This window comes from Spirosoma sp. KCTC 42546 (genome assembly GCF_006965485.1).
GTDB lineage: Bacteria > Bacteroidota > Bacteroidia > Cytophagales > Spirosomataceae > Spirosoma.
Genome location: NZ_CP041360.1, coordinates 2,709,848 through 2,767,518 on the forward strand (window position 1 = coordinate 2,709,848; position 57,671 = coordinate 2,767,518).

Annotated in this window: 53 protein-coding genes (2 of these 53 running past the window's edge); 15 read left to right on the forward strand and 38 right to left on the reverse strand. The window is 46.8% G+C overall.

All coding sequences use genetic code 11. The annotated features are described in order from the left end of the window. Positions 1-1,039: the 5' portion of an ABC transporter permease gene (locus tag EXU85_RS10815; RefSeq protein WP_142772095.1), read on the reverse strand. The gene continues 1,574 nt to the left of window position 1, outside the view; 1,039 of the gene's 2,613 nt are visible here — the first part of the coding sequence; its start codon is at positions 1,037-1,039; the stop codon falls past the left edge of the window. Between the two features lie 110 nt (positions 1,040-1,149). Continuing rightward, a complete protein-coding gene (locus EXU85_RS10820; RefSeq protein ID WP_111350129.1) occupies positions 1,150-1,488 on the reverse strand; it encodes a PadR family transcriptional regulator in 339 nt (112 codons plus the stop codon). A gap of 419 nt (positions 1,489-1,907) precedes the next feature. Here EXU85_RS10820 and EXU85_RS10825 point away from each other — a divergent pair, with 419 nt between their 5' ends. After that, complete coding sequence (locus tag EXU85_RS10825; RefSeq protein ID WP_142772096.1) at positions 1,908-2,762, forward strand: sugar phosphate isomerase/epimerase; 855 nt, start codon at positions 1,908-1,910, stop codon at positions 2,760-2,762. Between the two features lie 73 nt (positions 2,763-2,835). On the opposite strand, the gene EXU85_RS10830 is transcribed toward EXU85_RS10825, so the two are convergent. The 5 genes from EXU85_RS10830 to EXU85_RS10850 all read right to left on the reverse strand — a co-directional run bounded on the left by EXU85_RS10830 (position 2,836) and on the right by EXU85_RS10850 (position 11,846). Further along, positions 2,836-3,291, reverse strand: coding sequence for a DUF4440 domain-containing protein (locus EXU85_RS10830; protein ID WP_142772097.1), 456 nt, complete (start codon positions 3,289-3,291; stop codon positions 2,836-2,838). 15 nt (positions 3,292-3,306) lie between these two features. After that, on the reverse strand, positions 3,307-5,967 hold the full coding sequence (locus tag EXU85_RS10835) for an ABC transporter permease (protein WP_142772098.1): 2,661 nt from the start codon (positions 5,965-5,967) through the stop codon (positions 3,307-3,309). 116 nt (positions 5,968-6,083) lie between these two features. Next, complete coding sequence (locus EXU85_RS10840; protein ID WP_246859512.1) at positions 6,084-8,747, reverse strand: ABC transporter permease; 2,664 nt, start codon at positions 8,745-8,747, stop codon at positions 6,084-6,086. Positions 8,748-8,832: 85 nt separating this feature from the next. Next, positions 8,833-11,511, reverse strand: a complete 2,679-nt coding sequence (locus tag EXU85_RS10845) for an ABC transporter permease (protein WP_246859513.1) — start codon at positions 11,509-11,511, stop codon at positions 8,833-8,835. Then, positions 11,508-11,846, reverse strand: coding sequence for a PadR family transcriptional regulator (locus EXU85_RS10850; RefSeq protein ID WP_142772099.1), 339 nt, complete (start codon positions 11,844-11,846; stop codon positions 11,508-11,510). The genes EXU85_RS10845 and EXU85_RS10850 overlap by 4 nt, the downstream gene beginning before the upstream one ends. Before the next feature lie 367 nt (positions 11,847-12,213). On the opposite strand from EXU85_RS10850, the gene EXU85_RS10855 reads away from it, so the two are divergent. From EXU85_RS10855 to EXU85_RS10870, 4 genes are all read left to right on the forward strand, one after another. Continuing rightward, positions 12,214-13,203 (forward strand): c-type cytochrome, encoded by a 990-nt coding sequence (locus EXU85_RS10855; RefSeq protein WP_142772100.1) that lies wholly within the window; start codon positions 12,214-12,216, stop codon positions 13,201-13,203. A 162-nt stretch (positions 13,204-13,365) separates the two neighbouring features. Beyond that, positions 13,366-13,986, forward strand: a complete 621-nt coding sequence (locus tag EXU85_RS10860; protein ID WP_142772101.1) for an N-(5'-phosphoribosyl)anthranilate isomerase — start codon at positions 13,366-13,368, stop codon at positions 13,984-13,986. A gap of 249 nt (positions 13,987-14,235) precedes the next feature. After that, a complete protein-coding gene (locus tag EXU85_RS10865) occupies positions 14,236-14,703 on the forward strand; it encodes a PspC domain-containing protein (protein ID WP_142772102.1) in 468 nt (155 codons plus the stop codon). 241 nt (positions 14,704-14,944) lie between these two features. Beyond that, on the forward strand, positions 14,945-15,973 hold the full coding sequence (locus EXU85_RS10870) for a LiaI-LiaF-like domain-containing protein (RefSeq protein ID WP_142772103.1): 1,029 nt from the start codon (positions 14,945-14,947) through the stop codon (positions 15,971-15,973). A gap of 110 nt (positions 15,974-16,083) precedes the next feature. Here the strand turns inward: EXU85_RS10870 and EXU85_RS10875 are convergent, their stop codons facing one another. From EXU85_RS10875 to EXU85_RS10920, 10 genes are all read right to left on the reverse strand, one after another. Next, positions 16,084-16,536 (reverse strand): hypothetical protein, encoded by a 453-nt coding sequence (locus tag EXU85_RS10875; RefSeq protein ID WP_142772104.1) that lies wholly within the window; start codon positions 16,534-16,536, stop codon positions 16,084-16,086. A gap of 9 nt (positions 16,537-16,545) precedes the next feature. Next, entirely contained in the window at positions 16,546-17,010 is a 465-nt protein-coding gene (locus EXU85_RS10880) for a hypothetical protein (protein WP_142772105.1), read from the reverse strand. 72 nt (positions 17,011-17,082) lie between these two features. After that, positions 17,083-17,655, reverse strand: coding sequence for an RNA polymerase sigma factor (locus tag EXU85_RS10885; RefSeq protein WP_142772106.1), 573 nt, complete (start codon positions 17,653-17,655; stop codon positions 17,083-17,085). A 104-nt stretch (positions 17,656-17,759) separates the two neighbouring features. Continuing rightward, positions 17,760-18,713, reverse strand: coding sequence for a transketolase family protein (locus tag EXU85_RS10890; protein WP_142772107.1), 954 nt, complete (start codon positions 18,711-18,713; stop codon positions 17,760-17,762). Between the two features lie 8 nt (positions 18,714-18,721). Further along, a complete protein-coding gene (locus EXU85_RS10895) occupies positions 18,722-19,294 on the reverse strand; it encodes a hypothetical protein (protein ID WP_142772108.1) in 573 nt (190 codons plus the stop codon). Next, entirely contained in the window at positions 19,288-20,268 is a 981-nt protein-coding gene (locus tag EXU85_RS10900; protein ID WP_142772109.1) for an AAA family ATPase, read from the reverse strand. The genes EXU85_RS10895 and EXU85_RS10900 overlap by 7 nt, the downstream gene beginning before the upstream one ends. Before the next feature lie 95 nt (positions 20,269-20,363). Further along, the gene (locus EXU85_RS10905) at positions 20,364-21,221 is read right to left on the reverse strand and encodes a transketolase (protein WP_142772110.1); all 858 of its coding nucleotides are present in this window, start codon (positions 21,219-21,221) and stop codon (positions 20,364-20,366) included. Positions 21,222-21,277: 56 nt separating this feature from the next. Next, positions 21,278-21,727 carry a thioredoxin-dependent thiol peroxidase gene (gene bcp / locus EXU85_RS10910; RefSeq protein WP_142772111.1) on the reverse strand — a complete coding sequence of 150 codons (450 nt, stop codon included), beginning with the start codon at positions 21,725-21,727 and terminating at the stop codon, positions 21,278-21,280. Between the two features lie 48 nt (positions 21,728-21,775). Further along, on the reverse strand, positions 21,776-23,695 hold the full coding sequence (locus EXU85_RS10915; protein WP_371732043.1) for a M23 family metallopeptidase: 1,920 nt from the start codon (positions 23,693-23,695) through the stop codon (positions 21,776-21,778). A 210-nt stretch (positions 23,696-23,905) separates the two neighbouring features. Beyond that, a complete protein-coding gene (locus EXU85_RS10920; RefSeq protein WP_142772113.1) occupies positions 23,906-24,517 on the reverse strand; it encodes a fumarylacetoacetate hydrolase family protein in 612 nt (203 codons plus the stop codon). Positions 24,518-24,715: 198 nt separating this feature from the next. Between EXU85_RS10920 and EXU85_RS10925 the strand changes: the two genes are divergently transcribed. Next, the gene (locus EXU85_RS10925) at positions 24,716-25,549 is read left to right on the forward strand and encodes a M48 family metallopeptidase (RefSeq protein ID WP_142772114.1); all 834 of its coding nucleotides are present in this window, start codon (positions 24,716-24,718) and stop codon (positions 25,547-25,549) included. A gap of 107 nt (positions 25,550-25,656) precedes the next feature. On the opposite strand, the gene sucC is transcribed toward EXU85_RS10925, so the two are convergent. Next, positions 25,657-26,874, reverse strand: coding sequence for an ADP-forming succinate--CoA ligase subunit beta (sucC, locus tag EXU85_RS10930; RefSeq protein WP_142772115.1), 1,218 nt, complete (start codon positions 26,872-26,874; stop codon positions 25,657-25,659). A gap of 159 nt (positions 26,875-27,033) precedes the next feature. On the opposite strand from sucC, the gene EXU85_RS10935 reads away from it, so the two are divergent. After that, positions 27,034-27,696: an ABC transporter ATP-binding protein gene (locus EXU85_RS10935; protein ID WP_142772116.1), complete on the forward strand. Its 663-nt coding sequence runs from the start codon at positions 27,034-27,036 to the stop codon at positions 27,694-27,696. A 478-nt stretch (positions 27,697-28,174) separates the two neighbouring features. Here EXU85_RS10935 and EXU85_RS10940 read toward each other — a convergent pair whose 3' ends face one another. From EXU85_RS10940 to groES, 3 genes are all read right to left on the reverse strand, one after another. Next, complete coding sequence (locus EXU85_RS10940; RefSeq protein ID WP_142772117.1) at positions 28,175-28,597, reverse strand: DoxX family protein; 423 nt, start codon at positions 28,595-28,597, stop codon at positions 28,175-28,177. Between the two features lie 163 nt (positions 28,598-28,760). Further along, complete coding sequence (groL, locus tag EXU85_RS10945; RefSeq protein WP_142772118.1) at positions 28,761-30,398, reverse strand: chaperonin GroEL; 1,638 nt, start codon at positions 30,396-30,398, stop codon at positions 28,761-28,763. A gap of 112 nt (positions 30,399-30,510) precedes the next feature. After that, positions 30,511-30,807 carry a co-chaperone GroES gene (gene groES, locus EXU85_RS10950; protein ID WP_012925587.1) on the reverse strand — a complete coding sequence of 99 codons (297 nt, stop codon included), beginning with the start codon at positions 30,805-30,807 and terminating at the stop codon, positions 30,511-30,513. A 250-nt stretch (positions 30,808-31,057) separates the two neighbouring features. On the opposite strand from groES, the gene EXU85_RS10955 reads away from it, so the two are divergent. Further along, complete coding sequence (locus EXU85_RS10955; protein WP_142772119.1) at positions 31,058-31,765, forward strand: hypothetical protein; 708 nt, start codon at positions 31,058-31,060, stop codon at positions 31,763-31,765. 67 nt (positions 31,766-31,832) lie between these two features. Here the strand turns inward: EXU85_RS10955 and secG are convergent, their stop codons facing one another. The 7 genes from secG to EXU85_RS10990 form a co-directional block, all read right to left on the reverse strand. After that, positions 31,833-32,237: a preprotein translocase subunit SecG gene (secG, locus tag EXU85_RS10960; RefSeq protein ID WP_142772120.1), complete on the reverse strand. Its 405-nt coding sequence runs from the start codon at positions 32,235-32,237 to the stop codon at positions 31,833-31,835. A 58-nt stretch (positions 32,238-32,295) separates the two neighbouring features. Next, positions 32,296-33,126, reverse strand: coding sequence for a hypothetical protein (locus tag EXU85_RS10965; protein WP_142772121.1), 831 nt, complete (start codon positions 33,124-33,126; stop codon positions 32,296-32,298). A gap of 88 nt (positions 33,127-33,214) precedes the next feature. Then, positions 33,215-33,658 carry an LPS assembly lipoprotein LptE gene (lptE, locus tag EXU85_RS10970; protein WP_371731997.1) on the reverse strand — a complete coding sequence of 148 codons (444 nt, stop codon included), beginning with the start codon at positions 33,656-33,658 and terminating at the stop codon, positions 33,215-33,217. 106 nt (positions 33,659-33,764) lie between these two features. Then, positions 33,765-35,123 (reverse strand): sigma-54-dependent Fis family transcriptional regulator, encoded by a 1,359-nt coding sequence (locus tag EXU85_RS10975; protein ID WP_142772123.1) that lies wholly within the window; start codon positions 35,121-35,123, stop codon positions 33,765-33,767. 84 nt (positions 35,124-35,207) lie between these two features. Then, the gene (locus EXU85_RS10980; RefSeq protein ID WP_142772124.1) at positions 35,208-36,704 is read right to left on the reverse strand and encodes a MiaB/RimO family radical SAM methylthiotransferase; all 1,497 of its coding nucleotides are present in this window, start codon (positions 36,702-36,704) and stop codon (positions 35,208-35,210) included. A gap of 170 nt (positions 36,705-36,874) precedes the next feature. Then, positions 36,875-37,108: a hypothetical protein gene (locus EXU85_RS10985; RefSeq protein WP_142772125.1), complete on the reverse strand. Its 234-nt coding sequence runs from the start codon at positions 37,106-37,108 to the stop codon at positions 36,875-36,877. A gap of 31 nt (positions 37,109-37,139) precedes the next feature. Further along, on the reverse strand, positions 37,140-39,803 hold the full coding sequence (locus EXU85_RS10990; RefSeq protein ID WP_142772126.1) for a BamA/TamA family outer membrane protein: 2,664 nt from the start codon (positions 39,801-39,803) through the stop codon (positions 37,140-37,142). 10 nt (positions 39,804-39,813) lie between these two features. On the opposite strand from EXU85_RS10990, the gene EXU85_RS10995 reads away from it, so the two are divergent. After that, on the forward strand, positions 39,814-40,584 hold the full coding sequence (locus tag EXU85_RS10995; RefSeq protein ID WP_142772127.1) for an RNA methyltransferase: 771 nt from the start codon (positions 39,814-39,816) through the stop codon (positions 40,582-40,584). A 66-nt stretch (positions 40,585-40,650) separates the two neighbouring features. Beyond that, positions 40,651-42,525, forward strand: coding sequence for a cytochrome-c peroxidase (locus EXU85_RS11000; protein WP_142772128.1), 1,875 nt, complete (start codon positions 40,651-40,653; stop codon positions 42,523-42,525). A gap of 44 nt (positions 42,526-42,569) precedes the next feature. On the opposite strand, the gene EXU85_RS11005 is transcribed toward EXU85_RS11000, so the two are convergent. The 3 genes from EXU85_RS11005 to EXU85_RS11015 all read right to left on the reverse strand — a co-directional run bounded on the left by EXU85_RS11005 (position 42,570) and on the right by EXU85_RS11015 (position 46,705). Continuing rightward, positions 42,570-44,348, reverse strand: a complete 1,779-nt coding sequence (locus EXU85_RS11005) for a metallophosphoesterase family protein (protein WP_142772129.1) — start codon at positions 44,346-44,348, stop codon at positions 42,570-42,572. A 69-nt stretch (positions 44,349-44,417) separates the two neighbouring features. Next, on the reverse strand, positions 44,418-45,209 hold the full coding sequence (locus tag EXU85_RS11010) for a queuosine precursor transporter (protein WP_142772130.1): 792 nt from the start codon (positions 45,207-45,209) through the stop codon (positions 44,418-44,420). Between the two features lie 86 nt (positions 45,210-45,295). Further along, entirely contained in the window at positions 45,296-46,705 is a 1,410-nt protein-coding gene (locus tag EXU85_RS11015) for a hypothetical protein (protein WP_142772131.1), read from the reverse strand. A gap of 217 nt (positions 46,706-46,922) precedes the next feature. On the opposite strand from EXU85_RS11015, the gene rbfA reads away from it, so the two are divergent. Together rbfA and EXU85_RS11025 are read left to right on the forward strand one after the other, a co-directional pair. Next, positions 46,923-47,300 (forward strand): 30S ribosome-binding factor RbfA, encoded by a 378-nt coding sequence (gene rbfA / locus EXU85_RS11020; protein WP_142772132.1) that lies wholly within the window; start codon positions 46,923-46,925, stop codon positions 47,298-47,300. A 98-nt stretch (positions 47,301-47,398) separates the two neighbouring features. Then, positions 47,399-48,610 carry an FtsX-like permease family protein gene (locus EXU85_RS11025; RefSeq protein ID WP_142772133.1) on the forward strand — a complete coding sequence of 404 codons (1,212 nt, stop codon included), beginning with the start codon at positions 47,399-47,401 and terminating at the stop codon, positions 48,608-48,610. 27 nt (positions 48,611-48,637) lie between these two features. On the opposite strand, the gene EXU85_RS11030 is transcribed toward EXU85_RS11025, so the two are convergent. The 6 genes from EXU85_RS11030 to EXU85_RS11055 form a co-directional block, all read right to left on the reverse strand. Next, a complete protein-coding gene (locus tag EXU85_RS11030; RefSeq protein ID WP_246859515.1) occupies positions 48,638-49,744 on the reverse strand; it encodes a mevalonate kinase in 1,107 nt (368 codons plus the stop codon). Between the two features lie 2 nt (positions 49,745-49,746). Continuing rightward, positions 49,747-49,974 carry a type II toxin-antitoxin system MqsA family antitoxin gene (locus tag EXU85_RS11035; RefSeq protein ID WP_246859516.1) on the reverse strand — a complete coding sequence of 76 codons (228 nt, stop codon included), beginning with the start codon at positions 49,972-49,974 and terminating at the stop codon, positions 49,747-49,749. Next, positions 49,971-50,288, reverse strand: a complete 318-nt coding sequence (locus EXU85_RS11040) for a DUF4258 domain-containing protein (protein WP_142772134.1) — start codon at positions 50,286-50,288, stop codon at positions 49,971-49,973. Before EXU85_RS11040 ends, EXU85_RS11035 begins: the two co-directional genes overlap by 4 nt. Continuing rightward, a complete protein-coding gene (locus EXU85_RS11045; protein ID WP_142772135.1) occupies positions 50,288-51,508 on the reverse strand; it encodes a sugar MFS transporter in 1,221 nt (406 codons plus the stop codon). Before EXU85_RS11045 ends, EXU85_RS11040 begins: the two co-directional genes overlap by 1 nt. A gap of 92 nt (positions 51,509-51,600) precedes the next feature. Further along, positions 51,601-52,977 (reverse strand): Gfo/Idh/MocA family protein, encoded by a 1,377-nt coding sequence (locus EXU85_RS11050; RefSeq protein WP_142772136.1) that lies wholly within the window; start codon positions 52,975-52,977, stop codon positions 51,601-51,603. 95 nt (positions 52,978-53,072) lie between these two features. Continuing rightward, positions 53,073-54,179 carry an MBL fold metallo-hydrolase gene (locus EXU85_RS11055; protein WP_142772137.1) on the reverse strand — a complete coding sequence of 369 codons (1,107 nt, stop codon included), beginning with the start codon at positions 54,177-54,179 and terminating at the stop codon, positions 53,073-53,075. A gap of 275 nt (positions 54,180-54,454) precedes the next feature. Between EXU85_RS11055 and EXU85_RS11060 the strand changes: the two genes are divergently transcribed. Next, the gene (locus EXU85_RS11060) at positions 54,455-54,916 is read left to right on the forward strand and encodes a 6-carboxytetrahydropterin synthase (protein ID WP_142772138.1); all 462 of its coding nucleotides are present in this window, start codon (positions 54,455-54,457) and stop codon (positions 54,914-54,916) included. Then, the gene (folE, locus tag EXU85_RS11065; RefSeq protein WP_142772139.1) at positions 54,879-55,613 is read left to right on the forward strand and encodes a GTP cyclohydrolase I FolE; all 735 of its coding nucleotides are present in this window, start codon (positions 54,879-54,881) and stop codon (positions 55,611-55,613) included. Before EXU85_RS11060 ends, folE begins: the two co-directional genes overlap by 38 nt. Before the next feature lie 122 nt (positions 55,614-55,735). On the opposite strand, the gene EXU85_RS11070 is transcribed toward folE, so the two are convergent. Further along, positions 55,736-56,662 carry a sugar phosphate isomerase/epimerase gene (locus EXU85_RS11070; protein ID WP_142772140.1) on the reverse strand — a complete coding sequence of 309 codons (927 nt, stop codon included), beginning with the start codon at positions 56,660-56,662 and terminating at the stop codon, positions 55,736-55,738. Between the two features lie 169 nt (positions 56,663-56,831). On the opposite strand from EXU85_RS11070, the gene EXU85_RS11075 reads away from it, so the two are divergent. Next, positions 56,832-57,671, forward strand: partial view of a threonine/serine dehydratase gene (locus EXU85_RS11075; protein WP_142772141.1) — the 5' portion only. The gene runs 108 nt beyond the window's last position; only the first 840 of its 948 coding nucleotides appear in the window; it begins with the start codon at positions 56,832-56,834; its stop codon lies beyond the right edge, outside the window.

Consider the following 57,671-nt stretch of genomic DNA (forward strand, 5'->3'; position numbering starts at 1 on the left):
TTTTCCAGTCTGAATACAAATGCCAGCGCGACATTGGGTATAGGAGCACTTCGGGTTTCTGAGCCGGATCTACATTGGTTTTACCAACGAGCAGGTTCCTGACCGACGCTGATGCATCGGCGACGCTGACTGACGGAGCCAGTTCAACGAAAATTTCAAATGAGGTGTTGGTCCAGTCATCTTTGGCTTCGTTGATCCAGTCGGTCGACGCGGTATACAAGTCCCAGGGAGCAATGAACTGCACATCGGCAAAACTACTCCCGGCGGGCATATCTTCGTAGACACCCGTAACGTTGACGGTCATCGAATTATCAATCGTTAAGGTCTTATGCAGGGGATTAACATTCCCAAACAGGGCCTTCGCCAGCGACTCCGACAGAAGAATGGATGCTGGTTCGGTTAGCCCCGCCCGACTGCCCTGGCGCATCGTCAGTGAGAGCATCTCGGGGGCTTCAGGCGTCATGAATTTGCCACTTTTCGAAAATACCTGATCCGACAGGGTGATGGTGTGTAAGCTGGTCCACCAACCTATGACAACATGCTTAAAGTTGCTCCCATAGGTAGTTTTCAGGCTTTGTTCCATCGGAATCGGCATGCCAGGTCTGGTACCTACTTCGCCATTAACCGTTCGATTTCGCATGACTTGTGCTATACGGTCGTAGTGCTGAAATGATTTATTGACCGACAGCTCATCATAGATCCACAAGCCAATCAGCATGGACACGGTCATGCCCACGGCTAATCCGCCAATATTGATAAAGGAATACCCTTTGTTTTTGACCAGGGTGCGAAAGGCGATTTTGAGATAGTTTCTGAACATCGTAGTCGTTGGGATAGAATAGATCGGTTTAGGTCGGCAGACAAAGCGGGGTTTGAGAAAACCCAACACATCCCACCAGTAGCGCCAGCGTGCCCTACGCTCGCCAATACGTTCCACTTGCCAGGCAAACTCTTCCTGTAAATCACCCTGTACCTCTTCCAGCTTGTGAGAAGCACAGAAGAAGCGAAGTAAGGAGTCTGCTAAGCGAGGTGGGGTCATAATGGAGAATGAATGATGTACAATGGATAATCAGAGGGTAATAACTCATTGTCAATGAGTAGGATCTTTCTTTGGCCATTATTCATTGATCATTATCCATGTTACATTATTTATAAGCTGATGGCTGGATTGAATGGGTCCGGCATCCGGGTCCATAAATTCACCCGCACATCCTGAATTTCCTGCAGCGTTCGCCGACCATAGGCCGTAACCGTAAATAGCCGCTTCCGACGACCACCCCGTTCGGCCGTGGGTTCACCCATTTCGGATTTTACCATGCCTTTGTCTTCCAGTCGTTGCAGAGCCGCGTGAATCTGGTTCAGCCGAACTGAGCGTCCCGTTTGCTCAATGATTTCGTGCGTAAGCGCTACGCCATACGCCTGTCCTTCCATCACAGCAACGGTTAGCAGAACGATCTCTTCGAACTCGCCCAAATAGCTTCGTTTCATGGCCATCAATTAGTTCTATGTTTGCTGAGCAAATGCTTTGCCAATACTGGAAAAGTGCCCTGATGAGGCTATTTGGCACTTTTTAAGAAGAAGGATAAAAGCTTATTGTCCAGATTCGGACAGAATCTGTACGGTTTGGGACAAGGCTCAAACAGGCTCCGGCATCCTGATTAAAGTCATAAGTCCACCTATATTTAGTTCCTAAAGGTGTTTAGTATACAGTTCGATTCAGCGGTTATTCAACTCAATGAGGGGCTTTGCTCTAGTCTCTCCCCTAGGTACTGTCTCCTGTTCCCCGGTGGTACGCCAGCCGGTCGCAAAGCCAAGCGAGAACGGAATGAGTATTTCGCTAAAGTCCTACGCGAATAGGTAAAGCAGATTCCGCTCGTCCTTTTGTCGAAAAACAATAGATCTCTGCTATGAAACATCTGACAAAATTCCTGCTCTGCGGGTTATTGCTTTCGATAAATGCCGTTCCCCTGTTGGCACAGAAAGGACCCGAAGACAAAGCGGGCTGGAAACTAGGCTCTCAAGCCTACTCATTCCGGTTATTCACCTTTGCCGAAGCACTTCGTAAAATAGACAGTTGCGGCCTGAAATACGTGGAGGCTTTTCCGGGTCAGACCATTGGTGGGGGCGTAGACGGTAAAATGGATTTTTCGATGGATGCCGCTACGCGTCAGGCGGTCAAGAAACTGATTAAAGACAAGGGGCTTACGGTAGTGGCTTACGGTGTCGTTAATCCAAAAACCGACGACGAATGGAAGACGTTATTTTCGTTTGCCAAGGATATGGGCATTCTGAACATCAACTCCGAACCCACACCGCAGCAAATGCCGCTGGTTCGTAAACTGGCTGATGAATACAAAATTAACGTAGCGCTACATAATCACCCCAAACCATCGCGTTACTGGCATCCCGATACGGTGCTGGCAGCTATCGGCAACAGCAAATACGTGGGTTCTTGCTCTGATCTTGGTCACTGGGTTCGGTCGGGACTTGACCCAATCGAGTGCCTGAAAAAGCTGAACGGTCACGTACTGGGCATGCACTTCAAGGATGTGAAAAAAGATACCCCCGATGGTAAATACCACGACGTGGTCTGGGGAACAGGCGATTGTAAAATTGAACAGGTTATCACCGAACTAAAACGCCAGAAGTTCAAAGGCCCGATCTCGGCAGAGTACGAGTATCATTGGGAAAACAACGGCCCCGAAATAGCCGAAAGCGTAAAGAACTTCCGGGAGATTTATAACCGGGTGAAGGTGCAGTAAAGCAAGGGACAGGGGGCTTGGTGCAGGGTAAACCGCTATCTGATTTACCCTGCGCCGAGCCCCTGCCCCTTGCTTACTTTACAGAATTATCCATATCGGCAGCAATCAGCCAGCGACCATCGGCACCTTTGCGCAAGGCGAGAATGAATTTACCAATGTCGGTGCCCGTTGCTGTGGCACGATAGGCTCCAATGATATAACCGACCGAACCACTTTGGGCAAAGGATAAAGCCCGCAATGAAAGGGGGCTTCCTGCTGATCTGCTATAAGCCAATTGTAGGTTTTTATGTCCTTGAATGGCAGGGCGGTTGGGCTGCATGACAAAGCCATCCGGTGTAAATAAAGACACGAGTTTCTCCGTATTATTGGCTTGCCATTCGCGTTCATAATCACGCAGCACCCGATCAACGTCGGGTGGAAGCGTTACGGACGGCAAGGCGTCTGTTGGTGGAAAAGCCGTCTTCGGCTGCTGAGCCATCGATTTAATTGCCAGACAAAACAGGCAGAGAATTACGCAGATTGGTTTCATAGAGAATGGTCGGTGTTATTCAGACCGAAGTGATTTAACCGGATTCGTCAATGCCGCTTTAATGCTTTGAAAGCCAACGGTTAGTAAAGCGATCAAAACGGCCAGCATGCCTGCCAGGGCAAACACCCACCACTCAAGGTCAACCTTGTAGGCAAAGTCCTTCAGCCATTGGTTCATGCCCCACCAGGCAATAGGGGAAGAAATTACCAGGGCAATAATAACCAGCGTCAAAAAGTCTTTCGAGAGTAGCGCTACGATGCTGCCTACCGATGCCCCCAGCACTTTCCGGACACCAATTTCTTTCGTCCGCTGCTGTGCCGTAAACGTTGCCAACCCAAACAAGCCCATACATGAGATCAGGATCGCAATAGCCGTTGCTGTGTTGACAAGCTGCCCGGTTTTCTGCTCTTTTTCATAGAGTCTGGCAATGGAGTCATCCAGAAAAGTATAGTCAAATTTATTGTCGGGATATACGGACTGCCATTGTTGTTCGATGCTAGCCAGCGTTGCTTTTATATCGCTGAGCTGACCACCTTTCGCTGCTAGTTTAACACCGATATTTTTTGCCTGTCGAGGCATGTAGCTGATGAAGACCGGGCTAATTTTTTCGTGAAACGATTGCTCATGGAAATCGGCTACGACACCAACAATAGGATACGGTTTGCCCTGAAATTCGACGAGCTGATTGACGGCATCGGCAGGTTTTTTAAAGCCTAACGCTTTGGCATAGGTAGCGTTGACGACGATCTCCCGGAGAGAGTCACTTTTCATATAATTTCGGCCGGCCAGTAACCGGAGCTTATAAAGCGGAATGAAGTTCTCATCGCCCACCTTCGCCGACACATCCATTTCGATGTTCTTCTTGCCCCGATAGTTGAGCTTGGTTACCATATAGGCCTGTCCCATGGGCGGAAACCACTGCAACGTGGCCCGTTCAACACCAGATAACTGTTTGATTTTCTGGGCTAATACAAGACTTTTATCATCGTGCCGGGTATGAACCTCAATAACGGCATCGGTCGAAAAACCCAGGTCTTTGTTGCGCATAAAGTTGAGCTGACGGGTTACCATGAGCGTTCCAATAATGAACACGAGTGATACCGTGAACTGAAACACAATCAATGCTTTTCGCAAATACCCTTTCTGTCCGCCAGTCAAGTTAGTTTGGCCTTTTAAGGTTAAGGCTGGTACGTACGAAGACAAGACCCAGGAGGGATAGAGGCCGGAAAGGAGTGAGGTGGTCACCGTAACAGCGGCTAAGAAAATCAGTGTTTGCCAACTGAACAGATCGAACGTTAATCCCTGAGGGGTCAGCGACTGAAAGACTGCGAGTATCGGATTGACGAGGGCTAACGAAATCAATACGGCTATAAATGTCAGAAAAGCCGTTTCGCTCAGGAACTGGAAAATCAGGTTGGCCCGGCTACTTCCCATCACCTTGCGAATGCCCGTTTCCTTCGCCCGCTGTACCGACTGCGCCGTCGATAAATTGATGAAGTTGATGGCGGCAATCAACAAAATAAAACCGGCAATTGCCATCAAGCCGTAAAGCGTAGGCAAATGCGCTTTGCGGGAGTAATTGTCATTGTAATCGTCGTTAAAATGAAGATCGGAAAGTGGTTGTAAGGCGGGCGTAAATTTCAGGTCCATGTCCTTCGTGAAATGCGCTTTGCTAAACCGGCTGAATTGGGCGGTGAGTTGATCGGGCGTGGTTCCCTGCGGAAGTTTGACGAATGCCTGCGAGGCCGACCAGATGTCGTTCCATTGACTGAGGTCAATATCGCGCTTAAGCTGGCTGGCCTGAATGGTAGCGAACGAAATGAAATCCGTAAAGACAAAATCACTTGGCTTTGTCCAGTCCTGCACAATTCCAGCTACTGTAACGCGTACGGAATCCTGATAAATTACTTCTTTCCCAATGATCTTCTCCAATGGTAAATCGCCAAAATAGGTGCGGGCTTTCCGCTCCGAGAGTACCAGCTTGAAGGGCTCGTTTAAGGCAGTTTTAGGATTGCCAGCCAGCCATTTGTAGGTGAAAATGTCGAAATACTGCGGCTCGACCACTATGATTTCATCGTGCTTTTTGCCTTCAAACCGCGCTGGCTTATCCTTGCCATTGGGTACGAGGACATCTGAGGAAATATTATGAAAAGCGGCAACCGTCTCTATGCCCGCAATCTCTTTTCGAATCGCTCCGGGAACGGCATTGGGCACAAAGCCTACCAGATGTTTTTCGCCCGACTTCCCGTATTGCGACTCACCCACCAGCCGGTAAATACGGTCGCTCTCGGGGTGGAACGTGTCATAACTCAGTTCGAAATTAGTGATAAGGTAAATAACCAGGCAGGCCGTTACGCCCAGCGTAAGGCCAAACAGATTAATCAACGAACTGACCTTGTGTTTGATCAGGTTGCGAATCGAGGTTTTGAAATAGTTGCGTAGCATAAGCGGGTTCAGTAAACCAGGTGAAGAATAGTGCTGCGATTGTCGTTTGAGAGCAAACGGACGGACGAAGCGTAATACGTTAAGCCAGTATCGCTGGTTTGCGCGTTGGATACCCACATCCCCTACATCCCGAACGAATCGCTCATACAAATCGCCCTGCACTTCCTCCAGCAGGTGAGAAGCGCAGAACCATTCGAGTAAACGGTCGGCTAAAGGGGGCGGTGTTTTCATGATGGATAATGTTCAATGGATGATGGATAATGAATAATGTAAATGGATAATGGAACACTGGTCATTTAGCGATCATAGGGAACTCAGATCATTATCCATTTTACATTATTCATTATTTATTCCGACCGAAGGGAGGTAACTGGATTCATCAGGGCGGCTTTTATACTTTGGAAGCTTACCGTGAGCAAGGCTGTACTGAGTGCCAGCAAACCCGCCAGCACAAAGACCCACCACTCAATCGAAACCTTGTAGGCAAAATCATGGAGCCACTGGTTCATGCCATACCAGGCAATGGGTATCGCGATCAGATTCGCTACCAAAACCAGACGTACAAACTCTCTGGAAAGCAGGGCTACAATGCTCGGTACAGATGCGCCTAACACCTTTCGGATACCAATCTCTTTGGTCCGTTGTTCGGCTGAGAACGCAACCAGTCCGAACAAGCCTAAACAGGCAATCATAATGGCGATCAGCGTGAAATACAGGACTATGCTGGACGTTCGCTGTTCTTTTTCGTAATTCCGTTGAAAATCCTGGTCGAGAAATGAATACGAAAAGGGCGTATCTGGGTTTATCTTTTTCCAGGATTGCTCCATGTCGGCCAAGAGTTTAGTATACTCTTTTGGTTGCACACTGGCGATAAAATAGTGGTGTTTATCCCCAATCGTGGTCGTTAATCCATATGGTTTTATTTCCTGATGTAGACTCTCGTAGTTAAAATTCTTGACCACCCCCACAATCTGCATAGGGTGGCGCACATTCTGCCATTCGAAGTAGATAGTCTTCCCGACAGCCGTTTTAGGATCATAGCCTAATTGGTTGAGCGCTACCTCGTTGAGAATGATACTCGTTGAATCGGCGGTGAAGTTTTTCGAGAAAGCCCGGCCGTACAGGAGTTTAAAGCCCAGCGTTTCGACATAGTCGTTCTCGACCGTTGCAAAATTTATATCTACGGCCTCATGGACAGATTTCCCCTCCGCATAAAAAAGCAGATCATTATCGCTCGGAATGCCGGGGTACGTGGACCCGCTCGCTGCCGAAATCACGTTCGGATTCTTAAGGATTTCATCCTTGAACGCAGCATAATTCGTAGTCGCCTGATTACTCTGAAGGGGTATAACAATTTTCTGGCTTTTCGTAAAGCCCAGGTGTTGATTTTGAACGAAGGCTAATTGCTGCCAGATGACGATCGCTCCTAAAATCAAAACGATCGAGACTGTAAACTGAAAAACCACCAGGCCTTTGCGGAGCGCCGTTGCCGAAATACTGTTAACGAGCTTCCCCTTAAGTACGGTGATTGGCCTGAATGACGAGAGGTAAAACGCAGGGTATAAGCCAGATAACAAGCCCGTCAGGAGTGTTATGGCCGCAATCCATATAACAAAAATAGGATTCTGGAAAAGGGCTAAGTTCTTTTGCGTAAGGCCATTAAAGACAGGCAGCAGGAGTTGAATAAACCCCAGCGCCAGACAAAGAGCCAAGATGGACATGAGCAATGATTCGCCCAAAAACTGGCCTATCAACGAGGCACGAATAGCCCCCATTGCTTTCCGAATGCCCACTTCCTTTGCCCGCTTTTCGGAGCGAGCCGTCGACAGATTCATGAAATTGATACAGGCAATCAGCAGCAAAAAGGCGGCTATTGAGCCAAAGACGTACAGATACGTCAGGCTCCCGTTCGCCGAAATCTCATTATCCAGGTTAGAGGTTAGATAGATGTCTGGTACAGCCTGGAGCGTTAGCTCCTTAGAAACCCCTAAGGCCTTTAAATCGGCGGCCCCATGCCGGTTCAAGAAGGCGGGTAGTTTTGCTTCGAAGGCCTCGGCATTCACGCCATCCTTCAGTTTAATATAGGTGTAGAAAATATTATTTGTCGCCCAGTTTTTTTGCTGACTCACCCAATTGCCAATATCGCCATTCTGCATCGAGAGGAAAAAATGGGCATCAATATGCGATTTGTTTTTATCGCTAAATACTCCACCAACGGTATAGTTATAATCGCCGAATGGGAGCCCAATGTTGATGACTTTGCCAACTGGGTTTTCCTTGCCGAAGAGTTTGCTGGATAAAGTTTCAGAGATAACGAGCGTGTTTGGTTGATTGATGGCTTTTCGCGGATTCCCATATGTAAACGGATACGTGAATAGCTCGAAAAAGGTGGAATCCACATAATAGCCGTTGGTTTCAAAAAACTGCTTTTGCTGGTGGTTATGCGTATACCGCAACAGCATCTTGTCCATGTTCGGCACCTTCAATAGCCGGGTGGCCTGCTCAACTTCCGGGAAGTCGTTTTTCAGGCCCAGAGCCGTAGGTGCCGCTGTTGCTGCCCAATGCTCCTGTTTTGTATCTGTGGCTACCCGATAGAGCCGGTTAGCGTCTGTATGATGTTTATCGTAACTAAGTTCATCAAAAACATACAGGGTAATCAGCAGACAGGTGGCCAGGCCCACGGCTAATCCAAAAATGTTGATGGCTGAATACACCTTGTTTTTAACGAGGTTCCGCCAGGCGATTTTAACATGATTACTCAACATAACAGGGTTTATAAAGAATGGTGATGAATACTCCCCGCGACGGCGGACCGTTGGTTGGCGTTTGAGAGCAAAGGGGCGTACGAAGCGCAGCACGTTGCCCCAGTATCGCCGGTTGGCGCGTTGGATACCCACGGCCCGCACATCGCGCCCAAACCGCTCGTGTAAATCGCCCTGCACTTCTTCCAGCAAATGCGGAGCACAAAACCATTCCAGCAGGCGGTCGGCCCAGCGGGGCGGTGTTACCATAGTGAATAATGTAAACTGTAAAATGAATAATGGACGATGAATTCAGTGGTATTTAATTAGTTATTCATTAGGCATTATCCATTCTTCATTCCGACCGAAGGGAGGCTACCGGATTGATCATGGCGGCTCGTAAGGACTGCCAGCTAACGGTTAAAAATGCTATGGAAATGGCTATGAAAGCCGTGACCAGAAATACCCATACACTCATGTTGACACGATACGGATAATTCTTGAGCCATTCGTCCATGGCATACCAGGCGGCCGGGAAGGCAAAAATGAACGAGATAGAAACCAGTTTCAGGAAGTCGGTTGATAGTAACTGGACAATACTCGGAACGGAGGCCCCTAACACTTTACGAATGCCAATTTCTTTGGTACGCCGTTCTGCCGAAAGGGTTGCTAACCCAAATAGACCAATGCACGAAATGAAAATGGTGAGGATAGCCCCAAAGAGCATCATTTGTTTCCACTTAGCTTCCGACTCATAGCGTTTCAGGTTTTCCTGATCCATAAATTTGTACGAATAGGGATTGAGTGGGAATAGCTTTTTAAAGACTTTTTCGATGTGCTGAAGGCTCGCCGTTTCGGTATTGGGCTTGATTTTGATAAATGCCTTACCATATTCATTAGCCGCTTTCATTGTAAATAATTGCGGCTTTATTTCCTGACTTAAGGAGGCAAAATGGTGGTCTTTTACCACGCCAATTACGTGATATTTTTCGTTTTTAAACCAAAAGTCAACGACTTGGCCCAGTGGATTTTTCCAGCCTGCTTTTTTAACAAATGTTTCATTGACCAGTACCGACTGCGACGAATCTGATGGGAAGGCGGTTGAGAAATTTCGCCCTTTTAAAACTGGTATCTTAAAGAGAGGAAGGTAGGTTTCATTAACGGTTTCGTAGGCAAAACTCAATTGCGTTTCGCCATTTATTTTAGCCACCGTACCCCAAAATCCACCATTTTTGGGCGCAACATCTAGTATGTTCTGGTCTTTTAGTAATTCTTCTTTTAAGAGTTTTACTTCACTACGTTTTAAGTTCGATTTGTCTATAACCACCAGATTTTTGTCGTCATACCCCAAATCTTTACTGGTCAGATAGTTGAACTGTGAATAAATAGTAAGGGAAGCAATTATTAGAAAAGAAGCCAGCGTGAATTGTAAGACAACCAATGATTTTTGCAGATAATTTTTGCCGGAAAGATTGAAGCGGCTATACAGTGTTTGAACAGGATTGTAACCCGATAAAACAAGGGCCGGGTAAAATCCAGACAGTAAGCTTGTGACAATAAACAGGATGATGTAGCCCGCCACCAGTTTTGCATCGAACAAATAAGAAAGTGACAAGGCTTTGTTTGCCAGTTGATTAAAGGTTGGTAACGCCAGTTCGATCAGGACGATGGCAAATAAAAAGGCAGCAAAACAAAGCAGGAACGACTCACCCAGAAACTGCATGATGAGTTGAGCCCTGGCCCCACCAACTGCTTTCCGCACACCAATTTCTTTAGCCCGCTTTAAGGAGCGAGCCACCGTCAAATTGACAAAATTGATGCAGGCAATAAGCAGAATGAATAAGGCAATGCCTGATAAGATATACGAAAAAGTAGGATTGCTTTCGTCGACAAGACCGTTGCTGGCTGGTAGCTCTTTGCTTAGGTGCATGTCGGTAAACGGCTGGAGCGAATACACCGTTTTGTTGGTGATGCCAAATTTTTTAGCTACTGATTTAATACTCTCCTGTGCATCAGCCACATAAACTTGATTCATTTTAGCCTCTACTGCCTTCAGATTAGCATTAGGGCTTAGAATGACGAATGTATTCATGAACACACTGAACCAGTTTTCGTTGTCCGCCATATCTTCAGCCTTGACCTCTATAGGCATGAGCACATCAAATTTGATGGACGAATTTTGCGGACATTTTTTGGCTACTCCTGTTACCGTGTACGGTTCAAATTTGTCGCCTTCTTTAAAGAATAGTATTTTGCCAAGCGCGTTTGTTGTCCCGAAATTTTTATCGGCTAATTCTTCCGAAATAACGACCGATTTTGGGCTCTTTAAAGCGGATTTAGGATCACCGCTTAGTAGCGGAAACGAGAATATCGAGAAGAAACTGGAATCTGCGAAATAGGCCGTCTGACTTTTTACTTCATTGCCTTGTTTTAGATCTTTCCGGTTTTCCTGATAGCGAACAAAAGATATTATTTCTGGAACACCCGCCTGGAATTTTGGGCCGGGAAAAATACCCGTGTAAGGTTGCTGATTTTCAACGATACCAGCTGGCGTTACTGATTTGCTGGTAATGCGGTAAATAAATGGATTATGCGCATGAAAGCGATCATAGCTGACTTCATCTTTCGTGTACAGCATAATCAACATGGCTGCGGCCAATCCAATGCTCAGCCCAATAATATTAATGGCCGAATAGGCTTTGTTTCGGGCCAGGTTTCTGAAGGCGATTTTGAGATAGTTCTGGATCATGTCGGTACTGAATAAGGAAAGTGATGGGTATTGTTCAGACCGCTGGGCGGTTGGTTTTCGTTTCAGAGCAAAGGGGCGTATAAACCGTAGTACATTGGCGCTATACCGCTGATTGGCTTTTTTAGCGCCCATTCGATGCACATCCCGCCTATAGCGCTCGTATAAATCGCCCTGCACTTCTTCCAGCAAATGCGGAGCGCAAAACCATTCCAGCAGGCGATCCGCCCAGCGAGGTGGTTGTGGCTGGAATGCCTCCGTTGGGCCGCTGGTGCGGAGCGTTCTCATAAGCTGATAGCAGGTAAGGCATTGGGCGAAATCGAATTCCACAGTTGATCCCGCATGGCCCGAATATCGTGTAGTGCACGGCTACCAAGGGCCGTGACCGTAAACAGGCGTTTGCGACGCCCACCACGCTCGGCCGTAGCATCGCCCATGTGCGATTTGAGCATGCCTTTTTCTTCGAGTCGATGCAGAGCAGCATGAACAGCACTGATACTAACCGAGCGCCCCGTTTGCCGATCCAGTTCATCGGTAATCGCAACGCCATAAGCCGCATCGTTCAGGACTGCAACCGTTAGTAAAACGATTTCTTCAAACTCGCCTAAGTATGTTCGTTTCATAACTCAAAGGATAAAATCAACTTTTGTAGAACAAATGCTTTGCCAATCCGTGAAAAGGCCATTTCAAGCTTAACAAGGGCTGTTTAACGAAATGGCTCTGTCCGAAATCGTACACTTTTTGTCCGATGGTGAACAGGGTGGATTCGTGAGGTGATGCAGTAGGATTTGAGGAAACCCAGATATAGATAAGTATGCATGAGGTATAGCTGAAAAAGACCGAGAACGGTTTTTAGTCAACGCGGATACACAAAATAATTGCCGTTTACTAAAAATATGAAGCTATGACTTACTCTTGGCTGCTGTTTGCCAATATCTTACGGTAAAAATGACCACTCCGGCTAACCGGGCTTTCCTCTTTTAACGAATTATGAAAAAAGTTTTTAAAGTGATCGGTATCGTGATCGGCGTCCTTGCGTTAGGCGTCGTAGTGTTGCTGGCTTATGTTAAACTGGCGTTGCCGAATGTGGGTGAAGCACCATCCTTGAAAGTGGATGCTACACCACAACGAATCGAACGGGGTGCCTATCTGGCGAATCACGTGACAGTCTGTATCGACTGCCACAGTACCCGCGATTACACACTCTTTTCTGGGCCATTGGCGCCCGGAACGATAGGGAAAGGTGGAGAACTGTTTAACCAGCAGATGGGCTTTCCCGGCTCGTTCACGGCGAAAAACATTACGCCCTATGGCATAGGCAACTGGACCGACGGCGAGATCTACCGGGCTATTACAACCGGTGTTAGCCGTGATGGTCATGCCTTCTTTCCCGTCATGCCCTATCCATATTATGGCAAAATGGGCGATGAGGATGTTCAGAGCATTATTGCCTATTTGCGTACGCTCAAGCCGATCGAAAATAAACCTGCTGAATCGAAAGCTGATTTTCCGTTCAACTTTATCCTGAATACGATTCCGGTAAAAGCTGAGCCTATGTCAATGCCTGATCCGAAAGATGAACTGGCTACCGGCAAGTATCTGGTTATGATAGCCGGTTGTGTAGAGTGCCATACGCAGGTTGATAAAGGCCAGATTATTAAGGAAAAATCGTTTGCGGGCGGGCGGGATTTCAAACTGCCATCCGGAATGCTTTACACGTCTAACATCACTCCCGATAAGGAAACTGGTATTGGTAGTTGGACTAAAGAGACATTTATCGCTCGTTTCAAGACATATGCTGATAGTAGTTATAAGCCTCAGAAACTTGGACCGAATGATTTTCAGACGGTGATGCCCTGGATGATGTATGCGGGTATGAAAGAACAGGATTTAGGGGCTATCTACACCTATCTGATGTCGCTGAAACCGATTCCAAATAAGGTGACGGAAAAATTTAAGCCCCATGTAGCCATACGTTAACACCGTGATGAACTGATAACGTAATTCGGCAAGATACCTTCTGGGTCTAGTAGTATAGATTAGCTGCTAACCTCAGAAGGTATTTTTATGCCTTGCTGTCCGTAACTTTGTTGGCACGCTACGGAAACAAGCTGTTGCTACCGAAAACTGCTCACTGAAACTATGTCTCTTAAAACGCTCGTTAAAATCTCCAACGTTACTAATCTCAGCGATGCCCGCTATTGCGCAGGTATGGGTGTCGATATGCTTGGCTTCTCGATGGATGCCGATTCACCGGACTATATCGAACCGAAAAAATTTGACGAGATCAGAGGCTGGGTGGCAGGCGTTCAGATTGTTGGCGAAACTACATCCACAGATCCTGAAGTTATTGAGCAACTTCTTGATACGTACAAACCTGACATACTACAGGTCAACGAATCAGCCCTCTTATCTTACCTTAGTACGTTTACTAAGCCGTTGATTTTGCACGTCGATCTATCACAGTTGACACTTGATCAGCTAGATACCCTGTTTCAGACAGGTGTTGCCGGAGCCGATTATATTCTGCTGGAAAGTAATAGTCCACTCCATCTTGACGATGAGCTGAAAACTACCCTGCAACGATTAGCAGCACGCTATCCCATATTATTAGGCATTGGCGTATCTGCCGAGAATGTCCATGAGTTATTAGCCGAATTATCCGTTCAGGGAATTGCGCTTAGTGGTGGCGATGAAGAACGACCCGGTAATAAGGAATTTGGTGAGTTGATGGATATTCTGGAAGCGATAGAGGAAGAGTAGGAAATTAGTATTAGGAGTGAGAAGCGAGGAGTGAGAATAGCTGACGCGTATATCAGTTTTGCGTCAGCCATTCTCACTCCTTGCTTCTCACTCCTAATACTGACCACTACTATGCATTACCTACTATCATTGAAAACATACTTCTATCCATAACCGCGTCCATTCTTCCAAATCTACTTTGGGGCAAAATAGCTATCTGTTAGGTTTACATCGGATTTAAACAACGGTCCGGCGTTCCGGAAAGAAGCCATGAACAAGCGATTAGAACGTATTGCCGACCAGGCCCAAATTGGGGGCGTGTGTGCTGGTTTGGCCGATTATTTTGGCATTGATCGTGCATTGGTACGCGTACTTTTTGTGATCGGAATTTTCCTGCCGCACTTTCCGGCCATCATCATTTACATTATCTTGTGGATCGCATTACCCGAACGCCGTTTCGATGGTTCTGTATCCCAGTCGTCAGCTTTCTCTAATCCTTATTTTGCCATGAATCCCTACAATCCGAACAAGCCTGCATCACCCGACCGTAGCATTATTGGCGGGGCCGTACTGATTATCCTGGGTGTCCTGTTTTTACTGGACCGTTATTTCGACATTGACTTTGGTGATCTATGGCCGTTTGTTCTGATCGCAATTGGTTTGTGGCTGATTTTTAAGGATCGGATCAAACCTCCTTACGATAATACAACCACCAACGACCCAAACGGAACCCTTTAAAAAATGTATGATGTAGGATATATGATGTATTAAGTTAATACATCGAACCTGTTTAAACTTTATTTTTTATATCTCCAATGCGCTTTAGTTTAACCGCGGAGAGCGCTGAGACAAAGTCGCAAAGAACGCTGAGTTTGCTGACTGAATTTCTTTGCGCGCTTTGCCTTAGCGTTCTTTGCGGTTAATTTGAAAAGTTTAAACAGCTTCATCATATATCCTACATCATACATCCTTAAAACTTATGCAACGAAAAAATGGATTGTTCTGGGGCATTTTCCTGTTAACGCTGGGGGTGTTGTTTTTAGCCCGGCGGGCCGGAATGCTCGATATAGACTGGCATTCATTAGTGAATTTATGGCCAGTATTGCTAATTCTGGCGGGTGTAAACCTGATTCTGGAACGTCGTGGAAATCCGGCAGCTTTTGTTACAACTGTCATGCTGGCTGTAGCCGTGCCAACAACATTGTTCGGGTTCCTGTCGCATAATCGGAACCACGATGAGTTCAACATGCGCTGGCATGATAATGATGACGACGATGATGACAATGGAAATAACGACAGCGATGACGACGATAATACGGATGACGATTATCGGTCGGAGCGTGAGCATCGGGATTCGGAGAACACAAGAATCCAGACTAACACGTTTGCCGAAACAATGGACGTCGATACTCGTGAAGCTGTCTTGAAATTGTCAGGGGGCGCTGGCCGGTTTACCATCAGCGATCCCAGTACAGAACTTATCAAAGCCGATACAAAACAAACCTCGGGTAGTTATTCGATGTCGGTAGATCGGGATGAAACCACCCATATCCCAACCATTGAACTAAAGCCCACGGATGACGATCAACACATTGATCTGAAAGATGGCAAGTTCGAGAATCGGGTTGATGTGCACCTGAACGCTACGCCTGTCTGGACAATGGATGTAGCACTTGGAGCAGGACAGGGGGATTTGGACTTAAGTGCTTATGCTGTCAAGAGCCTGAAAATTGGCGCCGGTGCTGCCGATCTGGATTTAAAACTCGGTGCCAAAGCCGATCTGTCGGAGATAAAGTTAAACGTGGGAGCGGCTTCAGTAACGGTCCGGGTTCCGAAAGAAGTGGGTTGTCGGATCAAGAAAGACGGTGCCCTGAATCTGGAACAGCTGGATGATTTTACCGACGTTGGTGGTGGCGAATTTGAAAGCCCTGGTTACGATGCCAGCAAGAAGAAAATGTCCATCCGTTTCGATGGGGGCATTTCAAGATTTAAGGTGGTGCGTTACTAAGTCTGAACCGGGATTTATATGATTTTACTGACCGACCATGATTTGATTGATAAACTTTCCTTTAAAGTAAAAAATCATAGTCGGTCAGTAAAATCATATAAATCCCGGTTCTAATTTCCCTGATTCAATTTATTGAGCAGCATTTTATTAAACATCTGCTCGGTCTTGTACAACTCCGCCAATTGCTGCGGACTAATTACTTTTAGGAAACGGCCCATGTATTCGTCATCAAGATCAGCCAGTTTTTGCTTGGTGGCATTGACTTCCCGCAACCCGTTCACTAATTGATTATCGTTTAGGTTTGTACGCGACGGTTCGTTGTTCAATTGCCGAATCCGACGGTTTAATTCCTGCTTCTTGGCGTTGTATTCATTGTAAACCGCCCAAAATTGCGGAGCCTGATCGGTTGTTAGGTTAAGCCGATTCGTGATCAGGCCAATCTTAGCCGCTTCTATCTTCTGCCGTCCGTTGACGTCGTTCTGTGCGCTGGCCACCTGTGCCATAAACACCAGCCCAACCAGCCAACCAATCCATGCGTGTCTCATTGTGGTAAAGTTAACCATGCTAAAAAATCAGGAACCGAGATTCGTATTGTCCAGTCCAGTTTCTTCTTTGATATGTTGCTGAATGTCGATCGGCTGCACATTAAGAAACTGAATCGCTGTTGTATCGCTCCCTAATGAAGAATGAAGCTGTTGAGCATCGGCTAGTTCATTTGCATCAACGCCCTGTTCGTCAAGATAAGCGGTAATAACTTCATTGCTTACACCAGCCAATGCCTCACTCCCCAACGATTCCTGCCGTTGAGGCAAGGTTTGCCAAACAAGTACAGCAATCAGGCTAGCACCTGCCAGCGAGGCTACTGTACGTTGCCAGGACCAGGTAATACGGAAGGCCGGCTTCGACTTACGAATCGCGCGAGCCTGCACGCGCGATGGCAACGTGTCAAAATAACCGTCTGGTGCCACAAACGGCAATTGCCGCATGGGATGCTCAGGTGGCAGTTCATCAAGCCGAAATTCGTTTTTATTAGTCATTATCGTGGTGTGTATCTAATACACAATTTCATTCCCGTGTTTGCAGATTGGACAGTCTAAAGCGGCTGGGGTTTAATCGGTTGTATCAGTTTTAGTCAAATAATCCTCAATTTTTTTAACCGCCAGGTGATAGGATGCTTTTAAGGCACCAACCGATGTACCGGTAATGTCCGAAATTTCTTCGTACTTCATATCATCGAAGTACTTCATGTTGAACACTAACCGCTGTTTATCTGGTAATTTTAACAGCGCCTTTTGCAGTTTTAACTGTACGTCTTCACCACTGAGTTCGTTACCCGATGTAACATAATCGGCATTGCTTTCCAGCTTCTGCATTAACTCACCTTCCACGTCGCCAATCGGCAGAAAAAAACGTCGACGTTTCTTATTCAGAAAGTTAAGACATTCGTTGGTGGCAATTCGGTATATCCAGGTATATAACTGACTATCACCCCGAAACTGTTCCAGGCTGTTCCACACTTTTATGAACGTTTCCTGCACCAGGTCGTCGGTATCGTCATGGTCAATGACCATTTTACGGATATGCCAATAAATTTTCTGCTGGTATTGGCGTACCAGCAGATTAAAGGCAAAATTCCGGCTTGACGGGTCGCGGTATTTGGCGAGGATTTCTGCGTCAGTCATTGTTTCATGGTTTACGGTTTTAGGTTTTTGGTTTACGGTTGGTTGGCGCATGTAAACTGCTTTCGCGCCAGCCAACCGTAAACCAAAAACCTAAAACCGTAAACCTATTTTCGTGCCATTACTTTCTTAACCTGCTCAACAATTTTGTCGGCAGTCAGGCCATATTTCTGCATCAGTTGATCAGGTGTACCGCTTTCGCCGAAGGTATCATGAACGCCGATATATTCGAGTGGAGCAGGGAAGTTTTGTGCCAGAACCTGTGCAACGCTATCGCCCAACCCACCATTAATCATGTGCTCTTCTGCCGATACGGCGCAGCCCGTTTTCTTCACCGATGCCAGAATAGCCTCTTCATCTAACGGCTTAATCGTGTGAATATTGATAATATCGGCTTCGATTCCCTGTTCGGCAAGAATTTCACCGGCTTTGATGGCTTCCCAAACCAAGTGGCCTGTGCAGAAAATAGATACATCTTTTCCTTCATTAACGGTCCAGGCCTTACCAATCTCAAATTTCTGATCGGCGGGGGTAAACACGGGAATCACCGGTCGACCGAAGCGCAAATAAACCGGACCCACATGCTCAGCAATGGCTAGTGTAGCCGCTTTGGTCTGGTTGTAATCGCAGGGATTGATGACGGTCATGTTGGGTAACATTTTCATCATGCCCAAATCTTCCAGAATCTGGTGTGTAGCACCATCTTCGCCTAAGGTTAAGCCTGCGTGGGAAGCACAGATTTTAACATTCTTATTCGAGTACGCCACCGACTGACGAATCTGGTCATATACCCGGCCCGTAGCGAAGTTGGCAAAGGTTGTGGCAAACGGAATGTGACCACCAATGGTCAAACCCGCCGATACACCAATCATATTGGCTTCGGCAATCCCACACTGAACGAACCGTTCTGGATATTCTTTAATAAATGTCTCCAACTTGAGCGAACCCGCTAAATCGGCTGTCAGGGCAATAACGTTAGGATTCGTCCGGCCCAGTTCAGATATACCCGCGCCGAAACCCGAACGCGTATCTTTTTTCTCGGTATACTCGTATTTTTTCATGGTCTATATTAATTCGCCGAAGCGAGGGTTTGCAATTTGGTTAAAAAATAATTGGCACTGGTACAATTTGGGTGCTGAGCCGCGTTTTCGATGCTGAAGCCGTACTTCAACATTCGTCGGGCTAACATCGGTTTTGTACCAATACCCCGCTGAGTCTTTAATTCAAATAAGCGCTTTAAGGTAGCAAATGGATTGTCCTCTGCTTCTGGATTTATAAACTCAAATGTATTATCTGAAAACAGTCGGCGTAAAGTAGTTGAATCACTTAAAAACCAAGATTCGATTTGTTTTACAGCAACAATCACAACTTGACTGTCTTGTTGAGTTATACGCTGACGCGTTACCGTAATACACTCATCTTGGTCGAGGTCAGTTATAATAACAATGATGTTAGCTCCATTCCTAAATAGTGTATCGCGGATATCTGCGAGACGATGAGGTAGCAGATTACCACTTCCAGCAACATCGAAAACAGGATTAACACACCTTAGGCCATTTCGATTGAGCCAATCTTGAAAATTGGTTGATTCAATAATTTCTTGTTCTGTTTTACCTTCACAAATAAAACCAACATTTACCACGCAAGCCCACCTCCGAAAGCATTCATTAGTAAGGCTTCGTCCATCCGCCAATTTTTAAATTCCTCCTTTGAAATCTGCTTGATTCGCGTAGCTCCCTGTTTCTTATCGACGATAACCATTTCTTCAGGTTTAAGCCGGGAGATCATGGATTGCGAGTGTGTATTTAGCCAAATGTGATGGCCCCGTTCTTCGCACATGATACGAAAAAAGTCTACTAACTCACGCGCAACCTGTGGATGAAGGCCATTTTCGGGCTCTTCGATACAAAGAAATTGAGGCTTATCGTCACTTTGATAAACAGCGGCAAGTATCGCCAGAATGTTGTATGTTCCGTCAGAGATCAGGTCTTTAGTGAAATAACTGGGGGCAAATTCCTCGAACCAGTGGAGTTCATCCCGATCATCCACCTCAACGGCTTTAAATCCAGGAACGAATAATTCTAACCATTCAAAGATTTCAACCCGAAGTACATTGTCCGTTAGAATTCGCTTTAAAACAGCTTCCAAATTAGTTGCAGCTATATTAAGGGAGCGATCATCTTGATAGTTGACTTTTAATAGCTTTTCATTACTGACAAAAATTCGGCCGAAACGTTGATAAAATTGGTCCACTGTATCCTGGCGTAAATGAAGCCATACATCATCAATACGATTGGGCTGCTTAATCTTATCCGTGATAGTGTTGTAAGCAAACTCCATATTGGTGACCTCACTCTCTTTGTCAAATTCAGCGTTAAAGTGAAACCTATCTATGTCAGCGCCATTCCGGCGACTAATTTTAGTTACTCCCCCAAATTCTCTAAAAACCTCAGAGACTAAGGCTTTTGAACAGCGATTCACAAACTCCAAAGCCTCGAAAATATTCGACTTACCCGACCCGTTAGGGCCGACAAAGACCGTGAACGGATTCGGCTCAACAAGCTCGATCCGTTCAATGGACTTGAAATTTTCGATGATCAGGCGTTTGATTTTCATGTGTTTGTGTAGAGACGCAATCCCTTGCGTCTCCTCCTGCCGGATGGTATTGCTGATGCATAGGAGACGCAAGGGATTGCGTCTCTACAAGACAATCAATAATCCGTTACACCAATCGATAGTGGCAGACCGTTCAGAGCCTGGGTTAACTGCTCGGCGTTAGGAGCCGTACCGTGCCATTTGTAGTTACCCACCATATATTCAACGCCAAAGCCCATTTCGGTGTGCATTAGAATCATTGTTGGTACATCCGGGTCTTCCTGCGATTTTTTGAGGGTATGAATGACATCGGCAATGTCATTTCCTTCCATCTCTTCGACGTACCAGCCAAAAGCGCGGTATTTGGCGGCTAGGTCACGGTTGCTATTGACGTTGTCTGTCGTGCCGTCAATCTGAGCGTGGTTGAGGTCGATGATGGCGGTCAGGTTGCCGAGTTTTTTGTTGGGAGCAAACTGAGCGGCTTCCCAAATCTGGCCTTCCTGCTGCTCACCATCGCCCATCAGGACGTACACATGGTTTTTATCCCCATTGAGCTTTTTGGAATAAGCCGCACCACAGGCTACGGATAAACCCTGACCTAGCGAACCCGATGCAATGCGAATGCCGGGAAGGTGTTCGGCCGTTGTAGGGTGTCCCTGTAACCGACTATCTAACTTACGGAAAGTGGCTAATTCCGCGACAGGAAAATAGCCTGCCCGTGCCAACACCGAATAAAAAACGGGCGAAATATGTCCATTCGAGAGGAAGAAGATGTCTTCATCCCGGCCGTCCATGTCAAAAATAGGCGTGCCGTCGGCATCTTTTTTCCGGTTCATCACCTCGAAGTAAAGGGCGACAAAAAAATCAGTGCAACCTAACGATCCGCCGGGGTGACCCGAATTAACAGCGGCAACCATGCGAAGAATATCGCGCCGAACGGCCGTAGCCGTGCTTTTGAGTTGTTCGATTTCCATGAGGTAGTACGGGTGGGAACCCGCTTTTCAATCAAAAATGACGGGACTTGCCCGTATTAGGTTAAAATTTGTTTTGCGTGGTTTTGGGTATCTACTTTGCCGATGATATCTGTGATGATACCAGCCTCGTCAATAATAAATGTTGTTCGGACGGTACCCATAAACTTCCGACCATACATCGACTTCTCTTTCCATACATCGTAGGCTTCTACTAACTGGTTATCTGTATCGGCAACGAGCGAAAAGGGGAGGTCATATTTTTTAATGAATTTCTGGTGTGCTTTCTGGTCATCCACACTAACGCCTACTACTTCGTAACCGGCCGCGCGTAAATCGGCGTAGTTGTCGCGGAGGCTACAGGCTTGCGCAGTACAACCCGGCGTATCATCCTTAGGATAAAAATAGAGCACCGCTTTTTTGCCCCGATAGTCAGATAGTCTAATGGGCTGGCCATTTTGGTCAGTGCTCGTAAAGTCGGGAGCTGGATCACCGATAGAAAGGCTCATTCAGGTTACAGTTTATTGTATTCAGTTTACGGTATTCAGTAAGCTTTTTTATCTTCTCTTCTTTTTCTTCGGAGCCGCTTTTCGCCGAACGGGTGCTCTGGGTACGTCAATAGTTGTCGTGTCGGAACCAATATTGCCCGACCGGTCTTTTACCTGAACTAACACCTCGGCACCATCCTCGAAAGGTTCATCTGGGTTTAGTTTATCGGACCAGAGTAATGCCCGTTTGTAATCGTACTGCATCAGTACCCACTCACCATTGACCAGCGCCCGGAATTCGGCAATGCCTGACAGGTCGTCCCGAATACGAGCCGTAATTCCCTTAGGCGTGGCCGACAGAATTTCAACCCTCGGTGGATTGATGTCGGTCATTAACTGAAACTTCCCCAGCCAACGGGTTTTAAATTCAATATGTCCTTTAGCCCACGTGCCCCCCAGAAAACTTGCGTTCCCACCGCTCGTCCAATACGCTTTCGTTCGAGCCGTATCAATGGCAATCGGATAATTCGGTGTGTAGTGGATCGTTAAATAATCGTTGAGTGGAATGGTCGACTGATTTATTTCCAACCCACCCCCTGGCAACGCCCGCATAGCCAGATGCAACGTATCAAACAGCGTTCGTGGACTGAATTCCAGTCGGGTATTCCAATCGACAACTACTTCGCTCCGGCCCGGTATGATACGCTTTTTAAAATTTGTTCGTATTACACTTCGGCCAAACTGGACGGAGTCGGGTAAAGTCTGGCGCAAATCTATAAGATAAACTGCTTGGTTGTTACGTATATAGCTAATTGGCTGCTCGGTCACTACGCGGCCGGTGATTAATTTAGCTACCGGTGGGCTTGAAGCGATAATATTCTTGACCGTTAGCTTCAGCACATTTTCGTCAGTCGTGATGGTGGCTATCGGCTCACCGCTTAGTGACTCCCCTCTAAAATTGGCCGGCGGAATTGTCAATGAATCTGGCCGGATTTGACTGGCTGGTGCCGCTTCCGGTAGAATCGTAAAGGTTAGCTGTGTTGACTGATCGGAGGCATCATAGAGCGTCAGGGTAACTTCGTGTGGCTGGCCGTCTAGTAGAGGTAACCGCCCGCGATAGGCGGCATTACTTTGGAGCTTATACAGATTCAAAATATTGCCATCGGCAATATAGCCCCGATGATACCGCTGGCCACTCATTTGCTCGACCTCGTAGTTCTCATGAACATTCATGAACCGCGTTTGCTCGTTCGGGAAGCTATTCATGTTGTACGAAAACACCTCGCGACCATCGAGCCGGATTTCCAGGCAACTGATGCCATTTCGATAAGGCGAACCGCTGGTTTTGTCATAAGCCAGCACTTCCATCCCAATTAATCCTGAAGCTGTAATGGGCTGAACAATGGTATACGTGCCGTCGGGTCGGCGTACGGGTGCGTAACTGACACGCTGGTATTCGCCGTTAATGCGCGAGGTAGCGGTCATTGTTTTCAGGGCCACGCGCTCAAAATAGGGCGGTACATTGTCCTGAATTTCGGAGAAATTATACAGCAACGGGTTAATCAGGTTGTCTTTATTATCCCGAATCTCGAAGTGTAAATGCGGCCCACCCGATCCGCCAGTATTTCCTGATGCCGCAACAACATCGCCCTGCTTAACCGGGAACTGGCCCGGTTGAGGGCGCAGGTCAATTTCAAATGTTTTTTTCTCGTATTGCTGCTCGCGGAGGAAACGGCCAAGGGTGTCTTTTAAGGCTTTCAGGTGACCATAAACGGTGGTCAGACCATTGGGGTGTTTAATGAAAATCACGTTTCCATATCCACCCGTGAAAACTGCAATTCGGGATACATACCCATCCGCAGCCGCATGGACATCCAGCCCTTCGCGCCCACCGGTACGGATATCTAAACCAGCATGAAAGTGATTGGGCCGTAAATCCCCCATACCACCTGACAACGAATTACTGGCCCCAGGCTGGATCGGAAACATAAAGTAGCCATCGACAAGCGTACCGGGTTGAATATAGCCTGTTTGGGGCTGTCCTGATTGAGTTGATGAGACTGGTTTCGCCGATTGTCCGGTGGCCAGTTCTGCACAGAACAGAACAGAAATGAACGTATAAAAAAGGAAACGTATCAAAAGCAAAATTGTAAATAGTCTTTGTAAGGCCGGACTAAGGTTCGGCCTTACAAGATGAGATTACTTCACGTCAAACGTCAACATGGGCTTATCTTCAATGAAGGCCGTCAGTCGATCGCCGATTTTTACAGGGCCAACACCTTTGGGTGTTCCTGTAAATAGTATATCGCCTTGCTGAAGCAGGAAATAGCGTGATACAAATGAAATCAGGTAATCAATCTTAAACATCATCAGGTTCGTGTTGCCAATTTGTTTGGTTTCGCCGTTGATGTCTAAATGGAAATTTAAATTTTGCAGATCCGGGAAATCCGTCTTTGGAACAAAAGAGGAAATAGGAGCGGAGCCGTTGAATCCTTTGGCTAACTCCCAGGGCAATCCTTTTGCTTTTAACTTGCTTTGCAGATCCCGAGCTGTGAAGTCGATACCAACGCCAATTTCGTCGTAGTATTTATGCGCGAATTTCTCGTCGATGTTCTTGCCCACCCGGTTAATTTTTACCAGAATCTCAACTTCGTGATGAACATCACTGGAGAAGTCAGGATAAAAAAATGGCTCGTTTTTTAGGGGAATGGCCGTTTCGGGTTTCATGAAGATAACTGGATCTTCGGGCTGTTCATTATTGAGTTCCTTGATATGGTCGGCGTAGTTTCGACCAACGCAAATAATTTTCATATAAAGTAACGCGGACATCGTGTCCGCTCTTATAAGGTAAAAAGCGGACACGATATCCGCGTTACTAAACTATTTAGATTGGCACAAATCTAAGGACTAAAGAGGGGTAGACCGCATCCATTCGGAAAAATTTGAACAATTCTGGTACTTTGCAGGTCATATACCGTCAGAACACTCTACCAAACAATACACAAACAAATGAGAAAAATCATAATTGTCATGTTGTCGCTCGCTTTTGCTGTAACAGCTTGCGAGAAAGTGCCTTTAACGGGCCGCAAACAACTGATCCTGGTACCTAATAATGATATGCTAGCCATGAGTTTCACTCAGTATAAAGCATTCTTGGATACAAGCCGGGTTGTTCCTACCAGCAGCGGAGACGCTGAAATGGTTAATCGGGTTGGCAATCGTATTCGGCAGGCTGTTGAAAGTTACATGAATAGCAACGGGTATTCTAAACGGCTCGAAGGCTTCCAGTGGGAATACCATTTGGTGCAGAGTAATCAGGTGAATGCCTGGTGTATGCCGGGTGGTAAAATTGTTGTCTACTCCGGTATTTTACCCTACACGCAAAACGAAGCGGGTTTAGCAACCGTATTAGGTCATGAAGTGTCGCACGCTATTGCCGAACACGGTAATGAACGAATGAGCGAAGGGTTGGTTGCTAATGGACTATTGCAGGCTGGGCAAGTTGCAGCTGGAATTGCTACGTCTTCAAAAAGCCCGCAGACACAAGCTTTATTTCAACAAGCTATTGGTACAGGAGGTCCCCTGATGTATCAATATTTTGGGGCGCTACCGCATAGTCGTAACCAAGAGTCAGAAGCGGATCACCTTGGCCTGATTTTCATGTCGATGGCGGGATATAACCCTGCCGAGGCAATTACGTTCTGGACACGGATGGCAAAAGCAAGTGGTGGTAAAGCACCCGCTGAGTTTTTTTCGGATCATCCATCTGATGCCCGTCGGATTGCCGATTTGCAGAAATTATTACCTGATGCGCAGAAGTACTACGCCAGCGCACGGCGTTAATCCGTGCACTTATAGTAGAAAAAGCCGGGACTTTCGTTCCGGCTTTTTTTGTCTGGGTAAGCTCTGGCTTGGCCGATTCTTAAATATCTCCTGGGCCCAGACAGAAATTACAACGCTGCTACAACCTGCCGTACTTTTTCGGCAGCTTCTTTCAGCTCAACGGCCGACTGTACTTTGAGGCCTGAATCATCAATGATTTTAGCGCCTTCAGCTGCATTCGTTCCTTGCAAACGAACGATGATTGGAACCGGAATATCGCCAATGGCTTTGTAAGCTTCAACAACACCAGTAGCTACCCGGTCGCAACGTACGATACCGCCGAAGATATTGATCAGAATGGCTTTTACGTTTGGATCTTTCAGGATAATACGGAAACCCGCTTCTACCGTCTTGGCATTCGCTCCACCCCCAACATCAAGGAAGTTAGCCGGTTCGCCACCCGACAGTTTAATGATATCCATCGTTGCCATGGCCAAACCTGCGCCGTTTACCATACAACCTACGTTTCCGTCGAGTTTTACATAGTTCAGGTCACTGGCAGAGGCTTCCACTTCAAGGGGATCTTCTTCGGCCAGATCGCGCATGGCTTTCAGATCGGGATGACGGTAGAGAGCATTGTCATCCAAATTAACTTTGGCATCGACAGCCAGAATCTTGTTGTCCGATGTTTTCAGAACCGGGTTAATTTCGAACATCGACGCGTCTGTATCTACATACGCTTTGTAAAGCGACGTAACAAACTTCACCATCTCCTTGAAGGCTTCCCCTTCCAGACCAAGGCCAAAGGCTACTTTACGAGCCTGGAAAGGTTGCAGACCAACGGCAGGGTCGATCCACTCCTTCACGATCTTTTCGGGGGAGTGTTCTGCTACTTCTTCAATGTCCATACCCCCTTCGGTGCTGGCCATGATTACGTTGCAGGCTTTCGTACGGTCGAGCAGGATGCCGATGTACATCTCTTTTGGGGAGGATGCACCTGGATAGTAAACGTCCTCAGCAATGAGAACTTTGTTGACCCGCTTGCCTTCTGGTCCTGTCTGGTGGGTAACCAGTACATTCCCGATGAGGTTTTTGGCGATGTCGCGCACAGCATCGACCGATTTGGCTAAGGCTACTCCGCGTTGTTCAGAACCCACAATCTGGCCTTTTCCTCGTCCGCCAGCATGGATTTGGGACTTAACCACGACAAACTTCTGGCCCGATTGAGCAATAATCAGTTTGGCGGCTTCAACGGCTTTTTCGGGCGACTCAGCTACAATGCCCTCCTGAATGCGGACACCGTACTTTTTGAGAATTTCTTTACCCTGATACTCGTGTATATTCATGACAACTGCAACAAGGAGGATTGGAAATCGTATTTTTGTGCGGCAAGTTAACAGGAAATGATGAATGATGAATGATGAATGATGAACGTGATCGACTAAAATCACGCTCAGTTGTTCTTTTTCAGCTTGGCATTCATCATTCATCATTTATCATTCACTATGAGTTCGCTTCTTCAAACTACTGATATACGCCGGAACTACGGCAATCTGCCCGTTCTGAAAGGAATTAACCTGAATATTGAATCGGGTGAAGTTGTCTCTATTGTAGGGGCATCAGGGGCTGGCAAAACTACCCTACTTCAAATCCTGGGTACCCTCGATCGGCCTGATGCAGGTGAATTGCAGATTGCCGGACAAAATGTCTTTGCATTAAATGACCGTCAGCTGGCTCAATTTCGTAACGAGCAGATTGGCTTTGTCTTTCAGTTCAATAACCTGCTGCCCGAATTTACGGCTCTTGAAAATGTATGCCTGCCTGGGTTTATAGCAGGTAAGGAGGAGAGTGCTGTTCGGCAGCGAGCTACCGAATTATTAGTAAAGCTTGGCCTGCGCGATCGCTTAACAAATTTACCTTCTCAATTATCAGGAGGTGAGCAACAACGGGTAGCTGTAGCGCGGGCGTTGATAAACCAACCCGCCATTGTCTTTGCAGATGAACCTAGCGGGAACCTTGATTCTAAGAACGCAGAGGAGCTACACCAGTTATTTTTTCAGTTACGTGACGAACTGGGTCAAACGTTTATTATAGTAACCCACAATGAGGCTTTAGCCGCCCTCGCCGATCGAACGGTTACGATTCGGGATGGGCTTTTGTTTAATTAATTATTGTTCATGTATTGTTTTGTGTCTGTATTTATAAGTAAATCTACTTATAAATAATCGTTTAAAAGTGTGCGTTTTTTCTTATAAAGAACTTATTATTAGGATTTTACGATTTTATCCAAAAAAAAATTAACTAAAAAGAATCAAAATTCTGTATTTTTGTTTTATAATTGTGTCGAAAAGAAAAGTTTTTCATAACGTTGAGTAAATCAGAAAGCCAAGAGAGTATCTCGCTTGGCTTTTTTGTTTGCCTATAGTTTAGGTTTTGACCTGTCTACAAACAGTTAATTTGATTGCTTAGCTAAGCGAAATAGGCCTGTTCCCTCACCTTTATTGACCTTCCGAATCCATTTCTGCAAACCGTTTCGATGAGTAATCCCATTGGCTTATCAACAGTTTCTTGTACGAAACATACGTTATGGTAATGCATACGTTATTGCTTCCTGTATGGCCTCATAATTGATTAAAGGGCGACACGTCAACTTTTCAGACGGTTCCCTGTAAGTAAGGCATCCAGACTCCATTTGCCAGGCCCGGTAAAAAAGAAAACCATCGCAAGAAGTACGAATAGAAAAGGATGTTGGTCCTCGTACCAAAATTTTCCATGACCTACAAAAAACGTAATGTAAAGCATGGTGCCTATAATAAGTAGGCAGGACAATCGGGTTAATAAACCGGTGGTAAGCAGCAGGCCAGCTACCAATTCAGAACCTTTGCCGAGATAAACCATGAACGTAGGGGAGAAATCCTGCTTGAAATTATCCCAGGCTGCATATTCGTTCATTTTAGTCGCATCGAATACTTCCCAGCCATGATACACCAGGAACAAACCGACGATAAGCCTGATCAATGTAAGGCCACTTTCCTGTAAAATCCCTTCTGTGGAGAAGAATTTCTTCATACATGCTCTTAGTTATATTCCCATCAAAGCTACAATAAGCCGCTAATTTAATTGCCTGGGTAGGTGGCTTTACTGCTTTTGGTAACGCACTTGACGGAGTTAAGAAAAAACGCCCCCGATCTTTCGACCAGGGGCGTTTCTATAAAAAATCAGCAACTTGATATTACATCATGCCGCCCATGCCACCGCCTGGGTGACCATGACCGCCACCAGCTGGAGCTTCTTCTGGCTCGTCAGCAATAACACACTCGGTCGTCAATAACAGACCAGCGATCGATGCTGCGTTTTCCAGAGCAAGACGCGTTACTTTCTTAGGATCGATTACACCAGCGGCAAACAGATCTTCGAATGTATCGTTCTTGGCGTTGTAACCAAATCCACCCTGACCATCTTTCACCTTGTTCACGATAACTGAACCTTCGCCACCGGCGTTAGCTACAATCGTACGTAGAGGTGATTCGAGGGCAACACGGATGATGTTAACACCGGTTTTTTCGTCTTCATTGATTGTTGTGATACCGTCAAGCGAAGAGATAGCACGGATCAGGGCGATACCGCCACCCGTTACGATACCTTCTTCAACAGCAGCACGGGTTGCATGCAGCGCATCGTCAACACGATCTTTCTTTTCTTTCATTTCTACTTCGGTAGCAGCACCGATGTAGAGAATAGCCACACCACCCGACAGTTTGGCCAGACGCTCCTGCAATTTCTCGCGATCGTAGTCTGATGTCGTGTTTTCGATTTGGGCTTTGATCTGGTTTACGCGACCAGAAATGTTTTCTTTCTCGCCAACACCGTTAACAATAGTTGTATTGTCTTTGTCGATCAGGATTTTTTCAGCCTGACCCAGGTATTCGATCGATGCGTTTTCAAGTTTGAAGCCGCGCTCTTCGCTGATAACCTGGCCACCTGTCAGGATAGCGATGTCTTCCAGCATAGCTTTCCGGCGATCGCCGAAGCCAGGAGCCTTAACAGCAGCTACTTTCAGGGCACCACGGATTTTGTTAACAACCAGCGTAGCCAGAGCTTCGCCATCAACATCTTCAGCGATGATCAACAGAGGCCGGCCTGTTTGAGCAACCTGCTCAAGTACGGGCAGCAACTCTTTCATCGACGAAACTTTCTTTTCCGAAATCAGGATGAACGGACGCTCCAGTTCAACTTCCATTTTCTCGGTGTTCGTTACGAAGTATGGCGACAGGTAACCCCGGTCGAACTGCATACCTTCTACGGTTTTAACTTCCGTTTCGGTACCGCGAGCTTCTTCAACCGTGATAACACCTTCTTTACCTACTTTCTTCATGGCTTCGGCAATCATTTTACCGATTTCCTCGTCATGGTTAGCCGAGATGGTAGCCACTTGTTCAATTTTGCCGAAGTCATCACCGATGGTTTGAGCTTGCTCCGAAAGGTTCTTAACAACAGCCAGAACAGCTTTCTCAATGCCACGCTTCAAATCCATTGGGTTAGCACCAGCCGCTACGTTTTTCGCACCGATCGAGTAGATCGCCTGTGCCAATACAGTAGCGGTAGTTGTTCCGTCACCAGCCGAATCAGCGGTTTTCGAAGCAACTTCTTTTACCAACTGAGCGCCCATGTTTTCCATGGCGTCTTTCAGTTCAATTTCTTTGGCCACCGTTACACCATCTTTGGTGATTACAGGTGAGCCGAATTTCTTATCAAGAATAACGTTGCGGCCTTTAGGACCGAGGGTAACTTTCACCGCGTCGGCCAGGGTGTCAACACCCTTCTTAATGCGCTCACGAGCTTCAGTATCGAAAAATATTTTCTTAGCCATTGTTTTGGGAAAATGTAGAATGAAAAATGTAAAATGAAGAATGAAAAGCGAATAGTGTCAATGACCTTTTTGGTGCCATTATACATTATTCATTGTGCATTAGTCATTCAACTTACAGGATTGCGAAAATGTCGGATTCACGCATGATGAGGTATTCTTTGCCATCAACGGTGATTTCTGTACCAGCATATTTGCCATACAGTACCGTATCGCCCACCTGAACCGTCAGCGGCTCATCTTTCTTACCTGCGCCAACGGCAACGACCGTACCACGCTGGGGTTTTTCTTTCGCCGTGTCTGGAATGATAATTCCAAACGAGGTTTTTTCTTCAGCCGGTGCGGCTTCTACCAGCACCCGGTCGGCCAGCGGTTTCACGTTCACTTTAACGCTTTCCGTTTCTGCTACCATGATAATGAGTTGATTAAGGTTATTAACTGTTTGTGTACTGTACTTACACGACGTTCTGGACCCGCCAATTACTGTGCCAATGCGGTAAACTGCCAAATTTTCAGGTTTTTGTCTGACATACTGCCATTCACTACATTGACTAAACTTCCTTCGGCAGGTTATGCACTTCTGGCGAATAGAATTTGGTTGTTTACGAATGATTGCCTAGATTAACCAAATCATACACCCACAAAATGCCTTTTTCCGGTTTATGAAAAAATTACAACCTGACTGGTTTACGCAAAATTGGCTTGATGCCGAATATCAGAAATATGTCGTGATGGCATACTTGCAGGCGGTTCAGCAGAATTTTACGGAATACAAACTCTTCCCGGACCTACCCGAACTACGCGGTCACTACGATGCAGGTATTCGTTTTGCGAGGGGCAAAGGTACGTTAAATGCGGCTTTCCCCAAGCGTGTCAGTCGAGTTAGTGGACCACCGCCCCGAATCGAATACAAATCTGAGGTAACGGACCCTGCCTTTATGGCTGAAGTGGATGCCATTATGGAATTTGCCCTGCCGCGCTTTCAAACCTTGTTAACTGAGGGACGGCAGCGCTGGGATGATATAGCTAAATCGCTGACGCTAGCGCCAGTAGGTCTGTTGCCATTGCGGCCGGAGGAGGGGTATCTGCTCATTCATGCTACCAATCAGGCCGAAACGCAGGTCTATTATTTTTCCATGACACTTTATTCTGAACAGGAACCTGGTGGTCGGTTAGTGCAGCTTCGTTTTGTTGAAGCTGTGCAGAAGAGTTTAGTGAATACGGTTGAAAATATTAAGCTCGACCTGATCCGACGGCACCGGTATCTGCCTAATCCGGCAACGTATATGCTGGAGAGTAAACGAACTTACCCCGTTCAGGAAACACTATTGCCTATTGCCCGGCAATTGCTGGCACAGGCAGTTGCCTAATTAGTAGGCAACAAAAAAGCCAGACCGTTTCGAAACGGTCTGGCTTTTTTGTTGCCCGAATACGGGTTTACTTCTGGGGTGTCAGCGCTGAAGTGGATGCTCCTGGAGTTTGGGCTCCTGGAACAGCCTGGCTTGGTGCAGCGCCGTTCGCTGCGCTAGGAGCAGGCGTTGGGGCGGCAGCACCTGGCAGCGTTTGGGTTTGTGCTCGATCAACGTTTGCGCTATTGATACCCGTTACCTGATTGCGATCGACCAAGATATAAGATGCCATCGATAGCACCATCATGGCGATACCAAGTCCCCAGGTAATTTGTTCAAGCAGGTCGGTGGTTTTCTTTACACCCATAAGTTGGTTAGAACCCAGACCACCAAATTCGCCAGCTAATCCTCCTCCTTTTGAGTTCTGAATTAATACAATAAGAATTAGCAGAACAGTGACAATACAAATGATGACAATAGTTGCCGTTATCATGAAAAAAGTTGCTAAATATTTTGGTTAATGCGTTTACAGATTTAGAGAAAAATTGAACTTAGTCCTCTGCCGAATTCTTCGTGTTCTCTAATTCACTGATTTTTGCCGCAAAGTACGCCTTTTTTTCGGGATTTTTTACCATTAACTGTCGGTACATTTCGCAGGCTTTATCTATTTTCCCCTGCTTCTCCAGAATTTTGGCAAAACTTTCGGTCACTAACCCACCGCCAACGGGCTTGGCACGCTTGGTTAGGTCTTCCTGAGCCAAAGGTTCGCCAAGTTTGGTTCGTACGGGTGAGATCCGGGGTTCATTCCTGATGAAACTGTCGATCAGGTCGAACTGCCGTTGCCGTTCCAGGTCGGCGGGGGAGGGTTCTGGCTGAACAACGACCGGTTCGGCTATCTGCGCCAATTCATGTTGCAGGTTTGTTTCAGCTAGCGTAGGATCTTCTGGGGTAGGTATCGTTTCTAGCTGACGATTTTCGCCTGGGACAGGTAACCGTAGCAGAGATAATTTTGGAAATCCGTTGCTAAGTCCTGCCTTCGACTTAAACAGTGCATAGCTTTCCTGTTGATAATCGTCGGGGATAGGGACGTGTTTAGCTGATAACTCATTGAGTTTCGTCAGCAGGTTTTCGGACCATTGAAACTCATTCTCAATCAGTTTACGTAACGCATTACGACTCAATGCATGGGCTGCGGCCTGACGTACATGGGATATGGCCTGGCTGCGCTGATGGATTGAAGCCGCCTTAGCTGTTAGTGTATGTAACGATTGACAGTACGGATAGGTTGATAAACTCTCCTGCAACTGCACGAAATCGGTAGTTGACAGGTCGTCGGGATGGGTGACCCAGTACGAGAATGTTTCTTTATCGAGGGCAAGCAAAGGGATATATGATTTACGAGGTACGAATTACGATTTACGAAAGTACATTTTTACATCGAACATCGTAATTCGTAGCTCGTAAATCTTTTCACCAGTCGGCGGCAGTTTTATTAAATATATCGAGTACGATCTGATCCAGAATTTTTGGGACTAACCGGCTTTCGTTTTGACTGAGTGTCTGGCCTTGTGGGAAATCCTGATAAAATGAAAATGATTGCTCGAAGTTCTTACTTTCGTCTTTATTGTTATAAAATCGGGCCAATACCGTGATCTGCAGTCGGTTAACCCCAGCCTGATCCTGGGCAGTTGGCGCTACGGCCAGTAGATCATAACCTGTAATATTGCCTTCCAGCACCATATCGCCGTTGGCCGGTACCACCTTAAGGTTGGTATAGCGCTGGTAATATTCCTTTAATTTCTCATTAAAGGTTAGGGGCAGGTTGGCCGGACCACCTGCTGTTGCCAGTACAAAGTTATTTACTGTAACCGTTTTTATGGCTGGATTAAGCGTTGTACCTGTAAAAGAATACACTCCACAGGAGGAAATGAATAATGTACAATGGATAATGAATAATGTAAGGAGAATAGGGCGCCCTAAACAATTATCCATTATCCATTGTACATTATTCATTACTACTTTACTCTTCATCAATTTCATATTGTTTGATTTTCCGGTATAACGTCCGTTCGGAGATGCCAAGTGCCTGAGCTGCGTATTTACGCTTGTTGTTATTACGCCGAAGGGCTTTTAGGATCATTTCTTTTTCCTGTCGTTCGAGTGAAAGCGAGTCGTCTTCCTCAGTTTCGTGGGTTACGTCTTCTACCTCCGTCACTTCATTGACGTCACCATCTACATCGTCGAAAATTTGCACGGGTGGATGACTTCCGTAGGTTTCAGAAGGCGGTGGATTCTCTGGACGAATAGAGCCATTGGTAGCTGGCAGAAATCGGGTTACGCCTATATCCGTCGACGGGCGAAGGTCACTATCGGGCGAAATTGAATCGAAGAGGTCTTTATGATTGTGTAGAATCTGCCGCCCGTCCTGTTCATTACCGAGAACATCACGAACTAGTTTTTTGAGGTCATTTACGTCCCGGCGCATATCAAACAGCACTTTGTAGAGCAGTTCGCGTTCCGAAAAATTTTCGGCAGTTGACCCATGAGCTTGTGGGAACAGGGCCAGCGTTCGGTTGGGTTGCTGGGATGTAGGCAGGTACTTTGCCAGTGTTTCGGCGTCAATCGGTTTATTCTGTTCCGATTCAAGAATGGATATCTGCTCGGCAATATTCTTCAACTGCCGGATGTTACCTGGAAACGGATACGCCACCAAGGTTTGCTTGGCTCCGTCGGTTAACTGCAATGGATTAATGCGGTAGCGTTCGGCAAAGTCGGATGTAAACTTGCGAAACAGGAGTTCGATGTCGGTGCCGCGTTCGCGCAGGGGGGGGACGAAAATGGGAACGGTGTTTAGCCGGTAGTATAAATCTTCTCGGAACTTTCCTTTTTCTACCGCATCCATCAGATTGACATTGGTAGCCGCTACAACCCGCACATCGGTTTTCTGAGTCTTGGAAGAGCCCACGCGGATGAACTCGCCATTTTCGAGGACACGCAAGAGTCGGGCTTGCGTACCAAGTGGCATTTCGCCAATTTCATCTAAAAAGATCGTACCGCCATTGGTGGTTTCGAAATAGCCTTTTCGGGAGTCAACAGCGCCTGTAAATGAGCCTTTTTCGTGCCCAAACAGCTCCGAGTCAATGGTACCTTCGGGAATAGCTCCGCAGTTGATGGCAATAAACTGACCGTGTTTTCGGGCACTCAGGCTGTGGATAATCTTGGAAAATGATTCTTTCCCACTGCCACTTTCGCCCGTAATGAGCACGGTCAGGTCGGTAGCAGCTACCTGCATAGCTACGTTGATTGCGTAGTTAAGCGCAGGTGCATTACCAATTATACCGAAGCGCTGTTTAACGCTTTGAATTTCCTGTTGATTCATCTTTTTAATGAATAATGGATAATGTAGAATGAATAATGTATAGGAAATTGCGGCTTCAGGCCATTATACATTATTCATTGTACATTATTCATTAACGACTTGTCCCCGCAGCGTTGCGGAGGTGCATTCGGTGACTAGTACGTTGACATATTCACCTTTTTGATGATTTCCTTTTGGGAACACGACCATTTTGTTCTGGTCATTCCGGCCACATAAAAAGTCGTCGGAACGTTTGGATGTACCTTCGATCAGAACGCGCTGTACCTGCCCAATGTGGCGTTGGTTACGTTCGGCTGAGTGCGATAACTGCCGGGCGATGATCTCATTCAGTCGCCGTTTTTTTACGTCTTCCGGAATGTCATCAGCGTATTTCTTCGCAGCTAGCGTGCCCGGCCGTTCAGAATAGGCGAACATATAGGCATAATCATAGTGAACGTAATCCATCAGCGATAACGATTCCTGATGTTCGTCTTCTGTTTCGGTACAAAAGCCCGAAATCATATCCGTTGAAATGCCGCAGCCTTCGCCTAAAATCTCCCGGATACGGTCAATTTTTCCAATGTACCAGGGCCGATCATACGTCCGGTTCATCAGTTTCAGTACCCGACTGTTACCGCTCTGAGCGGGCAGGTGGATATAGTTACAGATGTTATCATAACGCGCCATCGTGTGTAGCACATCATCCGTAATGTCTTTGGGGTGCGACGTTGAGAACCGTACCCGCAGGTCAGGATGGATCAGCGCCACCATTTCGAGGAGGTGCGCGAACGTAGTAGTAGGAGCGAGGAGCGAGGACGGGGCCGCCCGGCGGTGAGGAGTTTCTGGCGCAGGTTCTACTTCTCGCTCCTCACTCCCCGCTCCTAATACCCATTTATAACTATCCACATTCTGGCCGAGCAGTGTCACTTCACGATAGCCCCGGTCAAAGAGATCCTGCGCTTCGCGGACAATGCTGTATGGGTCGCGGCTACGTTCGCGGCCACGGGTGAACGGCACCACGCAGAAACTGCACATATTGTCGCAACCGCGCATGATGGAAACAAAGGCGGTTACACCATTGGAATTCAAGCGGATAGGCGAAATGTCGGCGTAGGTTTCCTCACGTGACAGAAAAACGTTTACTGCTTTCTGGCCCGATTCGGCTTCTTCAACCAGTTTCGGAATGTCGCGGTATGCATCAGGACCGGCCACAATGTCGACCACTTTTTCTTCTTCCAAAAGCTTGGTTTTCAGGCGCTCAGCCATACAGCCCAACATTCCGACGAGGAGTTCGGGTTTCTGCCGTTTAAGACCCGTTAAGTGTTTGAGTCGATGGCGAACTTTCTGCTCGGCATTATCACGAATGGCGCAGGTATTCAAAAAAATCACATCGGCCTCTTCTGCCGATGAAGTCGTTGCAAAACCTGCATTTCGCATTACAGCCGCAACGATTTCGCTATCGGCGAAATTCATCTGGCAGCCGTAACTTTCAATATATAGCCGCTTTTTACCAACTGCCAATTCCTCTTCAGAAGTACGTGGGAGGTCAATCTGTTCCTTGTCAGCCGGTTGAAGTATGGTTAATTCGGGGATGAGCGTCATTATTATTCGTCAGTTGATAGTCAACAGTCGTGAGCCAATACCCAATTAGGGCTATCGACCCACGACTATTTTCACAAAATTACGAAGAAAGCCCCGATTATGCTGTCATTTTGGCAGGATTTGCCGTTAAATTCTCTTAAACGATCAGATTGGAAATAGAGCTGGGGCCATCAGGCAAACAAGGCCGGGATCATGGTAACTTTATCGGCATAGGCCCAACAGGCGGTGGCGTTACCTATGTAATCATTGATTTGGAGATCAGCTGTAACGACTACACCAAAGTTTCCATTCCAGCGGCCAATGGGACTATCTGTAGGTAAGTGTGCCGGTCCTGATGAGGTAAAGCCATAGTAAACGAGCCGCTCATCCTGAGGGTCGTCGTCTTTGAAATACGTAGCAATCATTCGTTTATGTATGGGTATATATGGGTAATGCTTAGAACGGATAGCCAATGCCAAAGTTGATGACCAGGGGATTGGGGCCACTCGATAATTTACTGAGAGAGAATTCGGGTAGGATGAATCGCTTGTCAACTATTTTTCCGTCTACCTCACTGAAATATTGACGGGCAGGGTCCCATACTTTAATCCCACCGTCGAAGCGGATAACAAAAAAGGAGAAATCGAAGCGTAGGCCTACGCCGGTACCAACTGCAATTTGTGGAATGAACGTATTTAAAGCGAAGGCGGTACTAGGACGATTGGCATTATTACTAATTGTCCAGACGTTGCCCGCATCTACAAAAATGGCTCCATTTACATCGGCACCAAGATGAAATAATCGCCCACGAAGCTCGGCGGAACCCTCAATAATCATATCGCCTGGTTTCTCAACGGTGTACAAGAATTGTTCTTGATCCTTGTAATCAGGATTAAATACAGGCTTTCCATCAGCTGTTTGTGGCCAGGCAGAACCAGGGCCCAATCGGCGCGGAAGCCACGCCCGAATACTATTGCTGCCGCCCGCAAAAAATAATTTTTCATATGGGGCTGTCCTGTTTGAGCCATAGCCGTACACCAGGCCTGTATTGACCCGAAAGGCCAGCGTAATGCGCGTTCGAAGAGGAATATAATGGCGGTAATCGACGTTGAAACGCAGGTATTTGTAGAATTGTAAACCGGTGGAGTCGGTTGTGTTAAAAAACTTGCGTAACTGTGAATCGGTAAAGAAATTTAAGGTTGTACCACCCGATTCAACCACTGCCCGTAGAAAATTAGCGCGTCGATTCTGCCCTGGTGTATTTGTGTTATACGTGTAGGCAAAGCTGAAACTTGAGCTTATTGATCGACGAAAGCTTAAATAAACGGTACTGCCCTGCTTGCGTAGCGAGTCGAGTTGGGCCTGAAATACATCACTGATTATTTTACTATTGCCAGGTCCCGCATTAATCAGGTTAATATCGGCAATTAAAAAGCTAAACTGTTTCGCAGGCGTAGTTTGCCAATTATAGGCCATGGTAGCCCGCAGGAGCGATCGCCGGAAATCGGGCCGAAATGTATTATTGAAACTCAAACTGACTTGTGTCCGGGGAGCATATGGGTTAAATCGAAATCGAAGAGCGCCCGGAAACAAGATTTGCGGAAAAATCAGTGAACTACTGATGCCTAGTTCCTGGGATGAATAAACAGCTCTACCCGGATTATTGGGATCGTTCACGAAACCGGTCTGTGCTTCAATCCCATAGCGTACCGATGTTTCGAAGGTTTCCAGACCGCCAAACATGTTGCGCACCCGGAAAACCAGGCTACCAAAGCCACCTGGATAGCTTTGTCCTTGATAGAGTAAGCCCGTCAAGCCTCCTTCGGCGGTAGCCTCATATTTATCCAGGGGGCTGGCCGTAATGAGCGTGCGCAGTTGTCTTCTGGTGGTATCCGTAAAATTGAGGTTGACAAATTTGAATTGGTTTAGTAAAAACAGTTGCCGCTGTGTTTCCCGGTAATTGGTCTGACTATACAATTCACCCTGACGGATGTGAATTTTCGAGTCTAGCAATCGCGCTGAAATATCCCGACCGCCCAGCAGATACGTAATACCGTTACGACGCACCGTGTCAAGAGCAGTGGCTACACCTTGCACAAAAGACGCCCCCGATGCATCGATATCGGGACTAATACGCACTTCCACATCGCCAATATGATAGATCGGGTGGGCCGATTTTCCCGGAGGATTTACAATTTGCAGGGCTATATCTACATTGCGCCGGGTTGAATCGCCGGGTTCGAGTTTGTCGTAAAAGCGCCGATCGTTCCCGCGCCGGATCGTATCGACATCGGTAGCCCGGATATACTGTCGCGAAAAGGTAAAGTACCCTTGATCCCGTAATAACGACTCGATCCGAACCCGCTCACCTGCCATGTTGTCAAAATCGAATCGTTCGCCCGTTTGAAGCCTGGACTTGTCGAACGATTGCCGAACAATGGAGTCGACCCGCGGATCGGCAATGGAGTAGGTGATATTCCGAAGGTAAAATCCTTCGTTTTCTGTAATCAGGTAATTCACCCGAATCTGTCGTCTGCGTAGTGTATCAAGCGAATAAGCCGTTTTTGCATTGAAAAATCCTTTATCGGCCAAATACTTCTGCATTTTTGTTGCATTAGCTTTCGCATCGCTCTCCGCAAAATAGGAAGGGGGCTCGCCAAGGTTACGCATAAGCCAGTTTCCTTCTTCGGCCTTCAGGCGGAGGTGTTTCAATTTACGGCCATACTTTCGATTTAGTTTTTTAAGTGCTTGGGGCTGATCAGCCAATTGCTGGCTTTGCTGTTCAAATTCGTTAGTTTTGGCCTGCAACGCCCGTAAAGCCTCTTCACGGTTGTATCGACTTAAGCCAAGCTGATAAAACCAGAGCGGGGGTGTAATAGGCAGGGCCAGAATCCGGCGGTTCGGTTTCTGAGGAATCAGGCTCTCCAGAGACTCTGTTGGAATCGCGCGGTTTCCACGTACGGTCTGAGCTGTCAGAATGTACTCATTCGTACGTAATTTCTTAGAACTCAGGCAACCAGATAAGGAGAAAATCAATGCACAATGAATAATGTAAAATGAATAATGATGACGACGATGTGAGCGCCTACCATTCTCAATTATCCATTTTACATTATTCATTATAAAAACCATGCTTTCTAAAAATCAACTTAAATATATTCAGTCGCTGCACCAGAAAAAACACCGGCAACAGCAGGGTGCCTTTTTGGTCGAAGGTGCCAAGAGTGTTCAGGAAGTTCTACAGTCTGATTTCCAGATTGAACTTGTTGTTGCAACCGAAGCATTCTACAAAGAAAACGCTCACTTAACAGACCTCCAACGAACACCGGTTGAAATTGCATCGGTGACTGATCTAGAACGGGCTGGTACCCTCGAAAGCAACAACGCGGCACTTGCTGTGGTCAGAACGAAAGAGAACCGCCCACTATTGGCCGAACCAGGTGAGATTGCCTTAATTTTAGACGATATCCGGGACCCTGGTAATCTGGGCACCATTTTGCGCATTGCTGACTGGTACGGTGTCCGAAAAATTCTTTGCTCCGAAACCACAGCCGATGTCTACAACCCCAAAGTTATTTCGGCCAGCAAGGGCTCCTTCACCCGGGTGCAGTGGTGGTATGGCGATGTTGTGCAGGTCTTAAGGCAATCTGGGCAACAAAGGAGTAACTCATTAGCGGTTTATGGTGCGTTTTTAGATGGCGACGATGTGCATACATTGGCCTTCGGCAAGTCGGGTTATTTGGTAATGGGTAACGAATCGAACGGGATTCGCTCCGAACTAGCGTCATTTATTACGCAGCGGGTAACGATTCCTCGCTATGGCGATGCTGAATCCTTAAACGTCGGAATTGCCACAGCTGTTTTACTGGATAACATCCGGCGGGTCAATTCCGGGCAGTAAACAGCCGTTAAGAGTTTACTTACAAAGGGTAGGGATGATCTTTGCCTTCTTGAAATAGAAGTACTTATGTATCGGCTACTGGCTTTGCTTTTCGTGGTGGTGGCAACTGCGGCATTTCTCCCGCAGGCGGAACCGCCTGAAGGTGAGCGGGTATACAACCAGTTTCTGATAGATAAAGCCCGATTTCATGGGCAGGTGCAGCAATTGGCTGAGTATGTACAGCGTGATGTTCCTGCAGATTCCCTCCGGGCTGCTTTCAAACGGAGTCGATTAGCCTATAAGCGGATTGAATGGCTGTTGGAATACTTTCAGCCGGTTTTGGCGAGCCGTGTTAATGGCCCACCGGTAGTAGAGGTTGAGGAACACGAACCCGGACAGGTTCTCCGTAAACCCACTGGCCTACAAGTGGTGGAGCCGTATTTATTTCCGACTTACAACTCCACTCAAAAAGACAGCTTAATTCGGGAGATCGGGTTCCTGCTATCGTACTCAGGCCGACTGGAGCAGGGAATACCCACCGGTCGGATAACGGATGTAGATATACTGGATGCCATACGACAGGAACTCTTCAGGCTACAGGTATTAGGTATAACGGGCTACGACTCACCTGAAGTCCAGACCGGATTACCCGAAGCGATCAGTACGCTGAAAACTCTTCGAGAAACGTTTCGACCGTATGCCGAAAAGCTTCCTGAACCCTTAGCGACTCAGTTAGAACAACGCTGGACTGGAGCCATTCAGGCTATAGAAGCGGCTCCCGATTTTGACCGGTTCGATCGGGTTGCCTTTAGTCGGAATCAACTCTACCCACTTTGCCGGACGTTACAACTGGCTCGTCAATCGCTCGGTATTGCGTCAACGGCCAGTGGACGATTTTTATCGCCAACCGTGGCCACACTGTCGGATTCCGGCGCGTTTCGCCCTGATTACCTGATCAACTTTGGCGATTTTAGCAGTACTTCCCACAAGGTGGCCTTAGGAAAAGTTCTGTTCTTTGATCCCCTATTATCGGGCAATAATGCCCGAAGTTGTGCTTCCTGCCACCAGCCGGAACGGGCTTTTACCGATGGACGAGCTAAAAGTAGGGCGTTTAAAGGACGTAGATCAGTGCTACGGAATGCGCCTACGCTGCTGAATGCGGGTTTGCAAACGGTTCAGTTTTATGATTCGAGGGTGTTTTATCTTGAAGATCAGGCCCATGATGTACTGAAAAATGCCCATGAGATGCGTACATCGCCCGATGAAGTGATCCATAAATTGTCGGGTAGCAGCGAATATAAAAAACTGTTTTCGGAGGCTTTCCCAAGCGGCCTAACTGCTCCTAATGTGCGTAACGCATTGGCGTGTTACATACGTAGCCTGACGAGCCTGAACGCTCGTCCAGACCGCTATCTACGAGGGGAATCTGCCGATTTATCAGCCGATGAGCGATTAGGATTCAATCTGTTTCTGGGGAAAGCTCGTTGTGCAACCTGTCATTTCTTCCCGATCTATAACGGGTTTGTACCACCCCATTATGAGAAAACGGAAAGCGAAATCATTGGTGTGCCCCAGCGTCGGCAAACGAAAAACGCCCAAATCGACTCAGATCCGGGAAAATTCAGTACATACCAGAAGGATATTCAGCGATTTGCGTTTAAGACGCCCACCGTTCGAAATAGTGCCCTCACTGCCCCTTACATGCATAATGGCGTTTACCGCACCCTGGATCAGGTTATTGATTTTTATAACCGGGGTGGGGGCCGGGGAATCGGTATTCAGCTCAATGGGCAAACACTAGCCGATAAACCACTCGACCTAACTTTACCCGAGCAAAAGTCGTTGGTTGCTTTTATACAATCATTAACCGATACCACAGGTCTGACAAGCCGACCTCTTAAACTGCCAATCATAGATGACAACCACACGCTAAATCGGCGGAAAATCGGTGGCCGATATTGAAAAAGAGCGTGGAGAAGTCAACGAAAATGAAGGCTGTGTCGTGTTCAATTAGCCAGGTATAACTTAGCCTGAGCTCCAAGCTGCAACTTAATGCCTGGATCGTAGGTAACCTTTTGCGCATGAACTTGCGTATTCGTAGGAATGCTCACGATGTGTTTCAATTGAAGTGCATCGCTGCCAGTCGGTACCCGATTGCCAGACCAGATCGCGGGGTCATTCCAGTTGCCCGACTTGAGGGTGAACATAGACCCCGCACTAATCACGGTGAATACATCCTGCACGCAATGTTTACTATCGTGTACAACATAAGTACTAGTGATGCCAGGCGCTGGATTGACAACTACCGAACGGCTCGATGCTGAAAACCCTCCGTTTGTGGGACTGCTCCACTGGTAGTCGCTGATGTAGGATGCCGTAAGCGTGATTGACTGCCCGATAGGTACCGTCAGGGTTTGAGCCAGGCCCACATCTTTCATAATAGTAAACTGGTCGCTGATGGAGTAAGATGAGGGCGGGTTAGGCTGTATAAACTTAGCATCCAGTCGATTATCTTCAACGTCAAAATAAAATGAACCGCCTGCCAACCGTTCTGTAGAGACCATGACAGGGTGGGGGCCAACGTATGGATTGTAGCCCAGTGCACCGGCCGAACCAGCCACTACATAAACGGTTCCCTGTTTCTTTTTCGCCGAGCTACTCTTGTAGAGACAGGAGTTGGCTGACCCATCATATCGTCCGGTGCTGTTATCTTTCTGAAAGCGGTATGCATCTGGATTTGACGTAAAATCACTGGAAGGGCCGTACTGGTCATGAATTGGGTATGAGCGCTCATAATTATGACTGTGGCCAAGCATGACAAGATCGACCCCATACTGTTCGAGAATGGGATTGATAAACTGGCGAACAGCAATTAGGTCAGGATCAGTATCCGAGTTGTGGGCTCCATGGCTGTAAGGGGGAAAATGCTGGTAAACGATTTTCCATTTTTGGGTAGTTGCCGCCAGATCCTGTTTTAACCAGGCAACTTGTGGATGGTTAACGGTATCGGCAAAAAAACGCCTTTCGGTGCCGTTAACGTTTCGGGTACCAAAACCATCCAGCATGATAAAATGAATGGGCCCATAATCAAAGGAATACCACTCTTTGGTTCCTGACGGCACACCACCTGCTTCGGCATTAGTAGGTAAACTGAAAATCGAGAAATACGGAATATTATGTGATGCTGCCAGTGCTGCACTATTGTTGTAATCGTGGTTCCCCGGCACGGCAAACAGCATCGTATTTTTCATCATATTAGTTTGATACGGCTCGAAGAAATTCGTTTGATAGGCCGGATCATCCCCATCATAGGAATTATCACCAATCAGCATCCAGAGGTCCGTTGGCGTATTGCCCCGAAAATTGAGAAACGCATCCCGAACGTTTGTCTGGTTGTTGTTGGGATTCATCCCACTGTCGCCGAAGGAGGCTACCCGGATTTTGCGCTTCGTATTGTTGAGAGGAGCCGTAAGGAAGTAGTTGTCGTTTCCTTGCTGGAGTACTTGGGTAGTGGTGCCCACGCTGTAGAAATAGTGGCTATCAGGTGTTAAACCAGACAGACGAATCTCATGCTCAGTGGTACTGGTTGATTCGCTAACATTTGCAGAGAGGTTATCCGATGATAAGCCGTAAGCAACTCGTCCTACGGTTGGCACATCGGTTCGCCAACGGATGGAAACCGCGGTTTGGGCTCCCGATTGCAGGTAGGGCCCCCGTGTAATCGTTTGTGCACTAGTCGTTTTACTAATTAACCAAAAGCAACTCAAGACGAAAAACGTTCTCACAAGATTAGATGATTAGCCTGTTTTTTTACATAAATGATGGTTTGGGTGGATAGTTGAAATTAGTGAGGCCTACATAAATGAGCTCATGGCCGACTCATTGGCTAGTTCTTCGGCGTGCTCTTTACCCAGGTAGCGATCAATAAAATGGTGGGCTACGTAGAGCAGCGGTGTTAATACAATGGCCGATGTGGCTTTGTAGATGTAGTTGATAATACCGACTGCCAGTACCTGGGTCAGTGACCAGTTCCCGAAAATATAAAAGGCAATGCCTAGCACCACAAATGAATCGACCAACTGCGATACTAATGTTGAGCCAGTTGCCCGAAGCCATATTTTTCGGCTACCTGTAATTTTTCGGAGTGAATGAAATACGTATACATCCAGGATTTGCCCGATCAGGAAGGCCGTCAGCGAACCAATGATAATCCCCAGCCCCTGCCGAAAGATCATCTGAAACGCATTATTGATATTGATTGCGTTTCCGGCCGCGTCTTTGGCGTTTACATCAAGCCAGAACTGAGCGGGTGGAAGCGTTGTAACGGCATAAATAATCAGGAAACTATACCCCACGAAACCGGCCGTCAGAAACGAAATTCGCCGAACACCCGCTTTACCAAAATATTCGTTGATAATATCGGAGGTGATAAATACAAACGGCCAGATAACGGCCCCTGCTGTGAGGTTAAAATCGAGTATAAAGTCGCCAAAGAGATGGATTTGCGCCGGTTTGGTGCCCAGTAGTGCTTCGACCGAAAAGATTTTAACGCCAATGATTTCGGCGATGAGCGCATTGGTTAGAAACACGGCGCTCAGAAAGATGTACAGATTTGTTCGTTTATTGGTAAATGTGTAGGAAGGCATAATGATTTTCGATGTACGATCTACGAATTACGATTTTTTTTCCTGCGTCAGCAACAAATCGTAGATCGTAATTCGTAGATCGTACATCATTTTCGTTTGTACACGTCTGCAACCGCTGTTTTTTCGTACTGCGTTGCTAAACCAGGAGCGCGCTGAAATAATTTCCCCACTACATTTTCTCGATCTACAATATAGTCGGGTGGATCTTTTCGGAAATGGTCGAATACGTTAATGACGGCTTCGTAATTGTCTAAATTTTTTAGATCGTATTTTGCCAAATCCCAGTTGAGGTACGGAGTCGCCAACTTGTTTTGCCGGTAAGCACTCAGGTCTTCACCGATAATTAATACATGTCGGTTCTTGATGTCATCGGGGAGAGGTGATGGCTGAACCTGTAAGCTACTCAGCCGACCTAGTTCGCCCCCCGGTATGAGCCCCAATGCGCCTTGATAAAATAACAGCAGAATCAGTATAACCGCAGTCAGAAAGGTCATCTCCGCGAGCCAGGCTCTACGGATACCCTCAAAATAAAAATAGGTAAAGTAAGCCATAGGAGGCACAAAGCTCAAAAAAACCATCGGCGCCAGAAAGGGCATCAACCCAATTGTTAATACGGCAATGACAAACCAGATGGCCATAATCTGCTGTATCCGCTGCTGAAAATTTACATACCTGCCTCCTCGATTGAGCAGACTTAGGAAGCCTAAAACGCCCAGTCCCAATGGAATCAGTAACGAAGCCAGCAGCGATTGAAAATCAGATAAGGAGTACTGCCGTACCCGGAATACCGACGAGAGCAGGTTTCGATTGAAATCGTCGAGGCTATCGTAGAGGTAATAGAACAGGACTGTGGCGGCAAATGGAAACAGGAATCCAAATAACGAAAGCGAATACTGTCGAAAAGTAGCTCCCGTATAAAAAAGCAACGACAACGTAGCCCAGATAATGAACAAGGCCGAGGGTAAATAGAATAACGCAGCGATACCAATATAAAAGCCTACTTCAAATACTTCGTCGGTAGCCCCCCGCCGATCCATCTGTCGGATGAGCGTACCAAAGGCCAGGAGCAAAAAGCTGGTCGACATGAGTACGGGAGAAAGCGTCAGGCAATCGAATGAAATATGCATGAACAGCATGTATATCAGCCCCGGCCAGAATGAGCGGTCGGGGTAGAGATCGCGGTTGTTGGCCAGATAGTTGAAATAAACGATCTGGAATACCGATACCAACAGTGCAGTCCCGTGTAATGCCAATGGCGACCGGCCAAACAGTCCATCGATTCCCCAATAAACCAGCGCTGAAAGTGGGCTAATACTATCCCAAATGTCGCGATAGAGCAAATTCCCCTGATTAATCTGCTCGCCCACAATCATCCAGTTCAGTTCAGGTATTAGCAGAGGGAATGGATGCAGCAGGAGTGGCAACCGAATTACCAGCAGAAGCCCGAGTAAGCTGACGTATTGGTAAGGAAAATACGATTGAAAAAAACGAAGCAAGATCGTAATGAGTTAGTAAGTCGATAAGTCAGTAAGTTGGTAAGTAGCTGACCACACCAGCGAAAGCAAAAACGTGCGTCAGCCACTTACCGACTTACCGACTTACCGACTTACTAACTCATTAACTTACTAACTTCCTGCCTGTAAAATTACAGTCAATTTCGGCAGAACGGAAAAATGGGTGGATATTTGCAAAATAGTTTAAGTACCGAGTAGTATGGAATCGAAACGACAGCAGAAAGTAGCCCGGCAATTGCAGAGAGATTTGAGTGAAATTTTTCAGCGCGATGTGCCGCATTTATTCAACGGAGCCTTTATAACCGTTACCAGCGTGCGCGTTTCGCCCGATTTGAGCGTAGCCCGGGTTTACCTGAGTTTTCTGGCTACTAAGAATAAACAGCTTTTGCTGGAAACTATTCAGGAAAAAGGAAAAGTGCTACGACAGCATCTTGGTGAGCGTGTTCGTCATCAACTCCGCATTGTACCCGAGCTGAATTTTTATTTAGATGACACGGCCGAATACGCTGATAAAATGGATAAACTCTTCTCTGGCCTGGAAATCCCACCCGCACCAGCGGAAGATGAGGATGAGTAATTGGTGAAGTTGTGTAGTAAGTGAATGGGTGGAGTACGTTTAAGCGCACTCTAACCAACTTACTTCACTTATTTCAGTTACTCTACTTTCTACTACTTATGAATCTTCCTGCCTGGATTGCCCGTCGGTATTTTTTCTCCCGTAAGAAACGTAGTTTCATTAGCTGGTTGTCTATTCTGTCGATGCTCGGTGTAGGCATTGGTACAATGGCGCTGGTTGTGGTACTATCAGTCTTAAACGGTATGGAAGAGTTGAATCGGGAAGTATTTAAAACGTTTGAGGCCGATATGACCATATCGGCCAAACAAGGTAAGCGGTTCCTGGCTCCCCCTGCCTTAGTAACCCGTTTGCAGAAAGTACCGGGTGTGCATTTTCTGACGTCTGTAGCACAAGATAATGCGCTCGGTCGCTATGCGAATGGCACAACCGTTGTGAAGCTTAAAGGGGTGGATGACAATTACCTTCAGCGCGAGCAGCTCGACTCGGCTTTGCTGGAAGGGAAACTGTTGTTACGTCAGAATGGTATCAACTATGCTATTGTGGCGGATGGGGTGCGCACAGACTTGAGTATTTCGCCAGTTGATATTCTGACACCACTGGAAATTCTGTATCCCCAAAGCGGACAAAGTTTTAGCGTATTAAACCCCGACGCCTTTAATCGGGAATCCCTAACGGTAGCGGGTGTATTTTTCATTGAATCGCGCTACGATAATTTTGTTTTGGTTCCCCTGACGGTAGCCCGTTCGTTATTTAGTTATAAACCAGAGGAAGTAACAAGCCTTGAACTACAACTTCAGCCCGGTGCCAACGAACAGTTGGTTAAGCAAGCGTTGCAGAACGTAGTTGGCGATAAACTAAGTGTGCAAACCCGCGATGACTTGAACGTAGATCTCTATCGGGCTATTTACGTCGAAAAATTATTCGTAGGTCTAACGCTTTCGTTTATCATTCTGGTGGCTTCGATCAATATCTTCTTTTCGCTATCCATGTTGGTGATTGAGAAAAAAGCTGACATTCGGATTTTGTTCGCTCTTGGGGCAACAAGGAACATGATTCGGCGGATTTTCCTGACCGAAGGAGCGATTATAGCGTTAACAGGAGCAATTACCGGACTGGTACTGGGCGTATTGATTTGTTTAGCGCAAGAGAAATACGGATTTATTCGGATGGGAACGGTCAGTTCAATTATTGATGCCTACCCAGTACGTCTTGATACTCGGGACATTATCCTGACCGGTATTCTCGTTGTCCTGATGACCGTACTCACTTCCTGGTTTCCTGCACAACGTGCCGCGAACAGCCAGCAGTAATGTTTGTAATAGCGTAGTATAGCAAGCTCAACGCTCAACAGTTGTTCCGGCATCAACTGAAATGACGTAGGCTTTTCCGCCTTCCCGCTCAATGGCTTCCGCAACTTTTTCGGGCTCATTGGGTGCATAAACAAACATACAGCCTCCCCCTCCCGAACCGTTAATTTTTCCGCCGAGAGCACCCGCGTTCAGAGCTGCATCGAGCATACGGTCAATTTTAGGTGTGCTAATGCGTTGGGCTTCGCGTAGATTGGTTTGGTGGTTGGTCAGAAGCTGACCGAATCGTACGTGATCAAGACCCGTGGGAGATTTCAAAACGGTCAGTGCATCGCGCAGAATATCTCGGTTCTCAATATTGCCTTTGAGCAGAATGTAGTCGTCTTTGCTCAAAACGTCTTTGAACTCAACAACTTCGGTAATCTCGGACTCAAACAACGAAAAAGTCGGGTTGATAGCCTTTAATTTTGCTACTATATCGAGCATGCCGTACTTCACCCGCTTCAGAATGCCAATTGTATCTTTGGGTTCCTGCGAGTCGCCCAGAACAAACGTGCCTAAGGCTGGACTAAGTTTTTCAAGCCGAATTTTCGGTTGCGATTCCAGGTAAATCACATGCCCAACGGCAGTAGAATAATGATCCATCATACCACCCGGTTCACCAAATTCCAGGACTTCGGCTACGTAGGCCAGTTCTGCCAACTTCTCCTGAGAAAGCTGCCGGGGCTTATCTGCTAAGAGAGCAAGCACATTGAGCCAGGTAACTAATAAGGCTGATGAACTTGATGTACCGGAGTTTATGGGAATATTCCCATGTACTTCGCCCTCAATTCCTTTTGAAAAGGAGAAGCCTTCCCGAAGCAAAACATTAACTGCCGATCGGAAATAATCACGGATTTGCGGATAGGGAAGCGGTTGCCCATCAAACGGAATACTAACCGATTCACCAATATCGGGAAGGTTCAGCCGAAAGCCAGTTTGCTCAGATTGGCACGCCTTTATCTGAATTCGGCGCGAGATGGCAGCTGCAATAACTGGCAGCCCTAAGTAATCCTGATGTTCACCAAAGAGACAGATGCGTCCGGGTGTTGATACGGTTTGCTCCTCTATTTCGGTAGGAGATATGATTGTTGACAAACTCAAAGCGACAATACTTCTAATTGATGTTTTTTCTGGCGCGCTTCCAGAACAATATTTTCTAGTTGTTGCGCTGTTTGATTATCGATCCATTCTTCTCCGCATTGATTGCAAATCATAGCTGGAACATGACGAACAACAACTAATCCGTCTCCCGAATCAACACTATAGGTAGTACGACCAGCTTCTTTGTGACCTCCACACATAGGGCAAATCTTAGATGTTGTCATTGCTTCTTTGTCTTATAATCTGACTCAAACACCTCAAGTGATGGCTCGTAAACTGTAATGATATACACCATCTCCTCTACACTATCATAAGAAACTACTGTATGTAAAGGCCGGGCATGTATCCATCCAAACATTAATATGCTTGGAAAAGGTCGATCATCAATGTAAGATCTAATTACCTCACCCGAATGCAGTATTTGCAGAACATCACGTTGAAGAATATTACGTTCTGCTAATCGCTGAAGGGTATGTTTTCTCCAGTTGATATTGCCTTTTTCAACAGCTAGACGTAGCTGCTCAAGGTTAAATAACATTACCAACTCGACTTTTTGTAGCCTACGGTAGCGTAGTACAGAATAAAGCCAAATAGCGGCAGCAGTAATCCGTACGCCATTTTAGGGCTAACTGCGTCGGTGAGATAGCCATGTAGCAAGGGTAGCAAAGCGCCACCCGAAACTCCCATAATTAGTAGAGCTGAGCCAAGCTTGGTGAATTTGCCAAGTTGATTCAAAGCTAATGGCCATATAGCGGGCCATATCGGCGAAATTGCAAAACCCAGCAGGGCAACACACATTATGGAAGTAAAGCCACTAGTTAGAATAGCACCTGTTGTTAGAATCAAAGCCAGAATTGATCCAATGCGAAGCGCCATTTGTTGTGATATAAATCGGGGAATAGCCACGATGCCAAGTATATACCCCGCTAGTAAGCCATAGAGCGTATATGTGGTAAAATGTTTGGCCTCGTCATTGGAGAAGCCAATGGCCAAGCCATAGTTGATAATTGTGTCGCCTGCTATGACTTCAGCCCCTACATAACAAAATAGCGTCAGAACACCCAGGACCAAGTTTGGGAACTGCCAAATACTAGTACGTTGTGTTAACTCAGCAGGGGCATCGTCCTGTTCTTCCGACACCTCTGGCATGTTCGAGTACCGAATCAGAATTGCTAACATGACTAGAATACCCGTTAGAATAGTGTATGGTATAACTAATTTCTCCAGCGCTACTGCCCCGGAAATAGTGTTGGAACCTGTTAATAACAATCCACCAAAAATAAGCTGACTGAATATGCCAGCCAGTTTATTAGAAACACCCATAATGCTAATGCGCTGGGCAGCACTCTCTCGCGGGCCAAGAATCGTTGCGTAGGGATTTGACGCGGTTTGCAAGACGGTGAGACCAATGCCAATCAGGAATAGGCCACCCAGAAAAAGCGGGTATGAAACAGCTTGAGCAGCTGGTATGAAAACGATAGTACCAAGAGCCATAACGACCAGTCCTATTGACATGCCATTTTTAAAGCCAGTGCGTTTCAATAAAGCTGACGATGGAATAGCCATCAGCGTATACGAAATGAAAAACGCGAAGGTAACTAGATTGGACCCTACAGTGCTTAAGCTGAATGCCTGCTTAAAAAAAGCAATCAGTACACTATTGAGCCATGTCATGAAGCCAAAAACAAAAAAGAGAGTACCAATAATAAGTAGTGGGCCAACGTAACTCTGGGTTTTAGGCGGGGCAGTAGGTGTCATCGATTAATTCGTAAGTTAGAGCAGGTAGGGGAACTGATTTTTAAAATTTTTTACAAATTATAAAGAGAAATTGACTTATCGTCAACTACGCTTTAATAGTTGTCGCCGAGACCAAAAATCGGCTTGTTGGTTTTCCACTTTCCACGGGTGAAATCAGGAATTTCAATGGGTTTGCTACCCCCAGCTATACTCTGTTCTGACAATGGGCTAATGGCACTCCAGACTGCTGCGTCATATACATCTATAGGTGGAGCGGTCTTCGCTTTTATTGACTCAATGAAGGCCCGAAGTACAAAAAAGTCGATGCCACCGTGACCTGCGTTTTCGGCGGTTTGGGCGTGGCGTTTCCAGAGTGGGTGATCATATTTTTCCTGATAGGGGGCAAATGGCTCCCAGCTATGGGCTTTCGGGCTGACACCTTCCAGGTAAATCATATCGTTGTCGTCCATCCAGATGCCATTTGTACCCTGCGCCCGGAAACCAAGCGAGTAGGGGCGAGGAGAGTTTGTGTCGTGAATGATAACGATATTCTCACCATTGGCACACTGAACTACTGTAGTTACCACATCGCCCAGCTTAAAGTTAACCTTGGCGTTCGGATGGTCCGGTCCCCCTTTGTCGACAACGTATTTGTGAAGGCCCCGGCTTTTAGTGGCTGTACTGGTCAGGTGGGTAAAGCGGTTACCCCGGTTAATATCGAGCCAATGAGCTACTGGGCCGAGTCCATGGGTAGGGTAAATATCGCCATTACGATCAACCGAGTGCTGGGTCCGCCAGTGAGCTTCTGAGTATCCTTTTGCGCCAAACTCGGCACCAACGCCCCCAATGGATTTGCCATCGTTGAATTTGATGTTTCGTAAATCGTGCTGATAACCGCAATGCGCGTAGGTCATTTCGCCAAACATGCCCTTCCGAATCATGTTCAGCACCGACAGCACATCGCGTCGGTAGCAGACATTCTCCAGAATCATGCAATGCGAACCCGTTTTCTCGAATGTATTAACTAAATCCCAGGACTCTTTGAGCGTTACCGTCGCTGATACTTCCACGCCCGCGTATTTGCCCGCCTGCATGGTGGCTACGGCCATCGGAACGTGCCATTCCCAGGGTGTCGCAATGACAACCCCGTCAATATCGTCGCGTTTAAGCATCTCCCGAAAAGCCTCATCCCCTTTTGTATAAGCGACCGGGAGTTTCCGCCCCTTTTTTTCGATCATCGCATTGGTGCGGCTGATTGCTTCGGGGGCAGGATCGCAAATAGCCGTTATCTCAACATCATCGCGGAAGAGCGCCTGGTCAACATGACTGCGTCCTCGTGCACCAACACCGATAAACGCCAGCCGAACTTTTGGATCAGCTGATTTATCCGAACGAGACTCGGCATTTGTTAAAATAGTTGGAAAAACAGAGGTTGCTGCGCCCGTAAGGGCGGCTGTTCGAATAAATTCACGACGGGTAGGCGATTGCATAAAGGGACAGTTGCGTATAAAACGATTGACCTGTCAAAGAACGAGATTTCAGGTCAAAAAACATACGCCAGTGCCGTTTTACCCAATTTTCTGTATTAGAAATTCCACCACACGGCTCTTGGGTAGGACGCGTTCAACACAACGGGTTCACCAATCTTGGGGGTTGTTACGTCGAAACCTTCTTTGTCCGCTTTTTTGAGTAGCCGTTCAATGGGTTCGTTCCAGGCGTGCATGGCTAGGGAAAATTTGGCCCAGTGCACAGGGAGTAAAGTTCTTGCCCGTAGATCCTGGGCAGCAGTAATGACTTCTTCGGGCATCATATGGATGTTTGGCCAGTCTTTACCATACTGCCCGCATTCGAGAATAGCCAGATCGAACGGGCCGTACTGATCGCCAATGGTCTGAAAATGTTTGCCGTAGCCTGAATCGCCCCCCAGAAATAGTTTGTAGCCGTGAAGGTTCAGCACGAAGGAAGTCCATAGGGTTTTTCCTCGTGCAAAACTGCGGCCCGAAAAATGCCGGGCAGGGGTGGCTGTCAGGTCAATACCGGGTGCAACGGGCTGATGTTCCCACCAATCAAATTCCACGATCCGATCGGCCGGAACACCCCAGCGTTCGAGGTGGGCACCCACACCTAAAGCGGTGTAGAATTTCTTGACTTTAGGAATCAATTTCGTAACGGTCTCATAATCGAGGTGATCGTAGTGGTCGTGGGAAAGAACCAGATAATCAATAGCAGGCATGTCGTCGACGCTATATACATCCGTTCCCGGAAACGACTTGCCGAAAAACGATACGGGCGACGCATGGCCGCTGAATACAGGATCGACCAGAAGGGTCACGCCTTTTGATTTGATCAGGTAGGATGAATGGCCAAACCAGACGATTGTTGGTGTTGAGTCCCCCAAAGCTTTCAGATCTGTTTTAATGGACGGAAGAGGCAGGGGTGGAATGTTATTTTTATCTTTTTGAAAGAAATCACGCATCAGCCCCGCATACGACGCATCTTCGCGCATCACTTCGGTTGGTTCCAGATTCTGAAATGAACCATCCTTGTAGTTCGGGGAGTGTTTGATTCGGTCTAATCGGGTCTCGGCTGGATTGCGGCCGAAGGTGCTTTGTTGCATAAAAAGCAGCGTTGCTACCACTAATCCAGTCAATATAAATGCAGTAAATATCATGATGGTTCGAAAGCGTTTCATGGGGTCACAACGGGTGCAGCCCTGGACCGGTTCCTGATAGCCGAAGGTTTTTATGGGTGGGAACGTTAGCGGATAAGCGGATGTTATTATCCAGAATCGGAGCCTTTCTTGTTTAATCTTTTATGTAAAAGGTTGAACAAAAATAGAAGAGAACCGGTTATTAAAGCATCAATCGCATACGAAAGGGCGTCTTGGCTACACGCTCCGCTGTCTGCCTGTGTTGTACACAAACTTTGTAACGACAGGTTGATTGAACCATTTTTCAATTCATTTTTATGGACACTTCTGGAACGGAAGTTCCCCGAATCAACACGCTCAGCACTAGTGGTCAGCGCGTTGCCGTATTTCGGAAAGAACATTTTAACGCGGCACATCGTCTGAACAACCCAAATTGGTCAGATGAAAAAAATACCCGTGTGTATGGTAAATGCAACAATCCCCATTTTCATGGTCATAACTATGAGCTGATTGTGCAGGTTGTTGGCCCGATTGATCCTGAAACGGGCTACGTAATTGACATGAAGCATCTTGGCGACCTTATGAAGGAACATGTCCTTGATCGCTTCGATCACAAGAACCTTAATCTTGATACCGATGAATTCGCCGATTTAAATCCGTCGGCCGAGAACATTGCCATCGTTATCTATACCATTTTACGCAATCAGCTAAGCGAGGGCTTAGATCTTAAAATCAGACTGTATGAAACTGAACGGAACTTCGTCGAATACCCCGTCTAATGGCCATGCGCTAAATGGACATGGACACCATAGCGACGAATTAGTGGATGAACTCGGCGATGATCATGGAACAAGTTCTATTGACACACCGATGCGTGATGATGCGTTTGCCCTTGATGATGACCTGAAAATGGAGTTAATTGAAGAGCATTTTCGCGAAATTATGAATATTCTGGGCCTGGATCTGACGGACGATAGTTTGAAAGGCTCGCCCCGGCGCGTTGCCAAAATGTATGTGAAGGAGATTTTCAGCGGTCTGAATCCAGCAAACAAGCCCAAATCAACGCTGTTCGACAACAAGTTTCAGTACAATGAGATGCTGGTTGAAAAAGACATCACCGTTCAAACGTACTGCGAACACCATTTTGTGCCCATTATTGGTAAAGCCCATGTGGCTTATATTTCCAGTGGGAAAGTAATTGGTCTTTCGAAACTGAACCGGATTGTGGAGTATTTCTGCAAGCGTCCTCAGGTTCAGGAGCGTCTGACGATACAGATTGCCGATGAACTGAAGCGTGTCCTGGAAACAGAGGATGTTGCCGTCATTATTGATGCCAAACACCTTTGCGTGTCAACGCGTGGAGTTCGTGATCTGAATAGCACAACCATCACCTCGTCTTATAGCGGCAAGTTTGAGCAGGAAGCCACCCGGCAGGAATTGCTTCGGTATGTAGCTCAGCCAAGTGTAGGACTTTAATGATAGTGTCATTACTAGTCAGGCCTTGTCAATAGGTTGCCATTTATTGTAAACAGCATATGCCTGTATATACAACGAATGACAACCTAATGACAAGGCCTGACTAGTAATGACAAATTATTTTATACCGTTGGCCCTACGCGTTCGAGTATTGCTTTTGCCTTACGGATACCTTCATACTCCTCAAGACCATCGCCTTCGTATTCGATGCCAATGGTTCCTTTAAAACCGCTGTCTTTCACAATCTTCATGATGCGATTATAGTCAGTTTCAACGCAGTTACCATTTGCGTCGAAGTCGTAGAATTTAGCTGATGCACCTTTCGCAAATGGCATTAGCTCGGCTGTTCCCTTATAGCGATCGTATTCTTCCAGACAGGCGTGCCCCTGGCCATGTTTGATGCAGAAATTGCCAAAGTCGGGGAGGGTGCCCACGTTTTTCATTCCCACCTGTTTCATCACACCGGATAGCCATTGGCCATTTGATGAATAACCACCGTGGTTTTCAACGATGACGTTGATATTCATGGTTTTGGCGAACTCACCTAATTTGCTTAAGCCTTCAACGGCAGCTTTGGAAACTTCCTCGGCAGTGCCTTGCCCGGCAGCATTAACCCGGATGGTTTTACAACCCAGGTACTTGGCACATTCCACCCATCTGTGGTGATTTTCAACCGCTTTCATCCGTTCAGCAGCATCGGAAGCGCCCAGGTTTCCTTCTCCATCGATCATAATCAAGTGGTTCGTAATCCCATTGTCTTTGCAACGGGTTAGCAAGTCGTTGAGATAGGTTTTGTCCTGTGCTTTGTCTTTGAAGAACTGGTTCACATACTCAACAATGCTGATATCGAACTCTTTACGCGCAATGCCTGGAAAATCCAGGTTCGTAATTTTCTTACCGAACAGTGCTTTGTGTAATGACCACTCAGCCAGTGAAATATCGAAGAACATTTTTTTTGTGGGTGCTTCAGCAAAAACAGCTGGCATAACAGCCATACCTGCCAGCGAGCCAGCAGCTTGTTTCAGGAACGAACGACGGTTGGTAGTCATAACGTAACAGATTTAGCGAATTAAGGTTGGGGAAGTAAACGGCTACTTCGGTTGGTAAAGTACTAAATTAGCTGGAAGTTACTCATTTGATGCAATGAGCGAGCAATGGTTTATAAGGGGCCAAGCTTTTTTCTTCGTAATTTGCCCGCATCTGTAGTCTTAAAGCCTGATGATTTCATTCGATACTATACGGGAGGCCCACGACCGAGTTCGGCCTTATATTCACCGCACTGCCGTGCTCACGAATCAAACTATTAATGACCGGGTCGGGGCCGAACTGTTCTTTAAATGCGAGAACTTTCAGAAAATAGGAGCTTTCAAAGCACGTGGTGGTCTCAATGCAGTTTTACAAGTTGTTCAGAATAAGGAAGGTAACGCCATAACAACGCATTCGTCGGGTAATCATGCACAGGCGGTTGCCTTTGCCGCTCGCCAGGTTGGTCTTCCCGCGTACATTGTGATGCCACGCACCGCACCGCAAGTGAAAAAAGACGCGGTTCATGGCTATGGTGCAGAGATCATTGAATGTGAACCAACCCTCGAAGCGCGCGAAGCTGGCGTTCGTGAGGTGATGGAACGAACAGGTGCCGTATTGGTTCACCCCTTCGACGACGACCGCGTGATTGCCGGGCAGGCTACGGCTGCCAAAGAGTTGATAGAGGATGCCGGAACGTCTGTACCATTCGATATAATTATGGCACCAGTTGGTGGGGGAGGACTACTTAGTGGTACAGCTTTGACCACTCATTACCTATCCCCAAAAACCCGTGTTATTGCCGGAGAGCCCGAAGGTGCCGCCGATGCCGTACTGTCATTTCAAAGCGGACGAGTAGAGAAAGCACCTTATATTAATACCATTGCCGATGGGCTCATGACAACCCTGAGTGAGCGAACACTGGCCATTATCCAGTCGCATGTTATGGATATTCTGACTGTTTCCGATGCTGAAATTATAGCGGCTATGCGACTCGTTTGGGAACGGATGAAAATCGTTATCGAGCCATCGAGT

What these genes read in the sequence shown, in the direction of transcription:
- EXU85_RS10870 (WP_142772103.1), top strand. Translation starts at nt 14,945, where the DNA reads ATGCAACGAAAAAATGGATTGTTCTGGGGCATTTTCCTGTTAACGCTG.
- EXU85_RS11035 (WP_246859516.1), bottom strand. Translation starts at nt 49,974, where the DNA reads ATGACAACATCTAAGATTTGCCCTATGTGTGGAGGTCACAAAGAAGCT.
- EXU85_RS10990 (WP_142772126.1), bottom strand. Translation starts at nt 39,803, where the DNA reads ATGAATAATGTAAAATGGATAATTGAGAATGGTAGGCGCTCACATCGT.
- EXU85_RS10920 (WP_142772113.1), bottom strand. Translation starts at nt 24,517, where the DNA reads ATGAAAATTATTTGCGTTGGTCGAAACTACGCCGACCATATCAAGGAA.
- EXU85_RS11060 (WP_142772138.1), top strand. Translation starts at nt 54,455, where the DNA reads ATGGACACTTCTGGAACGGAAGTTCCCCGAATCAACACGCTCAGCACT.
- EXU85_RS11010 (WP_142772130.1), bottom strand. Translation starts at nt 45,209, where the DNA reads ATGCCTTCCTACACATTTACCAATAAACGAACAAATCTGTACATCTTT.
- EXU85_RS10865 (WP_142772102.1), top strand. Translation starts at nt 14,236, where the DNA reads ATGAACAAGCGATTAGAACGTATTGCCGACCAGGCCCAAATTGGGGGC.
- EXU85_RS10905 (WP_142772110.1), bottom strand. Translation starts at nt 21,221, where the DNA reads ATGGAAATCGAACAACTCAAAAGCACGGCTACGGCCGTTCGGCGCGAT.
- EXU85_RS10925 (WP_142772114.1), top strand. Translation starts at nt 24,716, where the DNA reads ATGAGAAAAATCATAATTGTCATGTTGTCGCTCGCTTTTGCTGTAACA.
- EXU85_RS11025 (WP_142772133.1), top strand. Translation starts at nt 47,399, where the DNA reads ATGAATCTTCCTGCCTGGATTGCCCGTCGGTATTTTTTCTCCCGTAAG.
- EXU85_RS10900 (WP_142772109.1), bottom strand. Translation starts at nt 20,268, where the DNA reads ATGAAAATCAAACGCCTGATCATCGAAAATTTCAAGTCCATTGAACGG.
- EXU85_RS10940 (WP_142772117.1), bottom strand. Translation starts at nt 28,597, where the DNA reads ATGAAGAAATTCTTCTCCACAGAAGGGATTTTACAGGAAAGTGGCCTT.
- EXU85_RS11040 (WP_142772134.1), bottom strand. Translation starts at nt 50,288, where the DNA reads ATGTTATTTAACCTTGAGCAGCTACGTCTAGCTGTTGAAAAAGGCAAT.
- EXU85_RS10840 (WP_246859512.1), bottom strand. Translation starts at nt 8,747, where the DNA reads ATGGTAACACCGCCCCGCTGGGCCGACCGCCTGCTGGAATGGTTTTGT.
- EXU85_RS10825 (WP_142772096.1), top strand. Translation starts at nt 1,908, where the DNA reads ATGAAACATCTGACAAAATTCCTGCTCTGCGGGTTATTGCTTTCGATA.
- rbfA (WP_142772132.1), top strand. Translation starts at nt 46,923, where the DNA reads ATGGAATCGAAACGACAGCAGAAAGTAGCCCGGCAATTGCAGAGAGAT.
- EXU85_RS11045 (WP_142772135.1), bottom strand. Translation starts at nt 51,508, where the DNA reads ATGACACCTACTGCCCCGCCTAAAACCCAGAGTTACGTTGGCCCACTA.
- EXU85_RS10995 (WP_142772127.1), top strand. Translation starts at nt 39,814, where the DNA reads ATGCTTTCTAAAAATCAACTTAAATATATTCAGTCGCTGCACCAGAAA.
- EXU85_RS10830 (WP_142772097.1), bottom strand. Translation starts at nt 3,291, where the DNA reads ATGAAACCAATCTGCGTAATTCTCTGCCTGTTTTGTCTGGCAATTAAA.
- EXU85_RS11050 (WP_142772136.1), bottom strand. Translation starts at nt 52,977, where the DNA reads ATGCAATCGCCTACCCGTCGTGAATTTATTCGAACAGCCGCCCTTACG.
- bcp (WP_142772111.1), bottom strand. Translation starts at nt 21,727, where the DNA reads ATGAGCCTTTCTATCGGTGATCCAGCTCCCGACTTTACGAGCACTGAC.
- EXU85_RS10880 (WP_142772105.1), bottom strand. Translation starts at nt 17,010, where the DNA reads ATGACTAATAAAAACGAATTTCGGCTTGATGAACTGCCACCTGAGCAT.
- EXU85_RS10915 (WP_371732043.1), bottom strand. Translation starts at nt 23,695, where the DNA reads ATGTTTCCGATCCAGCCTGGGGCCAGTAATTCGTTGTCAGGTGGTATG.
- EXU85_RS10855 (WP_142772100.1), top strand. Translation starts at nt 12,214, where the DNA reads ATGAAAAAAGTTTTTAAAGTGATCGGTATCGTGATCGGCGTCCTTGCG.
- secG (WP_142772120.1), bottom strand. Translation starts at nt 32,237, where the DNA reads ATGATAACGGCAACTATTGTCATCATTTGTATTGTCACTGTTCTGCTA.
- EXU85_RS10845 (WP_246859513.1), bottom strand. Translation starts at nt 11,511, where the DNA reads ATGAGAACGCTCCGCACCAGCGGCCCAACGGAGGCATTCCAGCCACAA.
- EXU85_RS10985 (WP_142772125.1), bottom strand. Translation starts at nt 37,108, where the DNA reads ATGATTGCTACGTATTTCAAAGACGACGACCCTCAGGATGAGCGGCTC.
- EXU85_RS10850 (WP_142772099.1), bottom strand. Translation starts at nt 11,846, where the DNA reads ATGAAACGAACATACTTAGGCGAGTTTGAAGAAATCGTTTTACTAACG.
- EXU85_RS10860 (WP_142772101.1), top strand. Translation starts at nt 13,366, where the DNA reads ATGTCTCTTAAAACGCTCGTTAAAATCTCCAACGTTACTAATCTCAGC.
- EXU85_RS11070 (WP_142772140.1), bottom strand. Translation starts at nt 56,662, where the DNA reads ATGACTACCAACCGTCGTTCGTTCCTGAAACAAGCTGCTGGCTCGCTG.
- EXU85_RS10890 (WP_142772107.1), bottom strand. Translation starts at nt 18,713, where the DNA reads ATGAAAAAATACGAGTATACCGAGAAAAAAGATACGCGTTCGGGTTTC.
- EXU85_RS10980 (WP_142772124.1), bottom strand. Translation starts at nt 36,704, where the DNA reads ATGACGCTCATCCCCGAATTAACCATACTTCAACCGGCTGACAAGGAA.
- EXU85_RS11000 (WP_142772128.1), top strand. Translation starts at nt 40,651, where the DNA reads ATGTATCGGCTACTGGCTTTGCTTTTCGTGGTGGTGGCAACTGCGGCA.
- folE (WP_142772139.1), top strand. Translation starts at nt 54,879, where the DNA reads ATGAAACTGAACGGAACTTCGTCGAATACCCCGTCTAATGGCCATGCG.
- EXU85_RS10820 (WP_111350129.1), bottom strand. Translation starts at nt 1,488, where the DNA reads ATGAAACGAAGCTATTTGGGCGAGTTCGAAGAGATCGTTCTGCTAACC.
- groL (WP_142772118.1), bottom strand. Translation starts at nt 30,398, where the DNA reads ATGGCTAAGAAAATATTTTTCGATACTGAAGCTCGTGAGCGCATTAAG.
- EXU85_RS11055 (WP_142772137.1), bottom strand. Translation starts at nt 54,179, where the DNA reads ATGAAACGCTTTCGAACCATCATGATATTTACTGCATTTATATTGACT.
- groES (WP_012925587.1), bottom strand. Translation starts at nt 30,807, where the DNA reads ATGGTAGCAGAAACGGAAAGCGTTAAAGTGAACGTGAAACCGCTGGCC.
- EXU85_RS10875 (WP_142772104.1), bottom strand. Translation starts at nt 16,536, where the DNA reads ATGGTTAACTTTACCACAATGAGACACGCATGGATTGGTTGGCTGGTT.
- EXU85_RS10835 (WP_142772098.1), bottom strand. Translation starts at nt 5,967, where the DNA reads ATGAAAACACCGCCCCCTTTAGCCGACCGTTTACTCGAATGGTTCTGC.
- EXU85_RS10935 (WP_142772116.1), top strand. Translation starts at nt 27,034, where the DNA reads ATGAGTTCGCTTCTTCAAACTACTGATATACGCCGGAACTACGGCAAT.
- sucC (WP_142772115.1), bottom strand. Translation starts at nt 26,874, where the DNA reads ATGAATATACACGAGTATCAGGGTAAAGAAATTCTCAAAAAGTACGGT.
- EXU85_RS10885 (WP_142772106.1), bottom strand. Translation starts at nt 17,655, where the DNA reads ATGACTGACGCAGAAATCCTCGCCAAATACCGCGACCCGTCAAGCCGG.
- EXU85_RS10975 (WP_142772123.1), bottom strand. Translation starts at nt 35,123, where the DNA reads ATGAATCAACAGGAAATTCAAAGCGTTAAACAGCGCTTCGGTATAATT.
- EXU85_RS10955 (WP_142772119.1), top strand. Translation starts at nt 31,058, where the DNA reads ATGAAAAAATTACAACCTGACTGGTTTACGCAAAATTGGCTTGATGCC.